Origin of the sequence: Streptomyces sp. NPDC007917 (assembly GCF_042959105.1) — a bacterium.
Lineage (GTDB): Bacteria > Actinomycetota > Actinomycetes > Streptomycetales > Streptomycetaceae > Streptomyces.
The window spans coordinates 1-57,671 of sequence record NZ_JBIBKK010000031.1; the positions used below are offsets into that span (position 1 = coordinate 1).

27 protein-coding genes, 1 tRNA gene and 1 pseudogene (1 of these 29 running past the window's edge) are annotated in these 57,671 nt (G+C 71.3%); 12 read left to right on the top strand and 17 right to left on the bottom strand.

Annotated features, from left to right (window positions below):
- The 6 genes from ACFZDL_RS39315 to sbnA all read left to right on the top strand — a co-directional run.
- Positions 1–19,410 (top strand): non-ribosomal peptide synthase/polyketide synthase (locus tag ACFZDL_RS39315; RefSeq protein ID WP_391193683.1); only part of this gene is annotated, 19,410 nt, incomplete at its 5' end.
- A gap of 180 nt (positions 19,411–19,590) precedes the next feature.
- The gene (locus ACFZDL_RS39320; RefSeq protein ID WP_353591752.1) at positions 19,591–32,790 is read left to right on the top strand and encodes an amino acid adenylation domain-containing protein; all 13,200 of its coding nucleotides are present in this window, start codon (positions 19,591–19,593) and stop codon (positions 32,788–32,790) included.
- A 110-nt stretch (positions 32,791–32,900) separates the two neighbouring features.
- Positions 32,901–33,119, top strand: coding sequence for an MbtH family protein (locus ACFZDL_RS39325; RefSeq protein WP_353591751.1), 219 nt, complete (start codon positions 32,901–32,903; stop codon positions 33,117–33,119).
- 100 nt (positions 33,120–33,219) lie between these two features.
- Positions 33,220–35,835 carry an amino acid adenylation domain-containing protein gene (locus ACFZDL_RS39330; RefSeq protein ID WP_353591750.1) on the top strand — a complete coding sequence of 872 codons (2,616 nt, stop codon included), beginning with the start codon at positions 33,220–33,222 and terminating at the stop codon, positions 35,833–35,835.
- Positions 35,832–36,878, top strand: coding sequence for a TauD/TfdA family dioxygenase (locus tag ACFZDL_RS39335; protein WP_353591749.1), 1,047 nt, complete (start codon positions 35,832–35,834; stop codon positions 36,876–36,878). The genes ACFZDL_RS39330 and ACFZDL_RS39335 overlap by 4 nt, the downstream gene beginning before the upstream one ends.
- A gap of 15 nt (positions 36,879–36,893) precedes the next feature.
- Positions 36,894–37,892, top strand: a complete 999-nt coding sequence (gene sbnA, locus ACFZDL_RS39340; RefSeq protein ID WP_353591914.1) for a 2,3-diaminopropionate biosynthesis protein SbnA — start codon at positions 36,894–36,896, stop codon at positions 37,890–37,892.
- Positions 37,893–37,904: 12 nt separating this feature from the next.
- Here sbnA and ACFZDL_RS39345 read toward each other — a convergent pair whose 3' ends face one another.
- Positions 37,905–38,990, bottom strand: coding sequence for a sialidase family protein (locus tag ACFZDL_RS39345; RefSeq protein WP_353591748.1), 1,086 nt, complete (start codon positions 38,988–38,990; stop codon positions 37,905–37,907).
- Between the two features lie 101 nt (positions 38,991–39,091).
- Positions 39,092–40,189 carry an NADH:flavin oxidoreductase/NADH oxidase gene (locus tag ACFZDL_RS39350; RefSeq protein ID WP_353591747.1) on the bottom strand — a complete coding sequence of 366 codons (1,098 nt, stop codon included), beginning with the start codon at positions 40,187–40,189 and terminating at the stop codon, positions 39,092–39,094.
- 124 nt (positions 40,190–40,313) lie between these two features.
- Here ACFZDL_RS39350 and ACFZDL_RS39355 point away from each other — a divergent pair, with 124 nt between their 5' ends.
- Positions 40,314–40,697, top strand: a complete 384-nt coding sequence (locus ACFZDL_RS39355) for an ArsR family transcriptional regulator (RefSeq protein WP_353591746.1) — start codon at positions 40,314–40,316, stop codon at positions 40,695–40,697.
- Here ACFZDL_RS39355 and ACFZDL_RS39360 read toward each other — a convergent pair.
- The 3 genes from ACFZDL_RS39360 to ACFZDL_RS39370 all read right to left on the bottom strand — a co-directional run bounded on the left by ACFZDL_RS39360 (position 40,602) and on the right by ACFZDL_RS39370 (position 44,442).
- Positions 40,602–42,008: a nucleobase:cation symporter-2 family protein gene (locus ACFZDL_RS39360; RefSeq protein ID WP_353591745.1), complete on the bottom strand. Its 1,407-nt coding sequence runs from the start codon at positions 42,006–42,008 to the stop codon at positions 40,602–40,604. The genes ACFZDL_RS39355 and ACFZDL_RS39360 overlap by 96 nt on opposite strands.
- A 184-nt stretch (positions 42,009–42,192) precedes the next feature.
- Positions 42,193–43,539, bottom strand: coding sequence for an FAD-dependent oxidoreductase (locus tag ACFZDL_RS39365; protein ID WP_353591744.1), 1,347 nt, complete (start codon positions 43,537–43,539; stop codon positions 42,193–42,195).
- A 207-nt stretch (positions 43,540–43,746) separates the two neighbouring features.
- On the bottom strand, positions 43,747–44,442 hold the full coding sequence (locus ACFZDL_RS39370) for a DUF305 domain-containing protein (protein WP_391193690.1): 696 nt from the start codon (positions 44,440–44,442) through the stop codon (positions 43,747–43,749).
- A 227-nt stretch (positions 44,443–44,669) separates the two neighbouring features.
- On the opposite strand from ACFZDL_RS39370, the gene ACFZDL_RS39375 reads away from it, so the two are divergent.
- Positions 44,670–46,127, top strand: coding sequence for a hypothetical protein (locus tag ACFZDL_RS39375; protein ID WP_353591743.1), 1,458 nt, complete (start codon positions 44,670–44,672; stop codon positions 46,125–46,127).
- Here the strand turns inward: ACFZDL_RS39375 and ACFZDL_RS39380 are convergent.
- The 7 genes and pseudogenes from ACFZDL_RS39380 to ACFZDL_RS39410 all read right to left on the bottom strand — a co-directional run.
- Positions 46,118–46,864: a helix-turn-helix domain-containing protein gene (locus ACFZDL_RS39380; RefSeq protein ID WP_353591742.1), complete on the bottom strand. Its 747-nt coding sequence runs from the start codon at positions 46,862–46,864 to the stop codon at positions 46,118–46,120. The two genes, ACFZDL_RS39375 and ACFZDL_RS39380, sit on opposite strands and share 10 nt — an antisense overlap.
- A gap of 177 nt (positions 46,865–47,041) precedes the next feature.
- Positions 47,042–47,752: an HAD-IA family hydrolase gene (locus ACFZDL_RS39385; protein WP_353591741.1), complete on the bottom strand. Its 711-nt coding sequence runs from the start codon at positions 47,750–47,752 to the stop codon at positions 47,042–47,044.
- Between the two features lie 26 nt (positions 47,753–47,778).
- The gene (locus ACFZDL_RS39390) at positions 47,779–48,471 is read right to left on the bottom strand and encodes a phosphatase PAP2 family protein (protein ID WP_353591740.1); all 693 of its coding nucleotides are present in this window, start codon (positions 48,469–48,471) and stop codon (positions 47,779–47,781) included.
- Between the two features lie 58 nt (positions 48,472–48,529).
- Positions 48,530–49,018, bottom strand: a complete 489-nt coding sequence (locus ACFZDL_RS39395; protein ID WP_353591739.1) for an NUDIX domain-containing protein — start codon at positions 49,016–49,018, stop codon at positions 48,530–48,532.
- Positions 49,019–49,110: 92 nt separating this feature from the next.
- Complete coding sequence (locus tag ACFZDL_RS39400) at positions 49,111–50,046, bottom strand: M56 family metallopeptidase (RefSeq protein ID WP_353591738.1); 936 nt, start codon at positions 50,044–50,046, stop codon at positions 49,111–49,113.
- A 107-nt stretch (positions 50,047–50,153) separates the two neighbouring features.
- Entirely contained in the window at positions 50,154–50,579 is a 426-nt protein-coding gene (locus ACFZDL_RS39405) for a DUF5134 domain-containing protein (RefSeq protein WP_391193732.1), read from the bottom strand.
- Positions 50,580–50,639: 60 nt separating this feature from the next.
- Positions 50,640–50,933, bottom strand: a pseudogene (locus ACFZDL_RS39410) (DUF5134 domain-containing protein); the annotation flags it as partial.
- Between the two features lie 159 nt (positions 50,934–51,092).
- Here ACFZDL_RS39410 and ACFZDL_RS39415 point away from each other — a divergent pair.
- Positions 51,093–52,049, top strand: coding sequence for an SDR family NAD(P)-dependent oxidoreductase (locus ACFZDL_RS39415; RefSeq protein WP_353591737.1), 957 nt, complete (start codon positions 51,093–51,095; stop codon positions 52,047–52,049).
- A 130-nt stretch (positions 52,050–52,179) separates the two neighbouring features.
- Here ACFZDL_RS39415 and ACFZDL_RS39420 read toward each other — a convergent pair whose 3' ends face one another.
- Positions 52,180–52,320, bottom strand: a complete 141-nt coding sequence (locus ACFZDL_RS39420) for a hypothetical protein (protein WP_353591736.1) — start codon at positions 52,318–52,320, stop codon at positions 52,180–52,182.
- Positions 52,321–52,693: 373 nt separating this feature from the next.
- On the opposite strand from ACFZDL_RS39420, the gene ACFZDL_RS39425 reads away from it, so the two are divergent.
- Together ACFZDL_RS39425 and ACFZDL_RS39430 are read left to right on the top strand one after the other, a co-directional pair.
- Entirely contained in the window at positions 52,694–53,941 is a 1,248-nt protein-coding gene (locus ACFZDL_RS39425) for a transposase (protein ID WP_353591735.1), read from the top strand.
- Between the two features lie 6 nt (positions 53,942–53,947).
- Positions 53,948–54,157 carry a hypothetical protein gene (locus ACFZDL_RS39430; protein WP_353591734.1) on the top strand — a complete coding sequence of 70 codons (210 nt, stop codon included), beginning with the start codon at positions 53,948–53,950 and terminating at the stop codon, positions 54,155–54,157.
- On the opposite strand, the gene ACFZDL_RS39435 is transcribed toward ACFZDL_RS39430, so the two are convergent.
- The 3 genes from ACFZDL_RS39435 to ACFZDL_RS39445 all read right to left on the bottom strand — a co-directional run bounded on the left by ACFZDL_RS39435 (position 54,116) and on the right by ACFZDL_RS39445 (position 56,617).
- Positions 54,116–54,718, bottom strand: coding sequence for a GNAT family N-acetyltransferase (locus ACFZDL_RS39435; RefSeq protein ID WP_353591733.1), 603 nt, complete (start codon positions 54,716–54,718; stop codon positions 54,116–54,118). The two genes, ACFZDL_RS39430 and ACFZDL_RS39435, sit on opposite strands and share 42 nt — an antisense overlap.
- A gap of 372 nt (positions 54,719–55,090) precedes the next feature.
- Positions 55,091–55,441, bottom strand: coding sequence for a hypothetical protein (locus ACFZDL_RS39440; protein WP_353591732.1), 351 nt, complete (start codon positions 55,439–55,441; stop codon positions 55,091–55,093).
- A 954-nt stretch (positions 55,442–56,395) separates the two neighbouring features.
- On the bottom strand, positions 56,396–56,617 hold the full coding sequence (locus ACFZDL_RS39445) for a hypothetical protein (RefSeq protein ID WP_353591731.1): 222 nt from the start codon (positions 56,615–56,617) through the stop codon (positions 56,396–56,398).
- A gap of 332 nt (positions 56,618–56,949) precedes the next feature.
- On the opposite strand from ACFZDL_RS39445, the gene ACFZDL_RS39450 reads away from it, so the two are divergent.
- A tRNA-Pro gene (locus ACFZDL_RS39450) sits at positions 56,950–57,022 on the top strand.
- 457 nt (positions 57,023–57,479) lie between these two features.
- Here the strand turns inward: ACFZDL_RS39450 and ACFZDL_RS39455 are convergent.
- Positions 57,480–57,671, bottom strand: partial view of a helix-turn-helix transcriptional regulator gene (locus ACFZDL_RS39455; RefSeq protein ID WP_353591730.1) — the end only. 990 nt of this gene lie beyond the right edge of the window; the window shows 192 of its 1,182 coding nt (coding positions 991–1,182); its start codon lies beyond the right edge, outside the window — the gene reads right to left on this strand; the stop codon is at positions 57,480–57,482.

Consider the following 57,671-nt stretch of genomic DNA (forward strand, 5'->3'; position numbering starts at 1 on the left):
CGGCTGGCGGCGTATGTGGTGCCGGATCTGGAGGCTGCGGCTGCGTGTGAGGAGGGTTCTTCCGAGGTTGCGCAGGTGGGTGAGTGGCGTGAGATCTATGACTCGGTGTACGCGGGGTCGGAGTCGGACGGTGTCCGCTTCGGTGAGGACTTTTCGGGGTGGGACAGTTCGTATTCGGGTGAGCCGATTCCGTTGGGTGAGATGCGGGCGTGGCGGGATGCTGTGGTGGAGCGGGTGCGTGGTCTCGGTGGCCGACGGCTTCTGGAGATTGGTGTCGGTTCCGGGTTGTTGATGGCGCATTTGGCGGGTGGTGTGGAGGAGTACTGGGGTACGGATCTGTCGGGTGCGGTGATCGAGCGGTTGTCGGGGCAGGTGGCGGCGGCGGGGCTGGCGGATCGGGTGCGGTTGCGTGCTCAGCCGGCCGATGTGGTCGAGGGGCTGCCGGGTGAGTACTTCGACACGGTGTTGATCAACTCTGTGGTGCAGTACTTCCCTGATGGGGAGTATCTGGCGCGTGTGGTGGATCGGGCGCTGGGGTTGCTGGCGCCGGGTGGGCGTTTGGTGATCGGTGATGTGCGGCATGCCGGGTCGTTGCGGGCGCTGCACGCGGCGGTCCATCAGGGGCGTGGCGCTTCCGCGAGGGCGGTGGTCGATCGTGCGGTGCTGCTGGAGAAGGAACTGGTGGTGTCGCCGGAGTTCTTCACTGATATCGCGGCGCGGGACGGGCGTGTCGGTGCGGTGGATGTGCGGCTCAAGCGGGGTGGCTACCACAATGAGCTGACCCGCCACCGTTATGAGGTGGTGCTGCACAAGGCGCCGGCCGACGCGCTGGATGTGTCCGATCTGCCGCGGGTGGAGTGGGGAGCGGGACTGGACCTGGCGAGTGTCGGGGCCCCGGTGAGGGTGACCGGAATTCCCAATGCCCGGCTGGTGGCCGAGGTGGCGGCCGAGTGGCGGCTCGACGGGCTCGATTCCCCGTCGGATCTGACGGGTGTGGACCCGGAGGATCTGGTGGCGCGGGGCGAGGAACTGGGCCTGCGCGTGGTGGCGACATGGTCCCCGCGTTCGGTGGAACTCTTCGACGCGATCGTCCTTCCCCGGCGGACGGAGGGCGATGAGCCGGTTCTCTCAGGCGTTTATGCTCCGGTGTCCGCTGGTGGCCCCTGGGTGAACAACCCGGCGGCGGCGCGCGGGATCGGTGCGGTGGTCAAGGCCGCCCGCGAGACGCTGTCCCAGCGCCTGCCGGAGTACATGGTCCCGTCGGCTGTGGTGGTGCTGGACCGGCTGCCGCTGACGCCGAACGGCAAGCTGGACCGCAAGGCCCTGCCGGTCCCGGATTATGCGGCGACGGCGGGTGGGCGTGGTCCGCGCACCCCGCAGGAAGAGGTGTTGTGCGGCCTGTTCGCCGAGGTGCTCGGCGTCGATCGGGTCGGCGTCGATGACAGCTTCTTCGACCTCGGTGGTCACTCTCTCCTCGCGACGCGGTTGGTGAGCCGGGTTCGGAGTGTGCTGGGTGTGGAGGTGCCGATCAAGGATGTGTTCGGTGCTCCGACGGTGGCGGGTCTGGCGGGTCGTCTGGGTGAGGTCGGGGGGCGGACGCGTACGGCCTTGGTGCGGGTGGAGCGTCCGGATGTGGTGCCGTTGTCGTTCGCGCAGCGCCGGCTGTGGTTCCTGCACAAGCTGGAGGGGCCGTCGGCGACGTACAACATGCCGCTGGTCCTGCGCTTGTCCGGCACGGTGGACGCCGACGCCCTCCGGAGCGCGCTGGACGATCTGATCGCCCGGCACGAGTCGCTGCGCACCGTCTTCCCCGAGGTCGATGGTGAGCCGCGCCAAATGGTGCTGGACGCGCAGGAGGCGCGGCTCGACTGGCAGCACAGGCCGGTGACCGAGGAGGAGCTGCCGAAGGCTCTGGGGGAGGCGGCCCGCTACGGCTTCGACCTCGCCACCGAAATCCCGGTCCGCGCTTGGTTACTCGAGATCGGGCCGGACGAACACGTCCTGCTGCTCCTCGTCCACCACATCGCCGGTGACGGCTGGTCGATGGGCCCGCTGGCCCGCGATGTGGTGGAGGCCTACACGGCACGCTCGCGGGGGCAGGCGCCGCAGTGGGCCGAGCTGCCCGTTCAGTACGCGGACTACACGCTGTGGCAGCGGGAACTGCTCGGCGACGAGAGCGACAGCGCAAGTGTCTACGCCGAGCAGGTGGAGTACTGGCGCGCACAGCTCGCCGGCCTGCCGGAGCAAGTGACCTTCCCCGCCGACCGCCCCCGTCCCGCAGTGGTCTCCTACGAGGGCGCACATCTGCCCTTCGAGCTGGACGCGGAGTTGCACGGGCGGCTGGTCGAGCTCGCCCGCCGTACGAACACGACCGTCTTCATGGTGCTGCAGGCCGGTATGGCGGCGCTGCTGACCCGTTTCGGGGCGGGCACCGACATCCCGCTCGGCTCGCCGATCGCCGGGCGCATGGACGACGCGCTGGACGACCTGGTGGGCTTCTTCGTCAACACGCTGGTGCTGCGCACCGACACCTCAGGCGACCCGAGCTTCGAGGAGCTGGTGGAGCGGGTCCGGGAGACCAGCCTGGCCGCGTACGCGCACCAGGACGTGCCGTTCGAGCACCTGGTGGAGCTGCTGAACCCGCAGCGGTCGACCGCGCACCACCCGCTGTTCCAGGTCATCCTCGGCCTGCAGAGCGGGCAGGACGTGGTGTTCGAGCTGCCCGGTCTGCAGGTCGAGGTCGAGGGCGTGGACCTCAACGTGGCCAAGTCCGACCTGGCGGTCAACGTGATCGAAGGCTACGACGAGGCGGGCGAGCCGGCCGGTATCGAGGCACTGGCCGAGTTCGCCACGGCGCTGTACGACCGCGCCACGGTTGAGGGCTTCGTCGCCTGCTGGGTGCGGCTGCTGGAGCAGCTGCTCGCGGACCCGTCGGCGCCGATCGGCCGGGCGGAGCTGCTGACCGGGGCGGAGCGGAAGCAGCTGCTCTCCGAGTGGAACGACACATCCGTCGACCTGCCCGGGGCGACCCTGGCCGGACTGTTCGAGGCCCAGGCACGGCGTGCCCCGGAGGCGACCGCCGTGCTCTTCGACGGCGCGCCGGTCGGCTACGGCGACCTCAACGCCCGGGCGAACCGGCTGGCTCACTGGCTGATCGGCGAGGGTGTGGGTCCCGAGCGGCTGGTGGCCGTGGAGCTGCCGCGCTCGGTCGAGATGGTGGTCGCCGTCCTCGCCGTACTCAAGGCCGGCGGCGGCTACGTACCGCTGGACCCCGACTATCCGGCGGACCGCCGCTCGTACATGCTCGCCGACGCGCGGCCGGTGGTGGTGCTGGATGCGCAGGCGCTGGCTCGCGACCTGTCGGCGTACCCGGACACGGACCCCGGGGTGGAGGTCGACCTCCGGCACCCGGCGTACGTCATCTACACCTCCGGTTCCACCGGCGCCCCCAAGGGGGTCGTGGTCACGCACACCGGCGTCGCCGACCTGGCGCGCACCCAGGTCGAGCGTCTGGAGGTGACCGCCGACAGCCGCGTGTTGCAGTTCGCGTCACCCAGCTTCGACGTGGCCTTCGGCGATCTGTGCACCGCGTTCGCCGCAGGAGCCACGCTGGTCCTCCCCGAGCCGGGACGGCTGTCGAACGAGGCGCTTCGGCGGCTGCTGGCCGAAGAGGGCGTCACACATGTGCAGCTGCCGATGTCGGTGCTGCGCGCCATCACCTTCGACGGTGTCGAATCCGCCTTGCCGCGGCTGGCGACCGTGGTGGTGGGCGGGGAGGCCCTCCCGCCGGAGCTGGCCGCCCGCTGGTCGGCCGGGCGCCGGCTGATCAACGCCTATGGGCCGACGGAGACGACGGTCTGCGTCTCCACCAACACGGTGCTCGACGGCGACTCGACGCCCGGCGCAGTGGTGCCGATCGGACGTCCCGTGGCCAACTCCCGGATTCATGTGCTCGACGCCGGTCTGCGCCTGGTCCCGGTCGGCGTTCCGGGCGAGCTGTACGTCTCCGGCGCGGGCCTGGCGCGCGGCTATGCGGGCCGGGCCGGGCTGACCGCCGAGCGGTTCGTCGCCTCGCCCTTCGAGCCGGGCGAGCGGATGTACCGCACCGGCGACCTGGTGCGCCGGCGGGCGGACGGCCGACTGGAGTTCCTGGGCCGGGCCGACGAGCAGGTCAAGGTCCGTGGGTTCCGCATCGAGCCCGGCGAGATCGAGTCCCTGCTGGTCGGCGCCGAGCCGGTGGCGCAGGCGACGGTGCTGGTCCGTGAGGACACCCCCGGCGATCAGCGCCTGGTCGCCTATGTGGTGCCGGCGAGTGGCGCCGCGCCCGACCCGCAGGCGCTCACCTCGGCTCTGGCGGAACGTCTGCCGGAGTACATGGTCCCGTCGGCTGTGGTGGTGCTGGACCGGCTGCCGCTGACGCCGAACGGAAAGTTGGACCGCAAGGCCCTGCCGGTGCCGGATTATGCGGTGACGGTGGGTGGGCGTGGTCCGCGTACCCCGCAGGAAGAGGTGTTGTGCGGGCTGTTCGCCGAGGTGCTCGGCGTCGATCGGGTCGGCGTCGATGACAGCTTCTTCGACCTGGGTGGTCACTCTCTCCTCGCGACGCGGTTGGTGAGCCGGGTTCGGAGTGTGCTGGGTGTGGAGGTGCCGATCAAGGATGTGTTCGGTGCTCCGACGGTGGCGGGTCTGGCGGGCCGTCTGGGTGAGGTCGGGGGGCGGACGCGTACGGCCTTGGTGCGGGTGGAGCGTCCGGGTGTGGTGCCGTTGTCGTTCGCGCAGCGCCGGCTGTGGTTCCTGCACAAGCTGGAGGGGCCGTCGGCGACGTACAACATGCCGCTGGTCCTGCGCCTGTCCGGCAAGGTGGACGCCGACGCGCTGCACGCCGCCCTGCGTGACGTGTTTGCCCGGCACGAGTCGCTGCGCACCGTCTTCCCCGAGGTCGACGGCCGGCCGCGGCAGGTCGTGCTGGACGCGGCGGGCGCCGGATTCGGCTGGGAACACCGTGTGATCGCCGAGGCAGAGCTGCCCGAGGCCCTGGAGGCGGGTGCCCGCCACGGGTTCGACCTCTCCTCCGAGGTCCCCTTGCGGGCCTGGCTCTTCGAAACCGGGCCCGAACAGAGCACTCTGCTGCTGTTGCTGCACCACATCGCCGGCGACGGCTGGTCGATGGGCCCGCTGGCCCGCGATGTGGTGGAGGCCTACACGGCACGCTCGCGGGGGCAGGCCCCGCAGTGGGCCGAGCTGCCCGCCCAGTACGCGGACTACACGCTGTGGCAGCGGGAACTGCTCGGCGACGAGACCGACAGCGCCAGTGTCTACGCCGAGCAGGTGGAGTACTGGCGCGCACAGCTCGCCGGCCTGCCGGAGCAGGCGACCTTCCCCGCCGACCGCCCCCGTCCCGCTGTCGCCTCGTACGAGGGTGCCTCCCTCGTGTACGAGCTGGACGCGGAGTTGCACGGGCGGCTGGTCGAGCTCGCCCGCCGTACGAACACGACCGTCTTCATGGTGTTGCAGGCCGGTATGGCGGCGTTGCTGACCCGTCTCGGGGCGGGCACCGACATCCCGCTCGGCTCGCCGATCGCCGGGCGCATGGACGACGCGCTGGACGACCTGATCGGATTCTTCGTCAACACGCTGGTGCTGCGCACCGACACCTCAGGCGACCCGAGCTTCGAGACGTTGCTGGAGCGGGTCCGGGAGACCAACCTGGCCGCGTACGCACACCAAGAGGTGCCGTTCGAGCACCTGGTGGAGCTGCTGAACCCCCAGCGGTCGACCTCCCACCACCCGCTGTTCCAGGTCATCCTCGGCCTGCAGAACGCCCAGGGGGCGTCCTTCGAGCTGCCCGGTCTGCAGGTCGAGGTCGAGGGCGTGGACCTCAACGTGTCCAAGGCCGACCTCGAACTCAACGTGGTGGAGCGCCACGGTCACGACGGCGAGCCGGCAGGCGTGGTCTCCGCCGTCCAGTACTCGACCGAGTTGTTCGACCGTGCGTCGGTTGAGAGTGTGCTGGCGCGGTGGGCGCGGTTGTTGGAGCAGGTGGTGGCGGATCCGTCGGTGCGGATCGGTGGGGTGGAGCTGCTGGCGGAGGCCGAGCGACGGCAGCTGTTGACGAGCTGGAACGACACGGCCGTCGAGGTGCCGCCGGAGACCCTGGCCGGGTTGTTCGAGGCGCGGGTGCGGCGGGCTCCCGATGCGACCGCGCTGGTGTGTGGCGCTGAGGCCCTGTCGTACGGGGAGGTGAACGCTCGGGCGAACCGGTTGGCGCATTGGCTGATCGATGAGGGCGTGGGGCCCGAGCGGTTGGTTGCGGTGGAGTTGCCGCGTTCGGTGGATCTGGTGGTGGCGGTTCTTGCCGTGTTGAAGGCGGGCGGTGCTTATGTGCCGGTGGATCCGGGGTATCCGGCGGAGCGGCGTGCGTTCATGCTGGCGGATGCGCGGCCGGTGCTGGTGCTGGACGATCAGGCACTGGCTCGTGATCTGTCGGCGTTCCCGGACACCGACCCTGGGGTTGGTGTTGCGCTGGAACACCCTGCGTACGTGATTTACACCTCGGGTTCGACGGGTCGGCCGAAGGGCGTGGTGGTCTCCCACGGCGGCGTGGCGAGTCTGGCCCATGCGCAGGCCGGACGTCTGAACGTCACCTCCGACAGCCGCGTCCTGCAGTTCGCGTCGCCGAGTTTTGATGCGGCGTTCTGGGAGTTGGTGATGGCGTTCGGCTCGGGTGCCGCGCTGGTGGTGCCCGAGGGTGGTCGTCTGGTGGGTGAGGTGTTGCGGGATGTGTTGGGGGAGCAGGGGGTGACGCATGTGACGTTGCCGCCGTCGGTGTTGGGTGGGGTGCCTGCGGGGGCGGAGGCGTCACTGCCGTCGCTGGAGTGTGTGGTGCTGGCCGGCGAGGCGGCGCCGCCAGGGCTGGTGGCCCGGTGGTCGCGGGGGCGTCGGGTGGTGAACGCGTACGGGCCGACGGAGTCGACCGTGTGCGTCTCGATGAGTGATGCGCTGTCGGACGACGGTGTGGTGCCGATCGGCCGCCCGGTGACCAACACCAGGTTGTTTGTGCTGGATGAGGCGTTGCGGCCGGTGCCCGCCGGTGTGGTGGGTGAGCTGTACGCCTCGGGCGCCGGGCTGGCGCGCGGCTATGCGGGCCGGGCCGGGCTGACCGCCGAGCGGTTCGTCGCCTCGCCCTTCGAGCCGGGTGTGCGGATGTACCGCACGGGCGATCTGGCGCGGTGGCGTGCGGATGGCCGGCTGGAGTTCGTGGGGCGTGCGGACGAGCAGGTCAAGGTCCGTGGGTTCCGTATCGAGCCGGGTGAGATCGAGGCGTTGCTCACCGGTGTCGACGGCGTGCGCCAGGCCGTGGCGCTGGTCCGCGAGGACACCCCCGGCGACCAGCGCCTGGTCGCCTACGTGGTACCGGACGGTGACACCGCGCCCGACCCGCAGACGCTCGTCGCCGGGCTGGCGGAGCGCCTGCCGGAGTACATGGTGCCGTCGGCGGTCGTCGTGCTGGAGCGGCTGCCGCTGACGCCCAACGACAAGCTGGACCGCAGGGCCCTGCCCGTCCCCGACTACGCGTCGTCCGTCGACGGCCACGGTCCCCGGATACCGCAGGAGGAGGCGCTGTGCGGGCTGTTCGCCGAGATCCTGGGGGTGGAGCGGGTCGGTGTCGACGACAGCTTCTTCGACCTGGGCGGGCATTCGCTGCTGGCCAACCGCCTGGTCAGCCGCGTCCGCAGTGAGCTGGGCATCGAGATTCCCTTCCGGGTGCTGTTCGAGTCGCCGACGGTGGCCGGGCTCGTGGAGCAGCTGGAACTCGGCGGCCCGACCCGTACGGCCCTGAAGCCGATGCCCCGCCCCGAGGTCGTGCCGCTGTCGTTCGCACAGCGCCGGCTGTGGTTCCTGCACCGGCTGGAGGGGCCCTCGGCGACGTACAACATGCCGCTGCCGCTGCGGCTGAAGGGCGTGGTGGACCCGGGGGCGCTGCGGGAGGCGCTGCGGGACGCGGTCGGCCGGCACGAGCCGCTGCGTACGGTCTTCGGCGAGGTCGACGGCGAGCCGTACCAGGTGGTGCTGGACGGGGCCGAGGCCGCACTGGCCTGGGAGCACCGGCGAGTGACCGAGGCGGAGCTGCCGGCCGCGCTGGAGGAGGCGGCCCGCCACGGCTTCGACCTGACCGCCGAGGCGCCGTTCCGGGCGACGCTGTTCGAGCTCGGGCCGGACGACTGGGTGCTGCTGCTGTTGCTGCACCACATCGCCGGTGACGGCTGGTCGATGGGTCCACTGGCCCGTGATGTGGTGGTGGCCTACACCGAACGGCAGCAGGGGCGGGCCCCGCAGTGGGACCCGCTGCCCGTGCAGTACATCGACTACGCCCTGTGGCAGCGCGAACTCCTCGGTGCCGAGGACGATCCACAGAGCCTGTACGCCCAGCAGGTCGCCCACTGGCGCACCGCGCTGGCCGGTCTGCCCGAGCGGATCGCCCTGCCCGCCGACCGGTCCCGGCACGCGGCGGCCTCGTACGACGGCGCGTCCGTCGGCTTCGAGCTGAACGCCGGACTGCACCGGAAGATGGCCGCACTGGCGCGCGAGTCGGGTGCGACGGTGCCGATGGTGGTGCAGGCGGCCCTGGCGGCGCTGCTGACCCGCCTCGGCGCGGGCACCGACATCCCGATGGGTTCGCCGATCGCCGGGCGCATGGACGACGCGCTGGACGACCTGGTGGGCTTCTTCGTCAACACCCTGGTGCTGCGCACCGACACCTCGGGCGACCCGTGCTTCCGTGATCTGGTGGAGCGGGTCCGGGAGGCCAACCTGGCCGCGTACGCGCACCAGGACGTGCCCTTCGACCACCTGGTGGACGTGCTCAAGCCGCAGCGCTCGGCCGGGCACCACCCGTTCTTCCAGGTGATGCTCGTCGTCCAGGACAACCCGACCGGGGGGTACGAGCTGCCCGGCCTCGAGGTCGGCGGCGAACCGGTCGACATCGAGACCGCCAAGGTCGACCTGTCGGTGAACGTGATGGAGCGGCACACGGCCTCGGGCACCCCCGCGGGCATCGCCGGCGCCATGAAGTACGCGACGGACCTCTTCGACCGCTCGACGGTCCAGAGCGTGCTGGAGCGGTGGCTGCGGCTGCTTGAGCAGGTGCTGGCGGATCCGTCGGTGCGGATCGGCCAGGTGGAGCTGCTGGCGGAGGAAGAGCGCGGACAGGTGCTGACGTCCTGGAACGACACGGCCGTCGAGGTGGAGCAGGCGACCCTCTCCGAGCTGTTCGAGACCCAGGTGCGGCGCAGCCCCGACGCGGTGGCGGTGGTGAGCGGCGGCACGTCGCTGACGTACGGGGAGCTGAACGCGCGGGCGAACCGGCTGGCGCACTGGCTGATCGAGGCGGGCGTGGGCCCGGAGCGGCTGGTGGGCGTGGTGCTGCCGCGCTCGGTGGACACGGTGGTGGCCCTGCTCGCCGTGCTGAAGGCCGGCGGTGCCTATGTGCCGGTGGACCCGGAGTACCCGGCGGAGCGGCGGGCGTTCGTCCTCGCCGACGCGGCGCCCGCGCTCGTCCTGGACGAGGAGGCGCTGGCGCGCGACCTGTCGGCGTACCCGGACTTCGATCCCGAAGTGGACGTCGAGATGGAGCATCCGGCGTACGTCATCTACACCTCCGGTTCCACCGGCACGCCCAAGGGCGTGATGGTGGAGCACCGTGCCGTCGCCAACTACCTCAACTGGACGACGCACCACTACCCGGCGGCCCGGGGCGCCACCCTGGTGCCCACCTCGATCGCCTTCGATCTCACCGTCACCGGGCTGTTCACCACCCTGGTCGTCGGCGGCCGGGTGTATCTGAGCGGGCTGGAGGAGGCCCACTCCCAGGACAACGCCGTGCCGGTGGCGCTGCTCAAGGCGACCCCCTCGCATCTGCCGATGCTGGGCGAGCTGCCGCGGCAGTGGTCGCCCGGCGAGACGCTGATCCTCGGCGGCGAGGCGCTGACCGCGGAGGTCCTCGCCGAGTGGCGGGCGGCGCACCGGCGGGTCACCGTGGTCAACGCGTACGGGCCCACCGAGACCACCGTCAACTGCACCGAGTTCCGCATCGGCCCGAAGGACAAGCTGCCCTCGGGGCCGGTCCCCATCGGCCGGCCGTTCTGGAACATGCGGGCCTACGTCCTCGACGACCGGCTCCGCCCGGTGCCCACCGGCTCGGTCGGCGAACTGTACGTCGCCGGCGCCCAGCTGGCCCGCGGCTACCTGGGCCGTGCCGGACTGACCGCGGAACGCTTCGTGGCCTGTCCGTTCGAGTCCGGGGCGCGGATGTACCGGACCGGCGATCTGGCGCGGTGGCGTGCGGACGGCCAGCTGGAGTACTCCGGCCGGGCGGATGAGCAGGTCAAGGTGCGCGGGTTCCGGATCGAGCCCGGCGAGATCGCCGCGGCCCTGCTGGACCATCCGCGGGTGCGGCAGGCGGTCGTCGTGGCACACGAGGCCGGGCCGGGCGACACCCGGCTCATCGGCTACGTGGTCACGGACACCGCCACCGCCGACACGGAAGCCGCCGACACGGAAGCCGCCGACCCCGCCGAGCTGCGCGCGCACGTCGCGGAGCGGCTGCCGGACTACATGGTTCCGGCGGCCGTGGTGGCGATCGACGCGGTCCCGCTGACACCCAACGGCAAGCTGGACCGCCGCGCCCTGCCCACCCCGGACTTCGGCGCCCTCAGCAGTGGCCGTGCCCCGCGCACGCCCCAGGAGGAGCTGCTGTGCGGGCTGTTCGCCGGTGTCCTCGGCGTGGACCGGGTGACCATCGACGACAGCTTCTTCGACCTGGGCGGACACTCGCTGCTCGCCGACCGCCTGGTCAGCCGGATCCGGGCCGCCCTCGGTGTCGAGGTGCCGATCGGCGCGGTCTTCGAGACCCCGACCGTGGCCGGGCTGGCCGCCCGGCTGGAGACGGGCGGCCCGGCCCGTACGCGGCTGGCGCCGATGGCGCGGCCTGAGGCCGTGCCGCTGTCCTTCGCGCAGCGCCGGCTCTGGTTCCTGCACCGGCTGGAGGGACCGTCCTCCTCGTACAACTGGCCGCTCGCGCTCCGGCTGTCCGGGCCGGTGGACCAGGACGCGCTGGGGGCGGCCCTTCAGGACCTGGTGGAGCGGCACGAGTCGCTGCGTACGGTCTTCCCGGAGAGCGACGGCGAACCGCGGCAGGTGGTGCTCGACCCGGCCGGGGCCGTGCTGCGGCTGGACGCCGAGCGGGTGCCCGCCGAGCGGCTGCACGAGGCCGTGCGGCGGGCGGTCGGCCACCACTTCGACCTGGACCGCGAACCTCCGGTGCGCGCCTGGCTGTTCGTGCCGGAAGCGGCTGACGGCGGGCCCGCTCCGGCCGCTCCGGCCGAGCCGGGCGGGCCGGTTCTGGTCGTCCTGATGCACCACATCATCGGCGACGGCGCGTCCCGTGCCCCGCTGATGCGGGACCTCGCCGAGGCGTACCGGGCCCGGCTGACCGGCTCGGCGCCCGCGTGGCAGCCGCTGCCGGTCCAGTACGTGGACTACTCGATCTGGCAGCAGGAGCTCCTGGGCCGGACCGACGAGCCGGACAGCCTGGTCTCGCGGCAGCTCGCCCACTGGAAGGGCGCCCTGGCCGGCATCCCGTCCCAGCTCGAACTGCCCACCGACCGGCCGCGCCCGGCGGTCGCCGGCTACAGCGGCGACATCCTGACGTTCACCCTGGACGCGGAGCTGCACGCGGGGCTGCGCAAGGTCGCCGCCGACTCCCAGTCGACCCTGTTCATGGTGTTGCAGGCCGGTTTCGCCGCCCTGCTCTCCCGGCTCGGCGCAGGCCAGGACATACCCGTCGGCGTCCCGATCGCGGGCCGCACCGACGAGGCCCTGACCGACCTGGTGGGCTTCTTCGTCAACACCCTGGTGCTGCGCACCGACACCTCGGGGAACCCGCGCTTCGACGAGCTGATCGGCCGGGTCCGGGACACCGCGCTGGCCGCGTACGCCCACCAGGACCTACCGTTCGAGTACCTGGTGGAGGCGCTGAACCCGGTCCGCTCACTGGCCAGCAACGCGCTGTTCCAGGTGATGTTCGCCCTCCACAACGTGGACACACCCACGCTGCGCATGCACGATGTCGACGCGGCCCCGTACCCGCTGGACGGCGACAACGCCAAGTTCGACCTCTTCCTCAGCCTCGCCGAGGGGCAGGACGACGACGGCGCGCCCGCCGGGCTGAGCGCCACCCTGGAGTACGCCACCGAGCTGTTCGACCGGGCCACGGCCGAGCGGATCGCCGGCTGGTACGAACGCCTGCTGCGCGCGGTCGTGCTCGACCCGGCGGTGCGCGTCGCCGACGCCGAGCTGCTGTCGCCCGCGGAGCGGACCGAGGCGCTGGTGGCCCGCAACGACACCGGCGCGCCGCCGCCCGCCGAGCTCGCGCACGAGCGGTTCCAGCGGCAGGCCGCGCTGACCCCCGGCGCCCCCGCCGTCCGGGCCGGCGCCGAGAGTGCCGATTACGCCGAGCTCAACGCCCGCGCCAACCGGCTGGCCCGGCTGCTGCTGGACCGCGGGACCGGCCCAGAGAGCGTGGTCGCGCTCGCCCTGCCCCGCTCCGTGGACCTGGTGGTCGCGATGCTGGCCGTGCAGAAGGCCGGCGCGACCTATCTGCCCCTGGACCCGACCCATCCCGCCGACCGGCTGGCCTACGTCCTGCGGGACGCCGCGCCGGCCGCGCTGATCACCACCGAGGGCGTCCACGAGCGGCTGCCCAGCCCGCTGCCGGACCTGACCGTCCGGCTCGACGACGCCGGGACGCGGGAGCGGCTGGCCGCCCTCGCGGCGGACGACCTGACCGACGCCGACCGGCGCGCGCCGATCCACCCGTCCAACGCCGCCTACGTCATCTACACCTCCGGTTCCACCGGCTACCCCAAGGGCGTGGTGATCTCGTACGCGAGCATCGCCCAGTTCCTGGACTCCGTCACCGACCGCCTCCAGCTCGCCCCCCAGGACCGCATGGTGGCGGCGACCACCGTCACCTTCGACATCGCGGCCGTCGAGATCTACGCCCCGCTGCTGTCCGGCGCGAGCGTGGAACTCGCCACCGACCCGGTCGCCAAGGACCCGACCGCCCTGCGGCGCCTGATCCGCGACAGCGGCGCCACGGTCTTCCAGGGCACTCCCTCGGTGTACCGCGCGATGCTCGCGCAGGAGACCGACGGTCTTGGCGGCGTGCGGCTGCTGGTCGGCGGCGAGGCGCTGCCCGCCGCGCTCGCCGAGCGGATGCACGCCCAGGGCGGCGGCGTGGTCAACCTGTACGGGCCGACGGAGGCCACGGTCTGGATCACCGCGAGCGAGGTGACCGGGCCGGGCCGCCCGCCGCTGATCGGGCTGCCGCTGCGCAACGCCCAGGTGTACGTGCTGGACGACCGGCTGCGGCCGGTGCCCGAAGGTGTCCCCGGCGAGCTGTACCTCGCGGGGCCCTTCCTGGCCCGCGGCTACCTCGACCGGCGCGCCCTCACCGCCGAACGCTTCGTGGCCGGCCCCTACGGAGCGCCGGGCACCCGCATGTACCGCACCGGCGACCTGGTCAAGTGGCGCCCCGCCGGCGGCCTGGAGTTCGTCGGCCGGGCCGACGACCAGGTCAAGGTGCGCGGATTCCGCATCGAACCCGGCGAGATCGAGGCCGCGCTGACCCGGCAGGAAGGCATCGCCGCGGCCGCCGTGGTGGTGCGCCAGGACAACGACACCCCGCGGCTGGTCGGCTACGTCGTGCCCGACCGGGACTGGGCGGAGCGCCGCGACGGCGCCGAGGACGGCCGGCAGGTCGCCTCCTGGCAGGAGGTGTACGAGTCCGTCTACCGGGACCAGGCCGAACGCGGCGGGTTCTGGGACGACTTCGGGATCTGGACCAGCAGCTACGACGGCTCCCCGATCCCGCTCGCCGAGATGCGTGAGTGGCGTGCCGCGGCCGTCGAGCGGATCCTCGGGCTCGAGCCGCGCAACGTGCTCGAACTCGGCGTCGGCAACGGCCTGATCCTCTCCCAGGTCGCCCCGCACTGCGCCGCCTACTGGGGCACCGACTTCTCGTCCGCGGCCATCGACACCCTGCGGGCGCGGGTCGCGGACCGGGCGGACCTGGCGGACCGCGTCGAACTGCGCGCCCAGCCCGCCGACGACACCACCGGCCTGCCCAGGGGCTTCTTCGACACCGTCGTCCTCAACTCGGTGGCCCAGTACTTCCCCCACGCCGACTATCTGGTCGACGTCATCCGCAAGAGCCTGGACCTGCTCACCCCCGGCGGCTCCCTCGTCCTCGGCGACATCCGCAACCTGCGGCTGCTGCGCCGGCTGCAGGCCGGAGTGGTCGCTCACCGGCCGGCCGCCGGCGCGGACCCCGAAGCCGCCTTGGCGCTCGTCGAGCAGAAGGTCGCCGGCGAGGAGGAACTTCTCCTGGCCCCCGACTTCTTCACCACGCTCGGCGCAACCCTGGAAGGCGTCGGCGGCGTCGACATCCGGCTCAAGCGGGCCACCTACGCCAACGAGCTCTCCCGTTACCGCTACGACGTGGTGATCCGCAAGGCCCCCGCGGAGCCGGTCACGGCCGACGGCCTGCCCGAGCTCTCCTGGGAGGCCGTCGGCGCCACCGCCGAAGGGCTCGCGGCGGCGCTGGGCCGTAACCCGGCCGGGGTCCGCGTCACCGACGTGCCCAACGCGCGGCTGGTGGCCGACCACCACGCGCTGCTGGCCATCGAAGGGGCCGGCGACCCGGGCGGGCAGGCCCCCGGCACCGGCGCGGCCCTGGACCCGGAGGCCGTTCACGGGCTCGCCGGAGCCCGGGGCATGGACGCCGTCGCCACCTGGCCGGCCTCCGGCCGGGACGAGCTGTTCGACGCGGTCTTCCTGCCCGCCGGGCCGGGCAACACCCTGGTCGCCGCCTACCGCGGCGCCACCGCCACCCGCGCCGCCACGGCGTATGCCAACAGCCCCGCCACCTCCCGCCGCCACCTCGAGCTCAGCCTCGACCTGCGCGCCAAGCTGCGCGGCTGGCTGCCCGAGTACATGGTGCCCGCCGCCTTCGTCGTCCTCGACCGGCTGCCGCTCTCCCCGATCGGCAAGCTTGACCGCGCGGCGCTGCCCGCCCCCGACTACGGGGCGCTCAGCGCCGGCCGTGAGCCGAGGACACCGCGGGAGGCCGAACTGTGCGACCTGTTCGCCGAAGTGCTCGGCCTGGAGCGGGTCGGCATCGACGACAGCTTCTTCGACCTGGGCGGCCACTCCCTGCTGGCGACCCGGCTGACCAGCCGGATCAGGAGCGTCTTCGGGGTGGAGGTGCCCATCGGCACCGTCTTCGAGGCACCGACCGTCGCCGGACTCGCCCAGCGCCTGGCAAGCAGCGGCCGGGCGCGTGCCGCGCTGGTGCCGATGGAGCGCCCGGACCTGATCCCGCTGTCGTTCACGCAGCGCCGGCTCTGGTTCCTGCACCAGCTGGAGGGGCCCTCGGCGACGTACAACATGCCGCTGGCCCTACGGCTGACCGGCACCCTCGACGCCGAGGCGCTGCACGCCGCACTGCTCGACGTGGTCGGCCGGCACGAGTCGCTGCGCACCGTCTTCCCCGAGGCCGACGGCGAGCCGCGGCAGCTGATCCTGGACCCCGACCGCGCCCGGATCGGCTGGGAGACCCGCGCGATCGACGAGGACGACCTGCCCGCGGCCCTGGAGGCCGCGGCCCGCCACGGCTTCGACCTCGCCCACGACGTGCCCATCCGTGCCTGGCTCTTCCGGACCGCGAGCGAGGAGTCCGTCCTGCTGGTGCTGGTGCACCACATCGCCTCCGACGGATGGTCCCTGGCCCCGCTCGCCAAGGACCTGGTCGCCGCCTACAGCGCTCGCCGGGCCGGCGACGCCCCCCGCTGGCGCGAACTGCCCGTCCAGTACGCCGACTTCACCCTGTGGCAGCGCGAGGTGCTGGGCCGCGAGGACGACCCGGACAGCGCCATCTCCCAGCAGGTGGCGTTCTGGCGGCAGATGCTGGCCGGGGCGCCCGAGGAACTGTCCCTGCCCACCTCGCGGCCCCGCCCCGACAACCCCACCCACCGGGGCGAGATTGTCCCGTTCGAGCTGCCCGCCCCCGTGCACCGCGGGCTGGCGGACCTCGCGGCCCGGTCCGGCGCGAGCGTCTTCATGACGCTCCAGGCCACCACCGCGGTGCTGCTGTCCCGGCTCGGCGCCGGTGACGACATCGTCATGGGCGCCCCGATCGCGGGCCGCACGGATCAGGCCCTCGACGACCTGATCGGGTTCTTCGTCAACACCCTGGTGCTGCGCACCGATCTGTCGGGGAACCCCACCTTCGCCGACGTGGTCGCCCGGGTCCGCGAGACCGACCTGGCCGTCTACGCCCACCAGGACCTGACGTTCGAGCGGCTGGTGGAGATCATCAACCCGCCGCGCGCCACCAACCGGCACCCGCTGTTCCAGGTCATGATGTCGCTCGGCAACACCGAGCAGGCCGAGCTGGCCCTGCCCGGGCTCGACGTCCGCTTCGCCGACGCCGGCACCGGGGCCGCCAAATTCGATCTCGACTTCACCTTCGTGGAGCGCTTCACCGCCGAAGGCGCCCCGGCGGGCCTGGCCGGCGCCCTGCGCTACGCCACCGACCTGTTCGACCACGACGCCGCGGAGGCGATCGTGGCCCGGCTGGGCAAGGTGGCCGAAGCGGTGGCCGCCGACCCGCGCCGGCCCGTCGGCGAGATCGACGTCCTCACCGACGCCGAACGGCGGCGGGTGCTGCACGAGTGGAACGGGACCGACCGCGACCTGCCGGACACCACCCTGGCCGACCTGTTCCAGGCGCAGGCCGAAGCCACCCCGCACGCGGTGGCGGTCGAGGCCGCGGGGACACGCCTCACCTACCAGGAGCTCCACGAGCGGGCCAACCGGCTCGCCCGGCACCTGGTCGGCGAGGGCGCCGGCCCGGAGCGGTTCGTCGCCCTCGCCGTACCGCCCTCGACCGAGACGCTGGTCGCGCTCCTGGCGGTGCTGAAGTCCGGGGCCGCCTATCTGCCCCTCGACCTGAAGCACCCCGCCGACCGGCTCGCGTACGCCCTGGACGACGCCGCCCCCCTGTGCGTGCTCACCACGACCGAGGCGGCGCCCCTGCTCCCGGACACGGGCCACCCGCATCTGCTGCTGGACACCCCCGAGACCGCGGACACGCTCGCCGCTCTGCCGGCGCACCCCGTGACCGACGCCGACCGCAAGGCCCCGCTGCACCCCCGCAACCCCGCGTACACGATCTACACCTCGGGGTCGACGGGGCGGCCGAAGGGCGTGGTGGTCGAGCAGCGGTCGGTGGCCACCTACCTGGCCTGGGCCCGCACGTCGTACCACAGCGTCGCCGGGCGCGCCCTGGTCCACTCCTCGATCTCCTTCGACCTCACGGTCACCGGGCTGCTCGCGCCGCTCACCCGCGGAGGCACGGTGCACCTGATGGACCTGGACGAACGGGCCCACGGGGAAGGACACCCACCGCGGCCGGCGTTCTCCAAGGCGACGCCGTCGCACCTGGCACTGCTGGCGGAACTCCCCGAGGAGTTCACGCCCAGCTCGCAGCTCGTCCTGGGCGGTGAGGCGCTGGCGGGCGACGTGCTCGACGCATGGCGCCGCCGCCACCCCGGGGTGACCGTCATCAACGAGTACGGGCCCACCGAGGCGACGGTCGGCTGCACCGAGTTCCGGCTCGAACCCGGTGACCACGGCTCCCCGGGCCCGGTCCCCATCGGCCGGCCGATCCACAACACGCGCGTCCATGTCCTCGACGCCGCCTTGCGCCCCGTACCCCCCGGCGTCCACGGCGAGCTGTACATCGCCGGCGACCTCGTCACCCGTGGCTATCTGGGGCGGCCTGGACTGACGGCGGAGCGGTTCGTGGCCTGCCCGTTCGAGCCCGGGGCGCGGATGTACCGGACCGGGGACGTGGCGCGATGGCGTACGGACGGGCAGCTGGAGTTCGCGGGCCGGGCCGACGAGCAGGTGAAGGTCCGCGGCTTCCGCGTCGAGCCTGGCGAGATCGCGGCGGTGCTGGCGGGCCACCCGTCGGTGCGGCAGGCGGCCGTGGTGGCCCGAGAGGACACACCCGGGGATGTGCGGCTGGTCGGCTATGTGGTGCCCGCCGCCGACGACACGGCGGAACCCGACGTCCGCGGCCTGCGGGCGTACGCGGCGGAGCGGCTGCCCGAGCACATGGTCCCGGCCGCCGTGGTGGCCGTCGCGGCGGTGCCGCTGACCCCCAACGGCAAACTTGACCAAAGGGCGCTCCCCGCCCCCTCCTTCGCCGCGGACACGCCCGGAAGAGCGCCGCGCACACCCCGCGAGGAACTGCTCTGCGAGCTGTTCGCCGAGGTCCTGGGCGCGGACCGGGTCGGTGTCGACGACAACTTCTTCGACCTCGGCGGACACTCGCTCCTGGCCACCCGCCTGGTGGCCCGGGTCCGCGGGGTGCTGGGAGTGGAACTGTCGCTCAGGACGCTGTTCGAGGCGCCCACCGTCGCCGGGCTGGCCGAGCGGCTGGACGCGGGCGGCGGCGGGAACGACCTCGATGTGGTGCTGCCCCTGCGGACGGGGGGCGACCGCAAGCCCGTCTTCTGTGTGCACGCGGGATCCGGCCTCAGCTGGCCCTACTCCGGGCTGCTGCGGTACATCGACCGGGACATCCCCGTCTACGGCATCCAGGCCCGTGGCCTGACCGGCCCGGAAGAACTCCCGCAATCGGTCGAGGAAATGGCCGAGGACTATGTCGAGCAGATCCTTAACGTTCAGCCGGAAGGTCCTTACTATCTCCTGGGATGGTCCTTCGGCGGTATCGTCGCCCATTCCATCGCGGCCCTGCTGGAAAAGCGCGGGCGGCACGTCGGGCTACTGACCCTCCTCGACTGTTTCCCGGTCAACCCGGGCAGCCGTCGCGCCGTCGAAGAGGCGATGCCCAAGGTGCGCGTGGGTGATGTGTACCGGGCCATGCTGGCGAACTTCGACATCGAACTGACCGACGAGGAAACGGCGCGGCTTACCCACGAGGACGCGATGCGGCTGCTCAGCACGGAGAACACCGCCATGGCCAGCCTCAAGGAGCCCGAAATCGAGGCCATGATGCGCCTGACGATGAACAACGCCCTGCTCGGCCTGGACAACACCCCCCGCCCCGTCTCCGCGCCGGCGCTGATCGTGGCCGCCGCGGGAGGCGAGACGGACCACCGGCTCGACCCCGGGGTGTGGGATCCCTATCTCACCGACACCATCGACTTCCGCAGGATAGATTGCAGGCATACCCAGATGATGACCCCGGAACAGCTGCAAAAGTACGGGCCCATGGTGGCGGAGAAACTTCTCCAGGCGTTCGCGGAACATTCGGAGTGAACCGCTGATCCCCGGTTCCGTGAGATACGGGGAATCGCCCGCGGGTCTGTCGCGACGCGTCCGGGTACGTGCCGGACGCCTCGGCCGGAAATCACTCGACCAGTTACGCCGGCCGGCCGCCGGAAAACGAATCCCGGCCGGTCACCAACGGATTTGAACCGCCAGAAAAGGAGCGAGAAGTTGGACGCCGAGGCATCCTCGACCCCCGACCAGCACGTCCTCGGCCCGGACGACCAGCCGATCAGCTCGCCCGAAGAGGTGCTGTGCGGACTGTTCGCCGAGGTGCTCGGCAAGGACGGCGTGGGCGTCCACGACGACCTCTTCGAGCTCGGCGGGCATTCGCTGGCGGCCATCCGGCTGCTCGTCCGGATACGCAGCGTCCTGGGCGTCGAGCTGGTGATCAAGGACGTCTTCAACTTCTCCACGCCGGCCGCGCTGGCCAAGCGGCTGGCCGGGGCGGCCGACGGCGAGGCCCGCACCCCCCTCGTGGCGGTGCGGCGCCCGGACCTGGTGCCCCTGTCGTTCGCCCAGCGCCGCCTGTGGTTCCAGCACAAGCTCGAAGGCCGCTCGGCGACGTACAACGTCCCGCTGGCCCTCCGGCTGACCGGCACCGTCGACCCCGAGGCGCTGCACGCGGCCCTGCTCGATGTGGTCGGCCGGCACGAGTCGCTGCGCACCGTCTTTCCCGAGGCCGACGGCGAGCCGCACCAACTGGTCATCGACCCGGCCGACGCCGACTTCGCCTGGGAACACCGGTCGGTCTCCGAGTCGGACCTGCCCCACGCCCTGCGCGACGCGGCGTGCTACGGCTTCGACCTCGCCTCCGAAACCGCACTGCGCGCCTGGCTGTTCGAAACCGCGCCGGACCGCAGCACCCTGCTGCTGTTGCTCCACCACATCGCGGGCGACGGCTGGTCGATGGCCCCGCTCGCCCGGGACGTGATGGCGGCCTACACCGGACGGGTCGAGGGACGGCCCCCGCAGTGGTCCGCACTCCCCGTGCAGTACGCCGACTACACCCTCTGGCAGCGCGAGCAGCTGGGCGACGCGGACGACCCCGAGAGCGTGTACGCGAAGCAACTGGCCTACTGGCTCGAAGAGCTGGCCGACCTGCCCACCGAGGTGACCTTCCCCACGGACCGCGCCCGACCCGTCGTGGCCACCTACGGCGGCGAACGCTTCACATTCCGGCTCGTCGAGGGTGAACTGCACCGCCGGGTGACCGAGTTGGCCCTCCGGACCAACACGACGGTGTTCATGGTGCTGCAGGCCGGAATGGCGGCGCTGCTGACGCGGCTCGGCGCGGGCACCGACATCCCGCTGGGAAGCGGCGCCGCCGGCCGCACCGACGAAGCCCTGGACGACCTGATCGGCCTCTTCGTCAACACTTATGTGCTGCGCACCGACACCTCGGGCGACCCGAGCTTCGACGAGCTGCTGAGCCGGGTGCGGGAGCGCAGCGTGCAGGCACACGAGCATCAGGACGTGCCGTTCGAGCACCTGGTGGAGCTGCTGAACCCGCAGCGGTCGACCTCCCACCACCCGCTGTTCCAGGTCGCGATGGTGCTGCAGAACGCGCCGTCGGAGGACTTCCGCCTGCCGCGGCTCCAGGTGCGGAGCGAGTTCATCAACACCGGGACCGCGCGTTTCGACATGATGGTCGAGATGTACGAGCGCCGCGACGACACGGGCGGCGCGGCGGGCATCGAGGCGCTGGTCGAGTTCGCCACGGAGCTGTTCGACCGTTCGACGGTCGAGGGGCTGCTGGCCCGGTGGGTGCGGTTGTTGGAGCAGGTGGTGGCGGATCCGTCGGTGCGGATCAGCGGGGTGGAGCTGCTGGCGGAGGCCGAGCGCCGGGAGTTGTTGACGAGCTGGAACGACACGGCCGTCGAGGTGGCGCCGGAGACCTTGGCCGGGTTGTTCGAGGCGCGGGTGCGGCGGGCTCCGGATGCGACCGCGCTGGTGCGTGGTGGGGAGGCCCTGTCGTATGGGGAGGTGAACGCCCGGGCGAACCGGTTGGCGCATTGGCTGATCGGTGAGGGGGTGGGGCCCGAGCGGTTGGTTGCGGTGGAGTTGCCGCGTTCGGTGGATCTGGTGGTGGCGGTTCTTGCCGTGCTCAAGGCGGGCGGTGCTTATGTGCCGGTCGATCCGGGGTATCCGGCGGAGCGGCGTGCGTTCATGCTGGCGGATGCGCGGCCGGTGCTGGTGCTGGACGAGGCGGTGCTGGGGCGGGACGTGTCCGGGTTCCCGGACACCGACCCGGGGGTCGGTGTGGAGCCGGAGCACCCGGCGTATGTCATCTACACATCGGGTTCCACCGGTGTGCCCAAGGGTGTGGTGGTGTCGCACCGGGGCGTGGCGAGTCTGGCCCACGCGCAGGCCGGACGTCTGGACGTCACCTCCGACAGCCGTGTCCTGCAGTTCGCGTCGCCGAGTTTCGACGCGGCGTTCTGGGAGCTGGTGATGGCGTTCGGCTTCGGTGCCGCGCTGGTGGTACCGGAGGACGAGCGGTTGGTGGGCGGGGCTCTGCTGGCGGCGCTGGCGGGGCAGCGGGTGACGCATGTGACGCTGCCGCCGTCGGTGCTGGGGGCACTGCCCGCGGATGCGGAGTCGTCGCTTCCTTCTCTGGGCGTGGTGGTACTGGCGGGTGAGGCCGCGCCGCCGGAGTTGATCGCACGCTGGTCACAGGGCCGCCGTGTGGTCAATGCCTACGGCCCGACCGAGTCGACCGTATGCGTGTCGATGAGCGCCGCGCCGGCCGATGGCGTGGCACCGATTGGCCGCCCGGTGACCAATACCCGGGTGTTTGTGCTGGATGAGGCGTTGCGGCCGGTGCCGGTGGGTGTGGTGGGGGAGCTGTATGTGTCCGGCGCGGGGTTGGCGCGTGGCTATGCGGGCCGGGCGGGGCTGACGGCGGAGCGGTTCGTCGCCTCGCCCTTCGAGCCGGGTGTGCGGATGTACCGGACCGGTGATCTGGCGCGGTGGCGTGCGGATGGTCAGTTGGAGTTCGTGGGGCGTGCGGACGAGCAGGTGAAGGTCCGTGGGTTCCGTATTGAGCCGGGTGAGATCGAGGCGTTGCTGACGGGTGTTGACGGGGTGCGTCAGGCGGTGGCGCTGGTCCGTGAGGACGTCCCTGGTGATCAGCGGCTGGCGGCGTATGTGGTGCCGGATCTGGAGGCTGCGGCTGCGTGTGAGGAGGGTTCTTCCGAGGTTGCGCAGGTGGGTGAGTGGCGTGAGATTTATGACTCGGTGTACGCGGGGTCGGGTTCGGGCGGTTTCGGGGAGGACTTCTCCGGGTGGGACAGTTCGTATTCGGGTGAGCCGATTCCGTTGGGTGAGATGCGGGCGTGGCGGGATGCTGTGGTGGAGCGGGTGCGTGGTCTGGGTGGGCGGCGGGTTCTGGAGATTGGTGTTGGTTCCGGGTTGTTGATGGCGCATTTGGCGGGTGGTGTGGAGGAGTACTGGGGTACGGATCTGTCGGGTGCGGTGATCGAGCGGTTGTCGGGGCAGGTGGCGGCGGCGGGGCTGGCGGATCGGGTGCGGTTGCGTGCGCAGCCGGCCGATGTGGTCGAGGGGCTGCCGGGTGAGTACTTCGACACCGTGTTGATCAACTCTGTGGTGCAGTACTTCCCGGATGGGGAGTATCTGGCGCGTGTGGTGGATCGGGCGCTGGGTCTGCTGGCGCCGGGTGGGCGTTTGGTGATCGGTGATGTGCGGCATGCCGGGTCGTTGCGGGCGCTGCACGCGGCGGTCCACCAGGGGCGTGGTGCGGCGGCCAGGGCGGTGGTGGACCGTGCGGTGCTGCTGGAGAAGGAGCTGGTCGCGGCGCCCGAGTTCTTCACCACGATCGCCGCTCGCGACGCCCGGGTCGGTGCGCTGGACATCCAGCTCAAACGCGGTGGCTACCACAACGAGCTCACACGGCACCGCTACGAAGTGGTGCTCCACACCACACCGAACGAAGTCGTGGACGTCGCCGACGTACCCCAGCTGACCTGGACCGCTGGGCTGGACCTGGCGGGCGTACGCGCTCCGGTGCGTATCACGGGCATTCCCAACGCCAGGCTGACGGCGGAGGTGGCCGGAGAGCGGCGGCTCGACGGGCTGGACGCCGGGGACTCCGGTGCCGGGGTGGATCCGGAGGAGCTGGTGGTGCGGGGTGAGGAGCTGGGGCTGCGGGTGGTGGTGACGTGGTCCTCGCGTTCGGTGGCCCTGTTCGACGCGGTGGTTCTCCCGGGGGAGCAGACGGCCACCGTGCTGTCCAACGTCTACCTGCCGGCGGCCACCGGCGGTCCGTGGGTGAACAACCCGGTGGCCGCGCGGGGCATCGGCACGGTGGTCAAGGCCGCCCGTGAGCGCCTGGCCGAACGCCTGCCGGAGCACATGGTGCCCTCGGCGGTGGTGGTCGTGGACCGCCTCCCGCTGACCCCGAACGGCAAGCTGGACCGCAAGGCCCTGCCGATGCCGGACTACACGCCCACCACCGGCGACCGGGGCCCGCGCACCCCACAGCAGGAAGTGCTGTGCGGCCTGTTCGCCGAGGTGCTCGGCGTCGACCGCGTCGGCATCGACGACAGCTTCTTCGACCTCGGCGGCCACTCCCTCCTCGCCACCCGCCTCATCAGCCGCATCCGCGGCCTTCTCGGCGTCGAGCTGCCGATCAAGGACGTCTTCGAGGCACCGACCGTGGCCGGGCTGGCGGAGCGGCTGAGCTCCGGCGGCCGGACCCGTACGGCCCTCGTCGCCGTGGAGCGGCCGGACCTCGTCCCGCTGTCGTTCGCACAGCGCCGTCTGTGGTTCCTGCACAAGCTCGAAGGCCGGTCGGCGACCTACAACATGCCCCTGGCGCTCCGCCTGACGGGCACCGTCGACGCCAAGGCACTGCACGCGGCCCTGCTCGATGTGATCGGCCGGCACGAGTCGCTGCGCACCGTCTTCCCCGAGGCCGACGGCGAGCCCCACCAGTTGGTGCTGGACACGGCGGACGACCGGTTCCGGTGGGAGTACCGGTCGGTGTCCGGCGCGGAGCTTCCGGGCGCCCTCGAAGAGGCGGCCCGCTACGGGTTCGACCTCTCCTCCGAAATGCCGATACGGGCCTGGTTCTTCGAAGCGGACGGGGACGAAAGCGTCCTGCTGCTGTTGCTGCACCACATAGCCGCCGACGGCTGGTCGATGGGCCCGCTCGCACGCGATGTGGTGGCCGCGTACACCGCACGTTCGAGGGGCACCGCCCCACGCTGGTCCGACCTTCCCGTCCAGTACGCCGACTACGCGCTGTGGCAGCGGGAACTCCTCGGCGACGAGGGCGACCCGGACAGCCTGTTCGCGCGCCAGGTCGACTACTGGCGCTGGCAGCTGGCGGGCCTGCCCGAGCAGGTGACCTTCCCGACCGACCGGCCGCGGCCCGCCACCGCCTCGTACGAAGGCGCGGGCGCCACGTTCGAGGTCGGCGGAGAGCTGCACCGGCGTATGGCGGACCTGGCGCGCGAGGCCGGTGCGACGGTGTTCATGGTGTTGCAGGCCGGTATGGCAGCGCTGCTGACCCGTCTCGGGGCGGGCACGGACATCGCGCTGGGCAGTGGTGTGGCGGGCCGTACCGACGAGGCGCTGGACGACCTGGTCGGCCTCTTCGTGAACACCTTCGTGCTGCGTACGGACACCTCCGGAGACCCGGGCTTCGAGGAGCTGCTGCAGCGGGTGCGGGAGGCCAGCCTGGCCGCGTACGCGCACCAGGACGTGCCGTTCGAGCACCTGGTGGAGCTGCTGAACCCGCAGCGGTCGACCTCCCACCACCCGCTGTTCCAGGTCGCCCTCGTCCTCCAGAACGCCGATCAGGGCGACTTCACCCTCCCGGACCTGCGCGTCCGCGCGTCCGAGGTGGACCCGGGCACGTCACGGTTCGACATGCTCTTCTCGCTCACCGAGCGCTTTGACGCCGCGGGGAACCCCGCCGGTATCGCGACCGAGGTGGAGTACTCCACGGACCTGTTCGACCGGTCCACCATTCAGCAGCTCTTCGGGCGCTGGACCCGTCTCCTGGAGGAGGCGCTGGGCGCTCCGGCACGGCCGATCGGCCGCGCCGACCTGCTGACGGAGGCCGAGCGCAGGCAGGTTCTGACCGAGTGGAACGACACCGCGGCGGAGGTACGCCGGGAGACGATGACCGGCCTGCTCGAAGCGCAGGTGAAGCTGGCCCCCGACGCCCCCGCCGTGCGCTTCGGCGACACGACACTGACCTACGGGGAACTGAACGCGCGGGCCAACCAGCTCGCCCGCCACCTCGTCGCGCTGGGCGTCGGCCCCGAGCGGCTGGTGGCGGTGGCCCTGCCGCGGTCGGCCGACACCGTCGTGGCGCTGCTCGCGGTGGTCAAGGCCGGCGGCGCCTACCTCCCGCTGGACCCCGACGACCCGGCCGAGCGACTGCGGTACACGCTGAACGACGCCCGGCCCGTACTGGCCCTCGTCTCCGGCGGACGCGATCTGAGCGACCTGGACACCGCGATCCCGTCCGTCGCCCTCGACGACCCGGAGACCGCCGAGATCGTCGGCCGGCAGTCCACCTCCGACCTGACCGACGCCGAGCGCACGGCCCCGCTGACGCCGGCCCACCCGCTGTACGTGATCTACACCTCGGGATCCACCGGCCGGCCGAAGGGTGTGCTGGTCGAGCACCGCGGTCTGGCCAACAACCTTCAGTGGATGCGCGACACCTACCCGGTCGGCCCCGGAGACCTGCTGCTGTTCCGCACCTCGGTGAGGTTCGACTCGGTGGGGCTCGAAATCTGGTTCCCCCTGTTGTCCGGCGCCGCGATCTGCGTGGCGCCCGGCGATGTGATCCGTGATCCGCAGCGGCTCGTCTCGTACATCGCGGAGAACGGCGTGACCGTCGCCCAGTTCCCGCCGTCCCTGCTCGCCACTCTGCCCGATCCCCCCGCGACGCACGCGGTCAGCCGCATCTGGTCCAGTGGCGAGGCGCTGTCCCCGGAGCTCGCGGCCGAGAAGAGCGCGGCCTGGGGAAGCCGGCTCATCAACCTGTACGGCCCGACCGAGATGACCATCCAGGTCGCCTCCTCCGTCTGGCAGGGCGGCGACGGCGACGGGCGCAATGTCCCGATCGGCCGGCCCACCTGGAACACCCGGATGTTCGTCCTCGACGACGGGCTCCAGCCCGTGCCGGCGGGCGTGGTGGGTGAGCTGTACGTCACGGGTGTCCAGGTGGCGCGCGGGTATGTGGGGCGTGCGGGGTTGACGGCGGAGCGGTTTGTGGCGTGTCCGTTCGAGCCGGGTGTGCGGATGTATCGCACGGGTGATCTGGTGCGGTGGCGTGCGGACGGTCAGTTGGAGTTCGTGGGGCGTGCGGATGAGCAGGTGAAACTGCGTGGGTTCCGTATTGAGCCGGGTGAGATCGAGGCGTTGCTGACGGGCTTTGAGGGTGTGCGTCAGGCGGTGGTGGTGGCGCGTGAGGACGTGCCTGGTGATCAGCGGTTGGCGGCGTATGTGGTGCCGGATCTGGAGGCTGCGGCTGCGTGTGAGGAGGGTTCTTCCGAGGTTGCGCAGGTGGGTGAGTGGCGTGAGATCTATGACTCGGTGTATGCGGGGTCGGGGCCGGACGGTGTCCGCTTCGGTGAGGACTTTTCGGGGTGGGACAGTTCGTATTCGGGTGAGCCGATTCCGTTGGGTGAGATGCGGGCGTGGCGGGATGCTGTGGTGGAGCGGGTGCGTGGTCTGGGTGGGCGGCGGGTTCTGGAGATTGGTGTTGGTTCCGGGTTGTTGATGGCGCATTTGGCGGGTGGTGTGGAGGAGTACTGGGGTACGGATCTGTCGGGTGCGGTGATCGAGCGGTTGTCGGGGCAGGTGGCGGCGGCGGGGCTGGTGGATCGGGTGCGGTTGCGTGTTCAGCCGGCTGATGTGGTCGAGGGGCTGCCGTCGGGTTACTTCGACACGGTGTTGATCAACTCTGTGGTGCAGTACTTCCCTGATGGGGAGTATCTGGCGCGTGTGGTGGATCGGGCGCTGGGGTTGCTGGCGCCGGGTGGGCGTTTGGTGATCGGTGATGTGCGGCATGCCGGGTCGTTGCGGGCGCTGCACGCGGCGGTCCACCAGGGGCGTGGCGCTTCCGCAAGGGCGGTGGTCGATCGTGCGGTGCTGCTGGAGAAGGAACTGGTCGCGGCGCCCGAGTTCTTCACCACGATCGCCGCTCGCGACGCCCGGGTCGGTGCGCTGGACATCCAGCTCAAACGAGGTGGCTACCACAACGAGCTCACACGACACCGCTACGAAGTGGTGCTCCACACCACACCGGCCGATGTGCTGGACGTGTCCGGTCTACCGCGGGTGGAGTGGGGCGCCGGGCTGGACCTGGCGGATGTGGACACTCCGGTGCGCATCACGGGCATTCCCAACAGTCGGCTGGTGGCGGAGGTGGCGGCCGAGCGGCGGCTCGACGGACTCGCTCCCGAGGATCTGGAGGGCGTGGACCCGGAGGACCTGGTGGCGCGGGGCGATGAGCTCGGGCTGCGGGTGGCGGTGACCTGGTCGTCGCGTTCGGTGGCGCTCTTCGACGCGGTCGTGCTGCCGAAGCAGCCGGACGGAAAGGCCCTGTCCGGCGTCTATGTTCCGGCGGTGGCCGGCGCCCCGTGGGTGAACAACCCGGTGGCCGCCCGTGGCATCGGCGCGGTGGTCAAGGCCGCCAGGGACAGCCTGGCGCGGCGCCTGCCGGAGTACATGGTCCCGTCCGCCGTGATGGTGCTGGACCGGCTGCCGCTCACGCCGAACGGCAAGCTGGACCGCAAGGCCCTGCCGGTCCCGGATTATGCGGCGACGGCAGGTGGGCGTGGTCCGCGCACCCCGCAGGAAGAGGTGTTGTGCGGCCTGTTCGCCGAAGTGCTCGGCGTCGACCGCGTCGGCATCGACGACAGCTTCTTCGACCTCGGCGGCCACTCCCTCCTCACCACCCGCCTGGTCAGCCGCATCCGCAGCGCACTCGGCGTGGAAGTCCCGATCGCCGCGGTCTTCGAGGCCCCCACGGTCGCCCGCCTGGCGACCCACCTCACCGACAACGGCCCGACGCGTACCGCCCTGGTGCCGGTGGAGCGTCCAGAGGTCATGCCGCTGTCGTTCGCCCAGCGCCGGCTCTGGTTCCTGCACCAGCTGGAGGGCCGTTCCGCGACGTACAACATGCCGCTGGGACTCCGCCTGAGGGGCGGTGTGGACGCGGACGCCCTCCGGAGCGCGCTGGGGGACCTGATCGCCCGGCATGAGTCGCTGCGCACCGTCTTCCCCGAGGTCGACGGCGAGCCGCGCCAACTGGTGCTGGACGCGCAGGACGTGCGGCTGGACTGGCAGCGCAGGCCGGTGACCGAGGAGGAGCTGCCGAAGGCCCTGGAGGAGGCGGCCCGCTACGGCTTCGACCTGGCTGCCGAAATCCCGGTCCGCGCCTGGCTCTTCGAGGTCGGGCCCGACGAGCACGTCCTGCTGCTCCTCGTACACCACATCGCCGGTGACGGCTGGTCGATGGGCCCGATAGCGCGCGACATCGTGGCCGCCTACACCGCCCGCGTCCAGGGGAGCGACCCTCAGTGGGCCGAACTTCCCGTTCAGTACGCGGACTACACCCTGTGGCAGCGGGAACTGCTCGGCGAGGAGTCCGACCCGGAGAGCATCTACTCCCAGCAGGTCGGCTACTGGCGCCGGCAGCTGGCGGGCCTGCCCGAGCAGGTGACCTTCCCCACCGACCGCCCCCGCCCGGCCCTGGCCTCGTTCGAGGGTACGCACCTCGTCTTCGAGCTGGACGCGGAGCTGCACGGGCGGCTGGTCGAACTCGCCCGCCGTACGAACACGACCGTCTTCATGGTGTTGCAAGCCGCGATGGCGGCGCTCCTGACGCGCCTCGGGGCGGGCACGGACATCGCGCTGGGCAGTGGTGTGGCGGGCCGTACCGACGAGGCGCTGGACGACCTGGTCGGCCTCTTCGTGAACACCTTCGTGCTGCGCACGGACACCTCCGGCGATCCGAGCTTCGGCGAGCTGCTGGAGCGGGTGCGGGAGACGAGCCTGGCCGCGTACGCGCATCAGGACGTGCCGTTCGAGCACCTGGTGGAGCTGCTGAACCCGCAGCGGTCGACCGCGCACCACCCGCTGTTCCAGGTCGCCCTCGTCCTCCAGAACGCCCCCGAAGGCGATTTCGACCTGCCAGGGCTGCGCGTCAGCCCCGAGGAGGTCGGGATCGGCAGGTCGCGCTTCGACGTGCTGCTCAGCCTGGCCGAGCGCCGCGGTGAGCAGGGGGTGACCGCGCTGGTCGAGTACTCGACCGAGTTGTTCGACCGTGCGTCGGTTGAGGGTGTGCTGGCGCGGTGGGTGCGGTTGTTGGAGCAGGTGGTGGCGGATCCGTCGGTGCGGATCGGTGGGGTGGAGCTGCTGGCGGAGGCCGAGCGCCGGGAGTTGTTGTCGGGGTGGAACGACACGGCTGCCGAGGTGCCTCGGGAGACCTTGGCCGGGTTGTTCGAGGCGCGGGTGCGGCGGGCTCCCGATGCGACCGCTTTGGTGTGTGGCGCTGAGGCCTTGTCGTACGGGGAGGTGAACGCTCGGGCGAACCGGTTGGCGCATTGGCTGATCGGTGAGGGGGTGGGGCCGGAGTCGTTGGTTGCGGTGGAGTTGCCGCGTTCGGTGGATCTGGTGGTGGCGGTTCTTGCCGTGCTCAAGGCGGGCGGTGCTTATGTGCCGGTCGATCCGGGGTATCCGGCGGAGCGGCGTGCGTTCATGCTGGCGGATGCGCGGCCGGTGCTGGTGCTGGATGAGGCGGTGCTGGGGCGGGATCTGTCGGCGTTCCCGGATACCGACCCTGGGGTTGGTGTTGCGCTGGAACACCCTGCGTACGTGATTTACACCTCGGGTTCGACGGGTCGGCCGAAGGGCGTGGTGGTCTCCCACAGCGGCTTGGCGAGCATGGCGCACGCTCAGCTCCGGCGGCTCGCGGTGAGCGCCGACAGCCGGGTGCTGCAGTTCGCGTCGCCGAGCTTCGACGCGGCCGTCTGGGAGCTGGTCGTCGCCTACTCGTCCGGAGCGGCCCTGGTGGTGCCGGAGGACCGGCGGTTGGTGGGCGAGGCGTTGCGGGACCTGCTGGCGTCGCAGCGCATCACGCACGCGCTGATCCCGCCGTCGGTGGTGGCGACCCTGCCGACCGGCGCCGCCGAGGAGCTCACCGGCTTTGAATGCCTGGTCGTGGGCGCCGAGGCGGCGCCGCCGGAACTGGTGGCCCAGTGGTCGCGGGGGCGTCGGGTGGTGAACGCGTACGGGCCGACGGAGTCGACCGTGTGCATCTCGATGAGTGATGCGCTGTCGGACGACGGTGTGGTCCCGATCGGCCGTCCGGTGACCAACACCCGGGCCTATGTGCTGGATGAGGCGTTGCGGCCGGTGCCGGTGGGTGTGGTGGGTGAGCTGTACGCCTCGGGCGCGGGGTTGGCGCGTGGCTATGCGGGCCGGGCGGGGCTGACCGCCGAGCGGTTTGTGGCGTGTCCGTTCGAGCCGGGTGTGCGGATGTATCGCACGGGTGATCTGGTGCGGTGGCGTGCGGATGGTCAGTTGGAGTTCGTGGGGCGTGCGGATGAGCAGGTGAAGGTCCGTGGGTTCCGTATTGAGCCGGGTGAGATCGAGGCGTTGCTCACCGGTGTCGACGGGGTGCGTCAGGCGGTGGCGCTGGTCCGTGAGGACGTGCCTGGTGATCAGCGGCTGGCGGCGTATGTGGTGCCGGATCTGGAAGCGGCGGCCGCGGCGAGTGTCGTCGAAGAGACGGACTCCGACGGAGACGCTCAGGTGGGTGAGTGGCGTGAGATCTATGACTCGGTGTACGCGGGGTCGGGTTCGGGCGGTTTCGGGGAGGACTTCTCCGGGTGGGACAGCTCGTATTCCGGTGAGCCGATTCCGTTGGGCGAGATGCGGGCGTGGCGGGACGCTGTGGTGGAGCGGGTGCGTGGTCTCGGTGGCCGGCGGGTTCTGGAGATCGGTGTCGGCTCAGGGCTGCTGATGGCGCATCTGGCGGGTGGTGTCGAGGAGTACTGGGGTACGGATCTGTCGGGTGCGGTGATCGAGCGGTTGTCGGGGCAGGTGGCGGCGGCTGGCTTGGCGGATCGGGTGCGGTTGCGTGCGCAGCCGGCTGATGTGGTTGAGGGGCTGCCGTCGGGATACTTCGACACGGTGTTGATCAACTCTGTGGTGCAGTACTTCCCTGATGGGGAGTATCTGGCGCGTGTGGTGGACCAGGCACTGGGTCTGCTGGCGCCGGGTGGGCGGCTGGTCGTGGGCGATGTCCGGTACGGGCGGTCGCTTCGGACGCTGCACACGGCGGTGCACAACGGCCGGGGTGCCGCGGCCAAGGCGGCGATCGATCGTGCGGTGCTGCTGGAGAAGGAACTGGTGGTGTCGCCGGAGTTCTTCACCGACATCGCGGCGCGGGACGGGCGTGTCGGTGCGGCGGATGTGCGGCTCAAGCGGGGTGGCTACCACAATGAGCTGACCCGCCACCGTTATGAGGTGGTGCTGCACAAGGCGCCGGCCGACGCGCTGGATGTGTCCGATCTGCCCCGGGTGGAGTGGGGAGCGGGACTGGACCTGGCGAGTGTCGGGGCCCCGGTGAGGGTGACCGGAATTCCCAATGCCCGGCTGGTGGCCGAGGTGGCGGCCGAGCGGCGGCTCGACGGGCTCGACGCGGACGATATGACGGGTGTGGACCCGGAGGATCTGGTGGCGCGGGGCGAGGAACTGGGCCTGCGCGTGGTGGCGACATGGTCCCCGCGTTCGGTGGAGTTCTTCGACGCGATCGTCCTTCCCGGACAGGGGGACGAGGGCGCTTTGTCGGGTGTCTATGCTCCGATGTCCTCCGGTGGCCCGTGGGTGAACAATCCGGTGGCGGTGCGTGGCATCGGCGCGGTGGTGAAGGCCGCCCGCGAGACGCTGTCCCAGCGCCTGCCGGAGTACATGGTCCCGTCGGCCGTGATGGTGCTGGACCGGCTGCCGCTCACGCCGAGCGGCAAGCTGGACCGCAAGGCCCTGCCGGTCCCGGACTATGCGGCGACGGCGGGTGGGCGTGGTCCGCGCACCCCGCAGGAAGAGGTGTTGTGCGGCCTGTTCGCCGAAGTGCTCGGCGTGGACCGCGTGGGTATCGACGACGGCTTCTTCGACCTGGGCGGCCACTCCCTCCTCGCCACCCGCCTGGTCAGCCGCATCCGCAGCCGACTGAGCGTGGAGGTGACGATCGGCACGGTCTTCGAAACACCGACCGTGGCCGGCCTGAGCGAGCGCCTGGCGGCGGCACCTCAGGCGGAGGCCAAGAGGAAGCGACCGGCGCTGCGTCGTATGGCGCGGCCGACCGGTAAATCCTGACGTGTTCCGCTGAGTTCCGGGGAGGGGCGATGGACCTCTCCCCTGAGGTCGGCGAATCCAATCGAGAACCGAAATCCAACCGAAAACCGAAAGAGGAGTGAGGAACAGCCATGACGAACCCCTTCGAGAACCCCGACGGCACCTACCTCGTGCTCGTCAACGACGAGGGCCAGCACTCGCTGTGGCCGGAGTTCATCGACGTGCCCGAGGGCTGGACCGTGGCCAAGACCGCCGACACGCGGGACGCCTGCCTCGCGTTCGTCGAGGAGAACTGGACGGACATGCGCCCCGCCAGCCTGGTCAAGGCCATGGCCGCGGCGGACTCATGAGCGGACTCATGACGCGGCGGCAGCCGGATGTCGCATCGCCGGTGGCGCTTCCCCGCGCCACCGGTGCCCAACCCCTCTTGTGAAGGCAGCAGGAACCACCATGGGCACACCGACAGAGGTCGGCACGCACAGTGAACCCGGAATCGTCTCCGCCATCCCGCGATGGCGCAGCGAACCACGACAGGCCGATACGCCGACGACGACCGAGTACGAGTGCCTGGTCCCCGCCGACACGGGCCAGGGGCTCGGCGCGCTCGCCGCGCGCCTGGGCGTGCCGGTCGGCTCCGTGCTGCTGGCGGCGCACGCGAAGGTGCTGGCGGCGCTCTGCGGCGAACAGGAGGTGCTGACCGGGTACGCCGCGCCTGGCAGCGGCGGCCGACTCCGGCCGTGTGCCCTGCCGGTGGCCGAGGGGGCGTGGCGGCAGCTGGTGCTGGCGGCCGACCGGGCGGCGGCGCCGGGGAGTGGGGCCGAGGCGACGTCCGCGGGCTACGAGGTGGCCCTCGACCTCTCCGCGCTCGACGGGACGGCCGGCCTCGGGGCGGCGCCGCCCGTCGTACTGCGCATCGCCTTCGACACGGAGCCGGCCCGGCAGCAGGGCCGGGGGACGGCCCGCGAACCGGGCCTGGAGCAGGACGGCCCGCGCCTGCGCCTGCGGCTGTTCGGCCGCGCCGAAGTCCTCGACCTGCCGTACGCGCGGCGGATCGCCGGTTATCTGCTGACGGCCCTGGAGCTGATGGCCGCCGACGACACGGCGGAACACCACCGCGCGCGGCTCCTCGGACCGGAGGAGCTGGCCTACCAGATCGACGGGTTGGCCGGGCCCCGGCGTGAGCTGCCGGACCGCCGGGTGCACGAGCTGTTCGAGGAGCGGGTGCGCCTGCACCCCGACCGGGTCGCCGCCGTGCACGACGGCACGGAGTGGACCTACGACGCGCTGAACCGCCGGGCGAACCGCATCGCCCACGAGCTGCTGGACCGGGGGCTGGAGCGCGAGGACGTGGTGGCCGTGGTCACCGAGCGGAACCTGGAGTGGCTGGCCACGGTGCTCGCGGTCTTCAAGGCCGGCGGGGTCTACCTCCCCGTCGAACCGCACTTCCCCGCACACCGCATCGCCGCCATGCTCTCCCGCAGCGACTGCCGTTGCGTCCTGACCGAGTACGGCAGCACCGCCACCCTCGACGGGGCTCTCGCGAGCCTCGGCTCCGTGCCCCGGCTGTTCGTCGCGGACCTGCTGTCGGCGAGCGGGGAGGCCCGGAGCGAGACCGTGAAGGGCGGCGACACCGACCCCCGCGACACCGACCCCCGCGACACCGACCCGGGCATCCCCGTCTCGGCCGGCCAACTCGCCTACGTCTACTTCACCTCCGGCTCGACCGGGGAGCCGAAGGGCGCGATGTGTGAGCACGCCGGGATGCTCAACCATCTGCTCGCCAAGATCGAGGATCTGGGGATAGGCCCCGGGCAGGTGGTCGCCCAGACCGCGCCGCAGTGCTTCGACATATCGCTGTGGCAGCTGGTGAGCGGTCTGCTGGTGGGCGCCCGGACGCTGATCGTCGGGCAGAAGGAGATCCTGGACGTCCGGCGGTATGTCGACACCCTCGTCGACGGCGAGGTCGAGGTGGTTCAGGTCGTGCCGTCCTACCTGGAGGTGATGCTCACCTACCTGGAGGAGCAGCCGCGTCCGCTCGGGCGGCTGCGCAGCGTCTCCGCGACCGGGGAGGCGCTGAAGAAGGAGCTCGTCGAGCGCTGGTTCGCCGCCTTCCCGGACATCGGGCTGGTGAACGCCTACGGCCTGACCGAGACCTCGGACGACACCAACCACCTGGTGATGGACGGGGTGCCGGAGCAGGAGCGGGTGCCGTTGGGGCCGGCGGTCCGCAATGTGCGGGTGTACGTCGTGGACGAGCACCTTGAACCGGTGCCCCTCGGGGCGCCCGGGGAGATCGTGTTCTCCGGCGTCTGCGTCGGCCGCGGCTACATCAACGACCCCGAGCGGACCGCCGCCGCCTTCGGAACCGATCCGCACCGCCCGGGGGAGCGGCTCTACCGCTCGGGCGACATCGGCCGGTGGCTGCCCGAGGGCGCCCTGGAGTTCCTTGGCCGGCGGGACGCGCAGACCAAGATCAGGGGCTTCCGCATCGAGATCGGCGAGATCGAGAACCACCTGCTGCGCGTGGCGGGCGTGCGGGACTCCGCCGTCGTCGTGGCGGAGGGCCCCGACGGGGGCAGGCACCTGGTGGCGTTCTACGCCGCGGACACCCCGCTGGAGGCGGACGAGGTGCGGCGGGCCTTGGGCGAGGCGCTTCCCGCCTACATGGTGCCGCAGTACGTACACCACCGGGAGAGCCTGCCGCTGACCGGCAACGGCAAGATCGACAAGAAGTCGCTGGCCCGGGAGGCGGCCGAGTACGGCGCCGGATCCGGTTCCGGCGCCCGTGCGGACGTGCCCGACGGCGGCGCGGGCGACGCGCCGCGGACGGCGACGGAGAAGCGGCTGGCCGGGCTCTGGGCGCAGGTGCTGAACATCCCGGTCGAGGGGATCACCCGGCACCAGCGGTTCTTCGACTCCGGCGGCACCTCGCTGTCGGCGGTGCGGCTGGGGGTCGCGCTCGGCGGAGCGGTGACGCTGGAGGACATCGTCGGGCAGCCGGCCCTGGCCGAGCTCGCCCGGACCATCGACGAGAACACGCGGCAGGGGAAGGTGACGAGCGCATGATCCAGCCGTCCGAGGGGGCCGGCTCCGCCGCGGAGCTCGACCTGGAGCTGGCCCCGGGCAAGCCCGCCATTGTGCGGGTCACCGAGTCCGCGGCGTACGGCCGCGCCGCCGAGTGGATCGGCGAGCGCAAGGCCGCGCTGGAGGCGGTCCTGCTGGAGCACGGCGCCGTGCTGATCCGGGGCCTCGGGGTGCGCGACGCCGCCGCGCTCGGCCGGGTCGGCGAGCGGATGTCGGGGGCGGTCATGCCGGAGCGGGAGGCGTTCGCCCGGCGCCGGCCGCTCGGCGGGCCGGTGGTCTCCTCACTGGAGTGGCCGCCCGACCAGCCGATGTGCATGCACCACGAGTTGAGCTATGCGCTGGAGTTCCCCCGGCTGCTGACGATCGGCTGCTTCACCCCACCGGCGAGCGGCGGCATCACCGGGCTCGCCGATGCCCGGGCGGTCCTGGCCGGGCTGCCGCAGCCGATCGTCGAGCGCTTCACCGAGCAGGGCTGGGCGCTGACCCGCTCGTACAACGAACTGGTGGGCGTTCCCTGGCCGGAGGCGCTGGGTGTCGGCGACCGCGCCGGGGCGGAGGCGTACTGCAGGGCCAACGGCACCGACTTCGTCTGGCAGCCGGACGGCGGGCTGCGGACCAGCCAGCGCCGCTCGGCGGTGATCCGGCACCCGCTGACCGGGGAGCAGGTCTGGTTCAACCAGATCGCCTTCCTCAACGAGTGGACCATGGAGCCGGCGATCAGGGAGTTCCTGGTGATGCAGTTCGGTGAGGCCGGGCTGCCGTTCAACACCCGCTACGGCGACGGGTCACCGATCGACGCGGACACCGTCGAGATCATCAACAAGGTCTACGAGACGGCCACCCTGCGCGAGCCGTGGCAGGCGGGGGACGTCCTCCTGGTCGACAACATCCGCATGGCGCACAGCCGTGAACCGTACGGGGGGCAGCGGGAGGTGGGAATGGTGCTGGGCGCCCCGGTACGGCTCGCCGACTGCTCGCCCATCCGCTTCGGGGAGAGCGATGTGAGCGATGACCGCCATGTGTGAGCGGGGGTGGCCGCGTTGCCGGTGATCACCTCGCCCCAGGAGTTCAACACGGAGGATCTCTACATCGACCTGCGCCCGCTGCTGGGCAGCCCGCTGCATCTGAAGTGCGAGGGGTTCAACTTCGCGGGCTCCGTCAAGCTCAAGGCGGCCGCGACCATGGTGGAGGCGGCCGAGCAGTCGGGCCTGCTCACCAAGGACTCCATTCTGGTGGAGTCCTCCTCGGGCAACCTCGGCGTGGCCCTGAGCGTGATCGCCGCCGACAAGGGCTACCGCTTCGTGTGCGTGACGGACAACCGGTGCAACCGGGCCACCCGCCGGATGATGGAGGCGCTGGGGGCGCAGGTGCACTCGGTGACCCGGCCCGACGAGGAAGGCGGATTCCTCGCCGCCCGGCTCAACCACGTCCGCGCGCTGTGCGCCGCCGACCCGCGCTACGTCTGGCTGAACCAGCACGGCAACCCGTACAACTGGATAGCCCACCAGCGCACCACCGCACCGGCCATCGCCCGGCAGTTCCCCGATCTGGATGTCCTCTTCGTCGGCGCCGGCACCACGGGCACCCTGATGGGCTGCGCCCGCTACTTCCGCGAGAGCGGGATCCCGGTGACCGTCGTCGCGGTCGACACGGTCGGTTCGGTGACCTTCGGCGGGCCGGCGCTGCCCCGGATGATCCCGGGGCTGGGGGCGGGGGTGCGGCCCGAACTGCTCGACGTCTCCTACGTGGACGACGTGGTGATGGTGGAGGAGGCGGAGACGGTCCGGGCCTGCCGACGACTCGCCTCGGCCGGCTTCCTGTTCGGGGGCTCCACGGGGACGGTCGTCGCCGGTGCGCAGCGCTGGCTGGCCGCACACCACCGGGGGGAGGAGCTCACCGCCGTGGCCATCGCGCCCGACCTCGGCGAGCGCTATCTGGACACGCTCTACCAGGAGGCCTGGGTCCGTGATGTCTACGGCGGTGCCGCGCTCGACGACGAGGACGACACCGCGCGCCGCCGATCGCTCTCGGCGCCGTGAGGGCGATGCGGCTCACCCCACCACCGCCGCCCGCACACACAGCACATCCGGAAGGTGCTCGGCGACCAGCCGCCAGCTGTCGCCGTCGTCCGCGCTCGCGTACACCTCGCCGTTGCGGTTGCCGAAGTAGACGCCCGCCGGGTCGGCGTCGTCCGTGCGCAGCGCGTCCCGCAGCACCACCCCGTAGTGGTCCTCCTTCGGCAGCCCGGCGGACAGCTCGGACCACGACGCCCCCGCGTCCTCGGTGCGGAAGACCCGGCAGCGGTAGCCGGGCGGATAGCGGTCCGAGCCGTCGCTCACCGGGAACACATAGGCCACACCGCCGCGCCGGGGGTGGGCGGCGACGGCGAATCCGAAGTCGGCCGGCAGGCCCTTGCCGATCTCCGACCAGGTCGCCCCGGCGTCATCGCTGCGGTACACCCCGCCGTGGTTCTGCAGATACAGCCGGTCGGGGTCCACCGCGTCCGGCGCGATCTTGTGGACGCACTGGCCGAACTCCGGGTACGGGTCGGGCAGGAACTCAGCCTTCAGCCCGGTGTTGGACGGGGCCCAGCTCGCCCCGCCGTCCGCGGACCGGTACACCCCGCCCGAGGACACGGCCGCCAGCACCGCGCCGGCGTCGCGGGGGTCGGTGACGACGGTGTGGACCGCCTGTCCGCCGAAGCCCGCGCCCCACTCCGGCCGCTGCGGATGCTCCCACAGGCTCCGTACGAACGAGAAGGTCTCCCCGCCGTCGTCGGACCGGAACAGGGCGCCCGGCTGGGTGCCCGCGTACACCACGTCGGGCGCGGCGGGCCCGGCCGGGTGCAGCTGCCACACCCGCTCCAGCGAGGTGTCGGTCCCCTCCGGGAACCGCACCGCGGGTGCGGGCGGCTCGTGCCAGGTGCGCCCGAGGTCGTCGGAGCGGAAGACCGACGGGCCCCAGTGCGAGCTGTCCGCCCCGGCCAGCAGCCGGGGCACGGCGCGGCGGGTGTCGATGCCGACGGAGTACACCGCCTGCATGGGGAAGTGGGGACCGGTCAGCTCCCAGCTCCCGCCCTCGCGGCGCCCGAGGAACAGCCCCTTGCGCGTGCCGATGGCGAGCAGGACGTCATCCATGGCGCATCACTCCTTGCGATGTGTCCGGCGTCACAAAGCCGGCATCACTGAGTCTGCACCCCGGCACTGACAATCAGCCCGCTCAACCACGTCACCGCAGCTCAGACGGCCCAGCCGTACTGTGACGGGACGGCGGCGACCGCGCCCAGCCCATGTGCCGCGCGCCGCGCCCAGTACGGGTCGCGCAGCAGCTCACGGCCGAGCAGCACGGCGTCCGCCTCGCCGCCCGCGAGGATCTTCTCGGCCTGCCCCGGTTCGGTGATCAGACCGACCGCGGCGACCGGAAGCCCGGTCTCCGCCTTGACGCGCGCGGCGAACGGCACCTGGTAGCCCGGGCCGGTCGGAATCCGCACCCGCGGCGCGTTGCCGCCGCTGGAGACGTCCAGCAGGTCCACTCCGTGGGCCGCGAGCTCCCGCGCGAACCGCACGGTCTCCTCGGCGGTCCAGCCCTGGCGCTCGTCGGAGTCGTCCTCGGTCAGCCAGTCGGTCGCCGAGATCCGGAAGAACAGCGGCAGCTCGTCCGGCCACACCGCGCGCACGGCGTCCACGACCTCGAGCGCGAAGCGCGTGCGGTTCTCGAAGGACCCGCCGTACTCGTCGGTGCGGCGGTTGCTGTGCGGCGAGAGGAACTCGCCGATCAGATAGCCGTGCGCGCCGTGGATCTCGGCGACCTCGAACCCGGCGGTCAGCGCGCGCCGCGCCGCCTGCGCGAACTGGTCCACGACCTCGCGGATCTGCTCGACCGTCAGCTCCTCGGGCACCGGGTAGCCCTCGTCGAACGGCACCGGGCTGGGCCCGAGCGGCTGCCAGCCGTTTCGGTCCTCGGCCACGGGCCTGCCCCCCAGCCACGGCCGGTCGGTGGAGGCCTTGCGCCCGGCGTGGGCGAGCTGGATGCCCGGCGTGGTGCCGTGCTCCTTGAGGAAGGCGGTGATCCGGCGGAAGGCCTCGGTCTGGGTGTCGTTCCACAGGCCCAGATCGGCGGGGCTGATCCGGCCCTCGGGGCTGACGGCGGTGGCCTCCACCAGGATCAGGCCGGTGCCGCCGACGGCCCGCGAGGCGTAGTGCGAGAAGTGCCAGTCGCCCGCCACACCCGTCTCCGGGCCGGTGACCTCGGCGGAGTACTGGCACATCGGGGACATCCAGATCCGGTTGGGAATGGTCAGCGACCGCAGGGTGAAGGGCTCGAACAGTGCGCTCACGGCAGGCTCCATCTCGCGTTGTCCACGGGGAATGCTCGTACGATAATCCTCGTAGTACGCCAGGTGTCAAACTACGAAGGTTCTCGTACAATGGGAACTCGTCACGAAGCACCGAGGAGCAGCCGTGCAGACGCAGACCCCCGTCCAGGAACAGCCGGCCGGCCGCTCGCTCGAGCACCCCGCGCGTGACGCCATCCGCCTCGAGGACGTGCTGCACGCGCTGTCCGACCCGATGCGGCTGCGGGTGGTGCGGACCCTGGCGGAACAGGCCCGCGAGCTGGCCTGTTCCGACATCGAGCTGCCGGTCAGCAAGTCCACCACCACCCACCACTTCCGGGTGCTGCGGGAGTGCGGGGTGATCAGCCAGATCTACCGGGGCACCGCCAAGATGAACGCGCTGCGCCGCGAGGACCTAGACGCGCTGTTCCCCGGACTGCTCGACAGCGTCCTGCTCGCCACCGCCCGCCAGGACCTGCGCTCCGGCGGCCTGGCCGGGGACGGGGGCTGAGGCCGGCCGCCCGGCCCCGGTCGGCAGGTGGTTGAAGAGCAGGTTGAGCGCGATGGCGGTGAGGCAGCCCGCGCTGATCCCGCTGGTCATGACCGTCTGGAACCAGTGCGGGAACCGCTCGTAGACGCCCGGCACGCCCACCGGCAGCAGCCCCACGGCGACCGACACCGCGACCACCGTGAGGTTGTGGTTGTCGCGGAAGTCCACCCCGGCCAGCGTCCGCAGCCCGCTCGCCGCGACCGTGCCGAACATCACCAGCCCGGCCCCGCCAAGCACCGGCGCCGGCACCGCCGCGACCAGCGCGCCCAGCTTGGGCTCCAGGCCCAGCAGCACCAGGATCCCGCCCGCCGCGGCCACGACCCAGCGGCTGTGCACCCGCGTCATCCCCACCAGGCCGACGTTCTGGGCGAAGGCGGTGTACGGGAAGGTGTTGAAGACCCCGCCCAGCAGGGTGGCCGCGCCGTCCGCGCGCAGCCCGTCCGCGAGCCGCCGGGCATCGACCTCACGGCCGGTCATCTCGCCCACCGCGATGAAGTCCCCGGTCGTCTCGGTCATGCTCACCAGCGCCACCACCAGCATCGAGGCGACGGCGGCCGCCTCGAAGGTCGGGGTGCCGAAGTGGAAGGGCGTGGAGACGCCGACCCAGTCGGAGTCGCCCACCCCGGAGAAGTCGGTGAAGCCGAGCGGCACGGCCGCCGCCGTCCCGGCCACGATGCCGACCAGCACCGCGACCCGGCCCAGAAAACCGGGGGCGAAGCGCTGCACGGCCAGCACGGCGATCAGCACCCCGGCCGCCAGGCCCAGGTTCTTCGGCGCCCCGAAGTCCGCCGAACCCTGGCCGCCGGCCGCCCAGTTGCCCGCCACCGGCAGCAGCGACAGGCCGATGACGAGGATCACCGTGCCGGTCACCAGCGGCGGGAAGAAGCGCAGCAGCCGCCCGAAGACCGGTGCGAGCAGGATCATCGCGAGGCCCGCGACGATCACCGAACCATAGATCGCCGGCAGCCCGCCGCCCCCGGTACCGATCAGCACCATCGGGGTGACCGCCGCGAAGGTGCAGCCCTGCATGATCGGCAGCCGTACGCCGAACCGCCACAGCCCCACGCACTGCAGCACGGTCGCTATCCCGCACAGCAGCAGATCCGCGTTGATGAGATACGCGAGATCAGCGGGCGGCAGTTTCATGGCACCGCCGACGATCAGCGGCACGGCGACCGCGCCCGCGTACATCGCGAGCACATGCTGCAGACCGAAGGCGGCGAGCTGTCCGGGCGGCGGGACCTCGTCCACAGGATGGCGTGCGGGCTTCATGGCGGCTCCTTCTACGGCTACGCGAACGCTGGGGAGTAGGTAGCACGACAACTGGACGCGACGATAGAAGCCTTGATCAATTCGTTGGTTTCACCGGCGTTGCGGCCGCGTGTTCCACGGCGTGTGTTCCGGGGTGTTGTTCCGGGCGTGTGTTCCTGGGCGTGTGTTCCAAAGGGGCCGGGGCTCAGCCCCGAGCGTCGCGGGCCGCCGTCAGCAGCCCGGGCCAGTCCGGGATCTTCACCCGCGGCCGCCCCAGCGCCTGCCCGAGCGCCGACTCCGCCGCCTCGATCCGCAGCCAGCCGGGCCACTCCACCGGCTCCAGACCCATCGCGCGCAGCGCCGCCGGCGGGTCCTCGACGACCGGGCGCGAGGCCAGGGCGGCAGCGTCGGACAGAAGGGAGGCGATGGTCTCCTTGGCGCACGACCGGTTCGTCCCGATGACCCCGGTCGGCCCCCGCTTGATCCATCCCGCCACGTACTCGCCGGGCGAAGGCGCGCCGCCGCGCACCACCCGCCCCTGCTCGTGCGGGACCGTTCCGCTGTCCGCCGCGAACGGCAGCCCGGGCAGCGGGACGCCCCGGTAGCCGACCGACCGCAGGACCAGCTGCGCCGGCACGTCCTCGAAGCCGCCGGTCCCGGCGACCCCACCCGTCCCGTCCGGCGCGGTCCGCTCGAACCGCACCGCCCGTACGGCGCCCTCGCCGAGCAGCGCCGCCGGGCGCAGGAAGAAGCGCAGATGGATCCGGCGCGGCCGGCCGGCGGGCTCGCGGCGCGCCCAGTCGCGCAGCACCTCCACATTGCGCCGGATGGGCCCCGGCAGCCGGGACGGGTCCGCGAACGCCGGGTCCATCGCCAGCTCCTCAGGCCGCACCAGCACATCGGCGCCGGTCAGCGCGCCGAGCTCGCGCAGCTCCTTGGTGGTGAACTTGGCCTGCGACGGACCACGCCTGCCGACCATGTGCACATCGGTCACCCGGCTGTCGGCGAGCGTGCCGAGGGCGGCGTGCGGCACGTCGGTGGCGCGCAGCTCCTCCGCCCCGCGGGCGAGCACCCGCGCCACGTCGACCGCGACATTGCCGACCCCGATGACCACGGCGGAGCGCGCGCCCAGCGCGAAGGCGTCGATCGCCGAGTCGGGGTGGGCGCTGTACCAGGAGACGAACTCGGTGGCCGAGAAGCTGCCCGGCAGCTCCTCGCCGGGGATGCCGAGCCGGCGGTCGGTCGCCGCCCCCACGCAGTACACGACCGCGTGGTACAGCCCGAGCAGCCGCTCGGGCACCAGCGGCGCGGGCCCCACCGGCACATTGCCCAGGAAGCTGACCCGGGGGTGCTCCAGGACCGCGCGGAGGGTGTTCTGCAGCGACTTGATCTTCTCGTGGTCCGGGGCGACCCCGTAGCGCACCAGTCCGTACGGGCAGGGCAGCCGGTCGAGCACATCCACGGCCACATCGGGAACGGCCTGCTGCTGGACGAGCGCCTGGGCTGCGTAGACCCCGCTCGGCCCGGATCCGACGACTGCTACGCGAAGCACGGCGGAGCTCCTTCCGCAGGATGTCTCCAGCATCGCACCGGAGGGGGCCCGGTCCGGCATAACGCGCCGGATACCAGTCCCCCGGGTGACCGCCGACGCCGGAGGCTGACGTTCCGGAACCGGTGCCCGGCGCCCAGGACCCGGGACCCGGCACCCGGGACCCGGACCCCGCACACGGAGCCCGGCGCCCGCCGCGGGCCCCGCGTGCTATCCGAGCTGCTGCATCCGCCGGATCTCGGCGCTCTGCTGCGCGATGACGTCGTCCGCCATCTCCTCCACCTTCACGTTGTTGCCCTGGGCCAGGACGTCCGTGGCCATGGAGATCGCGCCGGAGTGATGGGTGATCATCAGCTTGAGGAAGAGCTTGTCGAACGCGGCTCCCTTGGCGGCGCGCAGCTGGTCCAGCTGCTTCTGCGTGGCCATGCCGGGCATGGAGCCGTGGCCGTGCCCGCCCTCGTGGTCCGCCGTACCGTCCTCAGAGCCGCCGCTCGTCCGCAGCCAGCCCTTCATCGCCTCGATCTCCGGTTTCTGCCCGGCGGAGATGCGCTCGGCGAGCCGTCTGACTTTCGACGACTTCGCCCGGTCGGGGGCCAGAGCGGTCATCACCAGGGCCTGCCGGTGGTGCTCGATCATCATGCGGACGTAGGTGAAATCGGCCGAGTTGGGGGAGTCGTCGTCCTTCGCCTTCGCGGCCTCCTCGGCCGTCAGCTTTCTGGCCGCCTCCCCGGGCTTGCCCGGCGCGATCACCGAGGGCCCGGAGTCCTTGGCCTTGCCGTCGGCCTTGGCGCCGCCGTCGGCCTCGCAGCCGGTGAGGGCCAGCGCCAGGGCCGCGGCCACCGCCGCGACCGCGAGCGAGGCGGCGCGTGCGGCACGGGCGGTCGTGGTCGTACGCCGGATCAACACCGTGACCTCCAGAGACTTTTGCAGACTGTGCTGACCGTATTAGCACGTAAGTGGCTGATCCATGCAAGGAATCTTCGTTACATATTCATTGCCGACTGTTGGGATGTACATGGAACGAGTGATACTGCCCAGGGCTCACGCCCATGCATCGCTCAACCCCGAACGGGAAAGAAGGGAGGACGCAGTTGAAGCCGTGGCACAGACTCCAGATGCGCCATAGATCCTCGATGCGCCCCCGACACCTCGGCACCACCGTGGTCGCCTTCGGTCTCCTCGCCTCGCTGTTCGCCGTGAGCCCGGCGGCGGCGACGCCCGACCCCGGAGCCACCCCGAAGAGTGAACGGGTGTCCAAGGGACAGGCCGACGAGGTCAAGGCGGCCATCAAGGATGGCGAGATACCGGGTGTGGACGAGATCGTCCACAGCGACAACGTCAGCCATCTGACGAACATCCCCAAGCAGGCCCTCAAGGGCACCAACTCGGACCTGGCCTTCCAGGGCAAGTACGCCTTCGCGGGCAACTACGACGGCTTCGTCATCTACGACATCAGCGACCCGAAGCAGCCGAAGACCGTCAGCCAGGTGCTCTGCCCGGGCTCGCAGAACGACATCAGCGTCTCCGGGAACCTGCTCTTCCTCTCCACGGACTCCTCGCGCAGCGACAACTCCTGCAGCAGCACCACGCAGCCCGCCACGGAGAAGTCGTCCTGGGAGGGCATGAAGGTCTTCGACATCAGCGACAAGACCGAGCCGAAGTACGTCGCCGCCGTCGAGACCTCCTGCGGCTCGCACACCCACACCCTGGTGCCCGAGCGGGACAACGTCTACATCTACGTCTCCTCCTACTCCCCGGACGCCACCTTCCCGGACTGCCAGCCGCCGCACGACGGGATCTCCGTCATCAAGGTGCCGCGCAGCGCGCCCGAGAAGTCGGCGGTCGTCGACTTCCCGGTGCTCTTCCCGGACGGCGGCAACCCGGGCGAGCCCGCCAACCCGGGCGTGTCCAAGACGACCGGCTGCCACGACATCACCAGCTTCCCCAAGCTGAAGCTGGCGGCGGGCGCCTGCATGGGTGACGGCATCCTGCTGGACATCGCCAATCCGGCCAAGCCGCGGGTCATCGACCGGGTCGAGGACAACGTCAACTTCGCCTTCTGGCACTCGGCGACCTTCAACGAGCGCGGCAACAAGGTCGTGTTCACCGACGAGCTCGGCGGCGGCGGGGCCGCGACCTGCAACGCCGAGGTCGGCCCGGACCACGGCGCCGACGGCATCTACGACATCGTCGGCAAGGGCGACCACCGCAAGCTGGTCTTCCGGAACTACTACAAGATCCCGCGCTACCAGGCGAACACCGAGAACTGCGTCGCCCACAACGGCTCGCTGATCCCGGTCAAGGGCCGCGACATCATGGTCCAGGCGTGGTACCAGGGTGGCGTGTCCATCTGGGAGTTCACCGACTCCGCGCACCCGAAGGAGATCGGCTACTTCGAGCGCGGTCCCATCTCCGCCGACACGCTGGTGGGCGGGGGCTCCTGGTCCGCGTACTACTACAACGGCTACATCTACTCGAACGACATCGCCAAGGGTTTCGACGTCCTGAAGATCGACGACCGGCGCACCGACGGCGCCCGGTCGGTGCGGCTGCGCGAGCTGAACGTGCAGACGCAGCCCGACTACCGCTGACCGTCCGCCCCGGACGGCCTCCGGCCGTCCGGGGCGTCACCACCCGTCTCCCCGCCCGCTCCGCCGTCTGTCGCGGCGTCTGCTCCGCCCTCTGTCCCGCCCTCTGCTCCGCCGTTTGTCCCGGCGGCGGCTTTCGTGCCCGGCGGGACGCCCAGCTCCCAGTCGAGCTTGTAGCGGTTGAACAGCTCGGCCCGCAGCCGCTCGACCGGCATCGGGGCCCCCGGCAGCAGCACCGCGACCACCGCGCCCATCAGCTGCGCGCGTAACAGCCGGTAGTCGGCGTCCGGCTCCGACGATCCGTACCGGACCACCGTCTCGCGGAGCAGCGCGGCCAGCCGCTGCTGCTCGGCGCACTTGATGAACCCCTCGGCCGTCAGGATGCCCGCCATATGCGTCCGCATCAGCCGCGGACGCTCCACGGCGAGTCCCAGGATCGCGTCGATCGCGCGCGCCAGCCACTCCCGGCCCGCGTCCTCGCCGTCCGGCCGCGGCTCGCGCTCAAGGCCCTTGGCCAGCTCCAGATGCATCAGCCGGTGCACGGCCGTCTGCAGCAACTGGCGCTTGCCGGGGAAGTAGTAGGAGACCAGACCGCGCGCGGCCCCCGCCCGATCGGCGATATCGGCGAGCGTCGTCGCCTCGTAGCCGCGCTCGCCGACCAGCTCGACCGTCGCCTGGAGCAGGCGCTCCTGGGACCGGCGGCGCAACTCCTCATTGACCGAAGCGCTCCGGGGGGACATGCTGTAACTCCTGCGTTGACTGGCTCTTGGCCAATATACTCAGTGCGGTCTCGGGTTGTCCGCCACCTTGCCCTGGCGGCCCCGAGGCTCCGTCGATTTCGGGCGACGCGGGGGATCGCCCGAAATCGGCGGCTTGGCCTTGTCCATGACGGGCTTTTACGGGTTCTCGCGGCCCTCTCAGGGCGTTTCGGCCGCGCCCGCGAGCTCAAGCACCGGCCGCAGCCCCTCGGGCCGCTGCTCCACCGGCAGATGGTCCACCAAGTGCACTTGGCAGCCCAGCCGCGCCGCCCCCGCGTCCGCCCGCCGGTCGTCGCCCACCATCACGGTGTCGGCCGGGGCCGGCCCGAGCGCGTCGCACGCCATCCGGAACAGCCGGAGGTCCGGCTTCTGGACGCCGTGCTCGTACGAGAGCACATAGGCGTCCACGAACTCGTCAAGCCCGTGCGCCCGGAACACCGGCCGCAGATCCCAGCCGATGTTGCTGACCACCGCGATCCGCACCCCGCGCCGCCGCAGCTCGCCCAGCACCTCGGCCGCGTCGGGGTACGGCCGCCAGGCGGCCGGGGCCATGTGACGGTCGTACAGCGCGTCGTACAGCTCAGGGCGGGGCAGCCGCACCTCGCGGGCCAGCCCGGTGTAGGCGGCGCGGTGGTTCTCGGCGCTGCGGTCCCGTACGCCCCACACCTCGGCCAGGTGGGGCGGTACGGCCCGGGGCGGGGCGCCGCCCGGCAGCGCCCCCGCGTCCTCCAACCGCCGCGCGTACCGCGGAACGTCCTCCTCGGGGACGGCCGTGCCGGTTGCGTCGAGCGCGGCCCGCAGCCAGGACTCGGTCGGCTCGATGCGGAAGAGGGTCCCGGAGAAGTCGAAGAGCGCACCCTTGATCGTCATGCCCCCATCGTTCCAGGAGCGCCCCCTCAGCGGGGCGTACCGGCCGATCCCCCCGCCGACTCGTCCGCACCGTCCGGCGGAACGGACCGGCTGTCCGGGTACGCGGCCGCCGCCGCGCACACCAGGGCAACGCCCAGCAGCCAGCCGCCCAGCACGTCGGTGGGCCAGTGCACCCCCAGATACACCCGGGTGAACCCCACCCCGGCCGCGGACACCGCGGCGAGCAGCGCCGCGGCCCTCAGCCAGGCCGGCCGCGCCCCGCACCGCCCCATCACCCACAGCAGCAGCCCGAACGCGACGGTGGCCGTGAGCGCGTGGCCGGACGGGAAGGCCGCATAGTGTGCCGAGTCCACCGGGTTCCGCCAGTGCGGGCGCTCCCGGCCGACCGCCGCCTTGACGCCCTGCTGCAGCGCGGTCCCGGCGGCGGTGGTGGCCGCGACCCACAGCGCGAGCAGCCGCTCCCGGCACCACAGCAGCCACCCGGCGAGCACCGCCATCCCCGCACGCATCGTCCAGGGGTCCCACACCCAGTCGGTCAGCACCTTGTTGGCCTCGGTCCAGCCGTGGTGCGTCACCGCCGTCCGGTGCAGGGCTTCCGCGATGTCCCCGTCGGTGTCCTCCAGCGGCCCCCAGCGGGCCACGACCAGGATCAGCAGGACCACGAACAGCACGGTCAGGACGGCGGCGGCGGATACGGCACGGAGCCTCGAGACGTGCATGGGTCGATGATCGCGCATGGCCGGGCGCGCGGGTCGGCCAGGGCCGCCGGATGCGGCACTAGATCCGCCGGGCGCGGAAGAGGGCGAGGGTCTCCTCCAACTGTGAATGGCGCGGGGCGGGCAGGTCATCCGGGGCGAACCAGCCGAGCGCGTCGAACTTGTGCGGCTCGCCGATGGCCACCTGCGACGGGTCCACCTCCACCGCGCACACCACGGCCACCCAGTGGGAGACGGGGTCGCCGCGCAGGATGTTGCGGACGCCGATGGTCTCGACCGTGAGCGCCTGTGCGGTGTACTCCTCCCGGACCTCACGCGCGACGGCCGCCTCGAACGTCTCGCCGTGCTCCAGCGCCCCGGCACCGGTGTCCCAGGTCCCCGGCTCGTCGCGCGCCCCCGCGCCGCGCCGGGCCAGCAGGACGCGCCCTTGGCCGTCGTGGCACACGAACACACAGGAGACGGTGGGAGCCGTCAGCGCCCGGTCGCCCGGGCGTGCGGACGGCGCGCGGTCCGGGTGAGCCGTGGGGGTGCCGGGCGGTGTGCGGGTCATGTGGATCGCGCCTTCCCATGGAGAGTGACAGCCCGCGACTGCAGCCGCGCGCGCCCCGCCCAAACTACCTGCCCACGGGGGTGATACCCAGCTCAGCCCAGCACCCGCAGCGCCGGGACCAGCGTGACCACGAGCGGGACGACGGGCACCAGCGCCGCCGCGGCCGTCAGCCGCAACCGGCGCGCGGGGGAGAGCCGGGCGGCGGGGGCGAGCAGCCGGTCCACCCGCTGCGGGACCTCCGCCAGCTGGGCCGGGACGGGGCCGAACACCCCGCGGTGCTCGTTCAGTTCAACCAGCGCGAGCGCGGTCGTCAGCCGCCCGAAGCGGCGCGAGGCGGAGTCGTCGGCGGCCAGCTCCACCAGCCGGTGCACCTGGTCCCGGAAGGCCGCGAACACCGGCACCTGCGGAAAGCCCGTGGCCAGCGCGGAGGAACAGTGCAGCAGCCAGTGGTGGCGGGCCCGGGCGTGCCCCTGCTCATGCGCCAGCACGGCGTCCAGCCGGCGGCCCTTGAGACGGCGCAGCGCCGCCGTGGTGATGACCAGCCGGGGCGGAGTGCCCGGCAGCCACCACGCCTCGGGCCGCTCGCCCTCCAGCACCACCAGACGGTCGCCGGTGGGCTCCTCGCCGGGCAACGCCGGGCACCGGTCGAGCAGTTCCGCCCGGCGCTGCTTGCGCCGTGCCCGCGCCCGGCCGATCTCCCGCGTCAGCATCACCGCCGTCCACACGGCACCGCAGGCCAGGGCGAGGGCGACGGGGGCGGCCCAGGGCCCGTACGCGGACAGCGCGTACGCCTCCACCACGCCATGGGGCGCGGGGGCGAAGACATTCCCGCGCACGGCCTGCGAGGCGGCCGCCGCGGTCAGCGCCATGGTCAGCCCGCAGCAGAGCAACACGGCGACCACCACGCACTGCCACACCCACAGGGCGAGCACGGGTTCGCGGTCGGCCCAGTCGGACCGGGCCAGCAGGCGGGGCGCCATTGCCGCCGCCAGAGCGCCGAGGCCCATCAGCGCGAGCGGGACCATCATGGCCGTTACCTTATGAGCGCGGTGTCGGGGCGGATACGGTCCTGCGGCCGGAAGTGACGTACGCCACGGTCGCCGGAGGCCGGGCGAGATCGGCCCCGGGCGCCGACTCAGAGCGTCAGCAACATCGCCAGCATCCCGATCCCCATGGACAGCCTGCACGCGTCCGCCAGTTCGGGCCGCCGCGACCAGGCGAGGCCGCCGGAACCGCCCCCCGCCGGCCCGGCCGGCGCCAGCCGCGTCGCCAACCACACCACGTACACCGCGAAGTACACGAGCAGCACGGCGGTGAGCGGCGGCACGCCGCCCGGCACCCGCCCCTGCGCCGCGTGCCCCGCGTGGCCGTGGCCGCCCGGGGCACCCACCGCCATCGCGAGCGCCATATAGACCATCGCCAACGCCCCGACCGCGTGGTGCAGATGATGCCCCAGGGCGTGTCCGCAAAGTCGCGTCGGATCAGCCCGCGGCGTCTGGTGCGTGCGATCGCAAGGCGGAGGGTCGCCCTCGTGCTGGGCGTACTTGGGCGATCCCGACAACGCGGCGCGGGGGCACCTCCCAGCGGTAGCTGGGGGCGCGTGCAGGCGTCGCGGGCCCGGCGGGACTTTGCGGACACGGCCTGGCGCCCTGCCGGGGCCGCGCCGCGCGGGCAGCAGCGCCCGTACGGCCGCCACGGCGAACACCGCCGCGAGCAGGGGCGGGCCCCACGGCCGGGGGTCCAGCGCGGCGGCGGGCACCGCCATCACCGCCATCCCCCACCCCATCAGCGCCTCCGCCCCCGCGGCCCGCCGCACCCGGCCGGGCGGCTCGCCGCGCATCCGCAGCAGGCAGTACGACCCCGTGGCCGCGCACAGCGCGACCAGCAGCCAGCCGACCAGCGGCGGTCCGTGCACGGCGCACCTCCCGGGACGGACGGATCCCCCGGAGGCTGCCCAGCGGGCGCCCGGCATACGGGAGCGCACGGGGGCAACGGGGGGAGCGCGGTCCGCGGTTCCGGGCCCGAGGTCGCGAACTTGACCTCGTGTGCGCTCCAAGTCCTAGCGTCCCGGGACATGACCACCGAGCAACACAAGATCGGCAGCGGCTTCGGCGCGCACAGCACCGCGGACGACGTACTCACCGGTATCGACCTGTCGGGCAGGACCGCCCTGGTCACCGGCGGCTACTCCGGCCTCGGCCTGGAGGCCACCCGGGCCCTGGCCCGGGCCGGCGCCCACGTCGTCGTCCCGGCCCGCAGGCCCGATGCCGCGCGAGAGGCCCTGCGCGGCATCGCGGGGACGGAGGTGCGGGAGCTGGAGCTGTCCGATCCGGAGAGCGTACGGGTCTTCGCGGACCGCTTCCTGGAGACCGGGCGCGCCCTCGACGTCCTCATCGCCAACGCGGGCGTCATGGCCTGCCCCGAGACCCGCGTCGGCCCCGGCTGGGAGGCGCATTTCGCGATCAACCACCTCGGTCACTTCGCCCTCGTCAACCGGCTCCGCCCGGCGCTGGCCCCCGGCGGGGCGCGAGTGGTGTCCGTGGCTTCGTCGGGCCACTTCCTCTCCGACATCCGCTGGGACGACCTCCACTTCCGCACGGGCTACGACCGGTGGCTGGCCTACGCCCAGTCGAAGACCGCGAACGCCCTCTTCGCCCTGCACCTCGACGCGCTGGGCGCACACACCGAAGTCCACGCCTTCGCCCTCCACCCGGGCAGCATCCTCACCCCCCTGCAACGGCACATCCCCCGCGACGAGCAGATCGCCCAGGGCTGGATCACCGCCGACGGCCGGCCCGCGGACGGCTTCAAGACCCCGGCCCAGGGCGCGGCGACGGCCGTATGGGCCGCCACCTCGCCCCTGCTGGACGGCCGCGGGGGCGCGTACTGTCAGGACTGCGACATCGCCGAGCCCGCCACGACGGATGACATGCTGATCGGCGGGGTCAAGCCCTGGGCCGTGGATCCCGCCTCGGCGGCCCGGCTGTGGGAGCTGTCCAGCGAACTCACGAACCTGGACGCGTTCTCGTAGGACCCGCGACGGTCGGCCGTCGCGACGTTAAACGGCTGGACCTCCCTCTCGGGCCTCGGCACACCATGGAGGGTGCCGGTGACGGTCCAGAGCGAGGCCCGGCCCACCGCGTTCCGGGCCGCCAGAAGCGTCAGCCCGAAGGGTGACTGCCTTCTTCGAAGTCCACCAGGTTCTCGAAGCGTACGGCCTGAGCCCAGTCGACGTGCTCGTCCGGAGCGGCCAGCCCGGACGCGACCTTCCCGGTGGCGGCAACGGTGTGAGCTGAGGACACGAAAAGCCGGTGGCGACACAGCGAGCCGGTGTCTGATTGATCGGCATCACGGAAGTCCTCATTCAGCGGGTGCGCACAGTACGGGAGCTGCCGGAACCCGGAGTGGCGCTGCGGGAGCATCGGGGCCTGCTGCAGGTCCGGCAGCCGCAGGTGCCGATGGTCATTGGGACTCTTGCAACGAACCCCGGTCGTTCACGCGGATCGCATCCCATGATGCCGACGCGGAGCGTCGCAGGACCGTCTCTGCCGGGTGAGCACCCGCATTGCACGCCGACTGAGGGGGAGTCGCACGTGTGTGCGATTGGGTCGCGCGTGCGGGTGACTGGTGTACGGGACTGAAATGTTTGTACGCCCGACCACGTAGAGTCGCGGCATGAAGCTGGTGGTGCAGGTGAAGCTCCTGCCGACGCCCGAGCAGGCGTCGGCTCTGGAGGCGACCCTGACCGCCTGCAACGAGGCGGCCACCTGGGTCAGCTCGCTCGCCCACGAACGCGGGGTCAGCCGGAATTTCGCGTTGCGTAAACTTGCCTATGCGCAGGTCCGCGCCCGGTGGGGGCTCGGGGCGCAGGCCGCCCAGCATGTCATCAAGAAGACATGCGACGCGTACGCCACTTTGACGGCGAACCTGAGGGCCGGGAACCTCGGCAGGCCGGGCTCGAAGCGTTACCGCAAGGCCACCGGGAAGCCGATCACCTTCCGCCCCGAGGGCGCCCAGCCGTATGACGACCGGATGCTGTCCTGGCAGATCGCCGAGCGGCGGGTCTCGGTCTGGACACTGGCAGGCCGGGTCAAGAACGTGAGGTTCACCGCCTCAGTGGAGCAGGCCGCCACCCTGGCCCTGCACCGCCAGGGCGAGTCGGACCTGGTGCGCCGGGACGGCATGTGGTTCCTCATGGCGACCTGCGAGGTGCCCGAGGCGCCGCTGAACACCGAGCCGGCGGACTTCCTGGGCATCGACCTGGGCATCATCAACATCGCCACCACTTCCGACGGCGAAATCCTGGCAGGGCGCTCCCTCAACCGCGCCCGGACGCGCGAGTGGAAACTGCGCGCCAAGCTGCAGAGGAAGAACACGCCGTCGGCCAGGCGCCGGTTGAAGAAGCGGCGCCGCAAGGAGGCACGGCGGGCGAGGGATATCAATCACAAGATCGCGAAGCATGTGGTGGCCGAGGCGGAACGCACCGGTCGCGGGATCGCCCTGGAAGACCTCAGGGGCATCCGTGGGCGGGTACGGCTTGGTAAGCCCCAACGGGCCACCGTGCACTCCTGGGCCTTCGCCCAGCTGGGCAGCTTCATCGCCTACAAGGCCCGCAAGGCGGGGGTGCGGGTGGTGCACGTCGATCCGGCGTACACCTCCCGCACCTGTGCCGAATGCGGTCACATCGACAAGGCGAACCGGGTGAGTCAAGCCTGGTTCGCATGCCGGTCCTGCGGATTCGTTGATCACGCAGACCGGAATGGCTCCCGCAACATCCGCGCTCGCGCACGGCAGTTGTGGCGACGCGGGGCCCCGTCAACGGCCCCCCGCCCCACCTCGGAATCCCGCGCTGGGGCTGGACGCAAGCGCAGCGTCACTGCCAGTGACGCCCGCTGTGCAAGCTCTTCGCTTGGCGAAAGGTAGTTGACCATGCCGCGCCGCCATCGCCGCCCGCCCTCGGTGCGGCTCGCCCCCGGGGAGTGGCTGCGGTGGCAGATCAACCACCGGTTCGTCGGTCTCTGCGGCGGGGAGTGGCACTACCGGCTCGACACCCTCAACATCGCTTACGGCCCGGTCACCCCGGACGTCTTCCTGGGCTCACCGACGCGTCGCGTCGACGAACGCGGCCATCTGCGCTGACCGGGGCCGTATGTGCACATGGCCGCTGAGGGGGAACGCCGGCGGTGCCGCGGGCAGCAGCGTGGCCAGTTCGTACCCGCTCTTGTGCGCGACGCGGCATGACGCCTCGTTGTCCACCTGGTGCAGCAGCTCAAGACGCGCCAGACCGTCACCGGCGAACGTGGCGAAGGCCCAGTCGGTCAACGCCCGCAGCGCCCGGGGCGCGACGCCCCGGCCGCGCGCGTGTGCCGCGGTCCAGTAACCGACTTCGGCCGAGGGCGCGCCGGAGGTGACGTTCTTGAGCGCCACATGCCCCGCCAACCGCTCCTCGCGCGCCGTGGTTCGGGTCTCGACCACGGCGAAGCTGAAGCGGTCCCCCTCCTCCCACCCCCGCTGCTGCTCCCGGATCCACCGCGCCGCGTCCGCCTCGTCGTCCACGGCCGCGTTCGTCCAGCGGCGCACGGCGCGGTCACGGGTCAGCTCCACGAGGTCCGCGGCGTCCGCCGGGCCCCAGGGGCGCAGAACGAGTCCGGGCGCCGATGGGGTGGCGTCCACTTCCAGCCGCGCGGCGATGATGTCCATCGGCCGAGAATACGGGGCCCGACCCGGACCTAGACGCCCGGCCGGTAGCGCAGGGGGTGGTCCTCCGGCACCTCCACGACCGCGATCCGCACGCTGTCCGGATGGTAGAAAAAGGGTCTTAGTTTGACCCTTCTGACCCCAGTCTGACTTTCCGCAGGTAGAGGGGGAGGAGGCCCGCCCGACGGTCACGGGCCCCGGACCCAGATCGCTACCCCATAACAGTAGTAGGCGGGAGGAACGCGCAGCCGTAGCGAATGGCGTGCGGTTCAACCTCCCGGCCAGCGTCCGGTGCCGCTCCTGCGCTCCCCGTCTCTCCTCCGGGTAGAAGCGCGGTCGAGTGGCGCCGGATGACGGTCCGTGAGCCCGTCCCGCTCAGAGGCCACCGGTGATCGCGCTGAACACGTCGATGGCGCGTCGGAAGCTGCGCCCGAGCACGATGACGAAGGCGGCGATCAACACGATTCCGTAGACGTACGGCTGCGCGCTCTCCGGGACAACGCCGGGGGTTGCCACACCGATAATTCCGCCACCAGCGAGCCCAAGGGCGATGAGGTAACGCAGTGCTTCCCAGTTGTGTTGAGCTGGAACACCTGTGAGTTGCTGATCATCCAGAAGCTCACCGATACGCCCCTCGCAGTACCGGTCCGAAATCTTCAGCAGTGCTTCGGCGATTTCGCGTAGGGCCTCGTTCGGAGAGTGATCCAGATTGGTTTCAAGCTCCATAAGGGCTGTCGAGACGCGGCGCTCGTGGTGCTTTAGAGGCTTCCTGCGATGGGATCGACGGGCGACGGTTCCGCGGCTGTCATGGGCGTTGAGGACCGCGCGTCGAACTGCCTTTAGTCGCCTCGACAACTTCCTGTACCGTGCGGGCCTGTGCTGGCCTCCTCGTCGTACCTCGCTGCACGCATGGATCGCCTCAGCGCATTGAGTGACGAGGGCATATCGACGAGCCATGAGGAATCGCGAAACTCGTGATCCAGTTTGCCTGAAATTCAGAATGTACTCGCCGAAATCATCTAGTAATACAAAGATCAAGGCCATGGCAAGCGCTGCGCATGAGACGATTGTTAGAGATGTTACCCAAGGATTATTGTCGTGCTCGTTGAGCCAGGCGATCACAGCGTGACCAGGCAGGGGATCCTCAGACAGAATCAGTGCCTTGTCAAGCCACCAACCCGCCATCAGTATGGCACCTAGGGCGAACATGCCGAGAAGTCCGAGAAGGGTATTCCGCTTCCAGCGTCGTAGGTGAAAGCGACGCCTTAGTGCAACCCTGACTCGGCGAGTAACCAGATTCTCTACCCCCAGCGTTTTGCAATCCAGATGGAACTGTCTCACTAGTTCCTCGAACGGGCGGGTGCTCCACGGTGTCGCGTCAGGGGTGGTCGTGGCGGGTAACGGCGTACTTGCTGCCGACTGGTCTGGTTGCGCTGTCATGGCCGCACATCCTGCCAGCAGTCCAAGCCTGAGTGGAGGAACTTCATGAACCCCACACCCTAGGCAGGGCAACGACCCGGACGACAGGCATCCGACCCCCGGCGGTGACGGCCGCCCTGCCTAGCTGACGTCTTACTTCGGGAGCCTGACGACGAAGCTTGGGCCGTCCCCTGCCGCGTCGTAATACGTGACTTCACCGCCACGCTCCACGGTGTTGACGATGAGGTATCCGGTCACGGACTATGCAGGCTTGTAGGTCGTCGCAAGATCCGGCCCCGGGGGCGACGTGTACGTGGTCGCGTCTTGCTCAGCGGTAGCGGTGCTTTCCCACTTCAATGTCGAGAAGTCATCAAACTTTCCCGGATGCTTGCCGATGTTCTTCAGAGTCAGGCGCAAGCGCACGTAGACGTCGCCGTCCTGCTGGGCCGAGTCGCCCGCCTCTTCTGCGGAAATGTACTTCACTCCCGCACCGTGACCTTGAAGCGGGTAGCTACCTCCGATGTGTCGTCGGACGCAGCGAAGTCTCAGCTCTGACCAACAGACAGTGGCTTAGGCGCTACCGGGTCGGTGTCCGTAGTGTCGGCCGGCGCGTCGGCTACTTCGGAAGCGGACGGAGCGGACTTCTTCGAGTTGTCCCCATCGTCCGGCGAGCAGCCCACCATGACGGCCCCGAGAAGGGCCACGGACGCCGTTCTGACGGAATACCGGGACGTGCGCATAGGAATTCTCCCCCCATGGATCCGTGGACGGCTCCCCAAGCCGTCCGAGAGGGCTCAGTATGCACGGAAGAGCGACGGGATGTAGCTCAGTAGGAAGAGCGCCCGCTTTGGGAGCGGGAGGCCTCAGGTTCGAGCCCTGTTGTCCCGACACGAGGAAGAGCCCGGCTAGGGTAACGCTGGTCGGGCTCCTCGAAACCCGCCGATGCGGGGATAAGCAAGCGGTCAAGACGAAGGAACGGAACATCCCCGCGAGCGCGGGGAGCAAGGCCGTTCCTGGAAGACCGGCATGAGAAGAACGCTAACCCTCATCCCCGACCCAGCCGGGGGAGCGGTCGTCAGCAGTTGCGAAGAACTGCGCAAGATCCTTCTGGATACGGGCGCTGCCGTCATGCGGCTGATGACCCCCGACGACGAGCCCCGCTTCCGCGTCCACGCTCGCGTGCGTGAGGAGTCCGCAACCGCTGTTCGGCATGGAGTGCTGGCATACGAAGGGCGGCATCTACGTGTCGTCAGGGATCCCCTGGACGAGGTGCGATCAGATAGGGGAGCCCAAGCACGAGTGCGCCAGCTCGGTGCCGTACCTCGTCGGGCCGGCGCACTGAGTCTTAGTTCGCGAGTCCTGCCCGCTTCGCCATGACGAGAAGATCCGGGCGGCTGCGCTGGTGCAAGGTCCAGAGAACGCGCAGCACCTCCCGTGCCATGGGATGGATCTCTGCCATCTGCGGGGCGACGCGGAAAGCTTGCTTCAATGCGTCCTCGGCGCCCGTGAGATCCTTCGTCGCCAACCGAGCGCGAGC

Excerpts from the sequence above, each read along its gene's own strand:
- ACFZDL_RS39335 (WP_353591749.1), top strand. The coding sequence starts at position 35,832 with ATGATCCAGCCGTCCGAGGGGGCCGGCTCCGCCGCGGAGCTCGACCTG.
- ACFZDL_RS39430 (WP_353591734.1), top strand. The coding sequence starts at position 53,948 with ATGCCGCGCCGCCATCGCCGCCCGCCCTCGGTGCGGCTCGCCCCCGGG.
- ACFZDL_RS39435 (WP_353591733.1), bottom strand. The coding sequence starts at position 54,718 with ATGGACATCATCGCCGCGCGGCTGGAAGTGGACGCCACCCCATCGGCG.
- ACFZDL_RS39345 (WP_353591748.1), bottom strand. The coding sequence starts at position 38,990 with ATGGATGACGTCCTGCTCGCCATCGGCACGCGCAAGGGGCTGTTCCTC.
- ACFZDL_RS39400 (WP_353591738.1), bottom strand. The coding sequence starts at position 50,046 with ATGATGGTCCCGCTCGCGCTGATGGGCCTCGGCGCTCTGGCGGCGGCA.
- ACFZDL_RS39395 (WP_353591739.1), bottom strand. The coding sequence starts at position 49,018 with ATGACCCGCACACCGCCCGGCACCCCCACGGCTCACCCGGACCGCGCG.
- ACFZDL_RS39390 (WP_353591740.1), bottom strand. The coding sequence starts at position 48,471 with ATGCACGTCTCGAGGCTCCGTGCCGTATCCGCCGCCGCCGTCCTGACC.
- ACFZDL_RS39330 (WP_353591750.1), top strand. The coding sequence starts at position 33,220 with ATGGGCACACCGACAGAGGTCGGCACGCACAGTGAACCCGGAATCGTC.
- ACFZDL_RS39425 (WP_353591735.1), top strand. The coding sequence starts at position 52,694 with ATGAAGCTGGTGGTGCAGGTGAAGCTCCTGCCGACGCCCGAGCAGGCG.
- ACFZDL_RS39440 (WP_353591732.1), bottom strand. The coding sequence starts at position 55,441 with ATGGAGCTTGAAACCAATCTGGATCACTCTCCGAACGAGGCCCTACGC.
- ACFZDL_RS39360 (WP_353591745.1), bottom strand. The coding sequence starts at position 42,008 with ATGAAGCCCGCACGCCATCCTGTGGACGAGGTCCCGCCGCCCGGACAG.
- ACFZDL_RS39415 (WP_353591737.1), top strand. The coding sequence starts at position 51,093 with ATGACCACCGAGCAACACAAGATCGGCAGCGGCTTCGGCGCGCACAGC.
- ACFZDL_RS39385 (WP_353591741.1), bottom strand. The coding sequence starts at position 47,752 with ATGACGATCAAGGGTGCGCTCTTCGACTTCTCCGGGACCCTCTTCCGC.
- ACFZDL_RS39375 (WP_353591743.1), top strand. The coding sequence starts at position 44,670 with ATGCGCCCCCGACACCTCGGCACCACCGTGGTCGCCTTCGGTCTCCTC.
- ACFZDL_RS39325 (WP_353591751.1), top strand. The coding sequence starts at position 32,901 with ATGACGAACCCCTTCGAGAACCCCGACGGCACCTACCTCGTGCTCGTC.
- ACFZDL_RS39380 (WP_353591742.1), bottom strand. The coding sequence starts at position 46,864 with ATGTCCCCCCGGAGCGCTTCGGTCAATGAGGAGTTGCGCCGCCGGTCC.